48 protein-coding genes and 1 tRNA gene (2 of these 49 only partly in view) are annotated in these 57671 nt (G+C 57.3%); 15 read left to right on the forward strand and 34 right to left on the reverse strand.

The window, feature by feature from the left end:
• The 5 genes from FCS96_RS11745 to FCS96_RS11765 all read right to left on the reverse strand — a co-directional run.
• Nucleotides 1–730, reverse strand: the 5' portion of a protein-coding gene (locus FCS96_RS11745) for a rhomboid family intramembrane serine protease (RefSeq protein ID WP_138440571.1). It extends 125 nt beyond the left edge of the window; 730 of the gene's 855 nt are visible here — the first part of the coding sequence; the start codon lies at nt 728–730; its stop codon lies off the left edge, out of view.
• A 39-nt stretch (nt 731–769) separates the two neighbouring features.
• Nucleotides 770–1783, reverse strand: coding sequence for a metallophosphoesterase (locus tag FCS96_RS11750; protein WP_138440572.1), 1014 nt, complete (start codon nt 1781–1783; stop codon nt 770–772).
• 2 nt (nt 1784–1785) lie between these two features.
• Nucleotides 1786–2670 (reverse strand): NAD(+) kinase, encoded by an 885-nt coding sequence (locus tag FCS96_RS11755; protein ID WP_138440573.1) that lies wholly within the window; start codon nt 2668–2670, stop codon nt 1786–1788.
• 113 nt (nt 2671–2783) lie between these two features.
• On the reverse strand, nt 2784–4040 hold the full coding sequence (locus FCS96_RS11760; protein ID WP_138440574.1) for a DNA repair protein: 1257 nt from the start codon (nt 4038–4040) through the stop codon (nt 2784–2786).
• Between the two features lie 226 nt (nt 4041–4266).
• Nucleotides 4267–6336: an NADPH-dependent 2,4-dienoyl-CoA reductase gene (locus tag FCS96_RS11765; RefSeq protein ID WP_138440575.1), complete on the reverse strand. Its 2070-nt coding sequence runs from the start codon at nt 6334–6336 to the stop codon at nt 4267–4269.
• Nucleotides 6337–6491: 155 nt separating this feature from the next.
• On the opposite strand from FCS96_RS11765, the gene FCS96_RS11770 reads away from it, so the two are divergent.
• Nucleotides 6492–7544, forward strand: a complete 1053-nt coding sequence (locus FCS96_RS11770; RefSeq protein WP_138440576.1) for an AraC family transcriptional regulator — start codon at nt 6492–6494, stop codon at nt 7542–7544.
• Nucleotides 7545–7747: 203 nt separating this feature from the next.
• Here FCS96_RS11770 and FCS96_RS11775 read toward each other — a convergent pair.
• Together FCS96_RS11775 and FCS96_RS11780 are read right to left on the reverse strand one after the other, a co-directional pair.
• Nucleotides 7748–7824: transfer RNA gene (locus FCS96_RS11775), tRNA-Asp, on the reverse strand.
• A gap of 138 nt (nt 7825–7962) precedes the next feature.
• Nucleotides 7963–8994: an AraC family transcriptional regulator gene (locus tag FCS96_RS11780; RefSeq protein WP_138440577.1), complete on the reverse strand. Its 1032-nt coding sequence runs from the start codon at nt 8992–8994 to the stop codon at nt 7963–7965.
• 273 nt (nt 8995–9267) lie between these two features.
• Between FCS96_RS11780 and FCS96_RS11785 the strand changes: the two genes are divergently transcribed.
• On the forward strand, nt 9268–10146 hold the full coding sequence (locus tag FCS96_RS11785; RefSeq protein WP_138440578.1) for a MaoC family dehydratase: 879 nt from the start codon (nt 9268–9270) through the stop codon (nt 10144–10146).
• 8 nt (nt 10147–10154) lie between these two features.
• Here FCS96_RS11785 and FCS96_RS11790 read toward each other — a convergent pair whose 3' ends face one another.
• From FCS96_RS11790 to FCS96_RS11800, 3 genes are read right to left on the reverse strand one after another with little or no spacing between them, the layout of a single operon-like run.
• Entirely contained in the window at nt 10155–11744 is a 1590-nt protein-coding gene (locus tag FCS96_RS11790) for an ATP-binding response regulator (protein WP_138440579.1), read from the reverse strand.
• Nucleotides 11745–11789: 45 nt separating this feature from the next.
• A complete protein-coding gene (fixJ, locus tag FCS96_RS11795) occupies nt 11790–12416 on the reverse strand; it encodes a response regulator FixJ (protein ID WP_138440580.1) in 627 nt (208 codons plus the stop codon).
• Nucleotides 12417–12455: 39 nt separating this feature from the next.
• Nucleotides 12456–14864: a Lon protease family protein gene (locus FCS96_RS11800; protein WP_138440965.1), complete on the reverse strand. Its 2409-nt coding sequence runs from the start codon at nt 14862–14864 to the stop codon at nt 12456–12458.
• Between the two features lie 247 nt (nt 14865–15111).
• On the opposite strand from FCS96_RS11800, the gene FCS96_RS11805 reads away from it, so the two are divergent.
• Entirely contained in the window at nt 15112–15489 is a 378-nt protein-coding gene (locus FCS96_RS11805) for a PilZ domain-containing protein (protein WP_138440581.1), read from the forward strand.
• Nucleotides 15490–15511: 22 nt separating this feature from the next.
• Here FCS96_RS11805 and FCS96_RS11810 read toward each other — a convergent pair whose 3' ends face one another.
• The 3 genes from FCS96_RS11810 to FCS96_RS11820 all read right to left on the reverse strand — a co-directional run bounded on the left by FCS96_RS11810 (nt 15512) and on the right by FCS96_RS11820 (nt 17774).
• Entirely contained in the window at nt 15512–15982 is a 471-nt protein-coding gene (locus FCS96_RS11810) for a flavodoxin family protein (RefSeq protein WP_138440582.1), read from the reverse strand.
• 46 nt (nt 15983–16028) lie between these two features.
• A complete protein-coding gene (gene recA / locus FCS96_RS11815) occupies nt 16029–17075 on the reverse strand; it encodes a recombinase RecA (protein ID WP_138440966.1) in 1047 nt (348 codons plus the stop codon).
• A gap of 189 nt (nt 17076–17264) precedes the next feature.
• Entirely contained in the window at nt 17265–17774 is a 510-nt protein-coding gene (locus FCS96_RS11820; protein WP_138440583.1) for a CinA family protein, read from the reverse strand.
• Nucleotides 17775–17856: 82 nt separating this feature from the next.
• On the opposite strand from FCS96_RS11820, the gene mutS reads away from it, so the two are divergent.
• Both mutS and fdxA read left to right on the forward strand, forming a co-directional pair.
• A complete protein-coding gene (mutS, locus tag FCS96_RS11825; RefSeq protein WP_138440584.1) occupies nt 17857–20487 on the forward strand; it encodes a DNA mismatch repair protein MutS in 2631 nt (876 codons plus the stop codon).
• A gap of 158 nt (nt 20488–20645) precedes the next feature.
• Entirely contained in the window at nt 20646–20969 is a 324-nt protein-coding gene (fdxA, locus tag FCS96_RS11830) for a ferredoxin FdxA (protein WP_041342382.1), read from the forward strand.
• 106 nt (nt 20970–21075) lie between these two features.
• Here the strand turns inward: fdxA and FCS96_RS11835 are convergent, their stop codons facing one another.
• From FCS96_RS11835 to FCS96_RS11860, 6 genes are all read right to left on the reverse strand, one after another.
• Nucleotides 21076–21708 (reverse strand): LysE family translocator, encoded by a 633-nt coding sequence (locus FCS96_RS11835; protein WP_228264094.1) that lies wholly within the window; start codon nt 21706–21708, stop codon nt 21076–21078.
• Between the two features lie 35 nt (nt 21709–21743).
• Nucleotides 21744–22778: a hypothetical protein gene (locus FCS96_RS11840; protein WP_138440585.1), complete on the reverse strand. Its 1035-nt coding sequence runs from the start codon at nt 22776–22778 to the stop codon at nt 21744–21746.
• Nucleotides 22779–22965: 187 nt separating this feature from the next.
• Entirely contained in the window at nt 22966–23916 is a 951-nt protein-coding gene (locus FCS96_RS11845) for a DegV family protein (RefSeq protein WP_138440586.1), read from the reverse strand.
• A 113-nt stretch (nt 23917–24029) separates the two neighbouring features.
• Nucleotides 24030–24866: a metal-dependent hydrolase gene (locus tag FCS96_RS11850; RefSeq protein ID WP_138440587.1), complete on the reverse strand. Its 837-nt coding sequence runs from the start codon at nt 24864–24866 to the stop codon at nt 24030–24032.
• A 256-nt stretch (nt 24867–25122) separates the two neighbouring features.
• Nucleotides 25123–26751 carry an acyl-CoA synthetase gene (locus FCS96_RS11855; RefSeq protein ID WP_138440588.1) on the reverse strand — a complete coding sequence of 543 codons (1629 nt, stop codon included), beginning with the start codon at nt 26749–26751 and terminating at the stop codon, nt 25123–25125.
• A 167-nt stretch (nt 26752–26918) separates the two neighbouring features.
• The gene (locus FCS96_RS11860) at nt 26919–28334 is read right to left on the reverse strand and encodes an aminotransferase-like domain-containing protein (protein ID WP_138440589.1); all 1416 of its coding nucleotides are present in this window, start codon (nt 28332–28334) and stop codon (nt 26919–26921) included.
• A 241-nt stretch (nt 28335–28575) separates the two neighbouring features.
• Here FCS96_RS11860 and FCS96_RS11865 point away from each other — a divergent pair, with 241 nt between their 5' ends.
• The 3 genes from FCS96_RS11865 (at nt 28576) to FCS96_RS11875 (ending at nt 31848) form a co-directional block, all read left to right on the forward strand.
• Nucleotides 28576–29379 (forward strand): PhzF family phenazine biosynthesis protein, encoded by an 804-nt coding sequence (locus FCS96_RS11865; RefSeq protein ID WP_138440590.1) that lies wholly within the window; start codon nt 28576–28578, stop codon nt 29377–29379.
• Between the two features lie 105 nt (nt 29380–29484).
• Entirely contained in the window at nt 29485–30540 is a 1056-nt protein-coding gene (locus tag FCS96_RS11870; RefSeq protein WP_138440591.1) for an NAD(P)-dependent alcohol dehydrogenase, read from the forward strand.
• Nucleotides 30541–30654: 114 nt separating this feature from the next.
• The gene (locus FCS96_RS11875; RefSeq protein WP_138440592.1) at nt 30655–31848 is read left to right on the forward strand and encodes a BaiN/RdsA family NAD(P)/FAD-dependent oxidoreductase; all 1194 of its coding nucleotides are present in this window, start codon (nt 30655–30657) and stop codon (nt 31846–31848) included.
• Between the two features lie 15 nt (nt 31849–31863).
• Here FCS96_RS11875 and FCS96_RS11880 read toward each other — a convergent pair whose 3' ends face one another.
• From FCS96_RS11880 to dctP, 7 genes are all read right to left on the reverse strand, one after another.
• Nucleotides 31864–32889, reverse strand: coding sequence for a hypothetical protein (locus tag FCS96_RS11880; protein ID WP_138440593.1), 1026 nt, complete (start codon nt 32887–32889; stop codon nt 31864–31866).
• A gap of 11 nt (nt 32890–32900) precedes the next feature.
• A complete protein-coding gene (locus FCS96_RS11885; protein WP_273427883.1) occupies nt 32901–33659 on the reverse strand; it encodes a maleate cis-trans isomerase family protein in 759 nt (252 codons plus the stop codon).
• A gap of 26 nt (nt 33660–33685) precedes the next feature.
• Nucleotides 33686–35215: a malonate--CoA ligase gene (locus FCS96_RS11890; protein WP_138440594.1), complete on the reverse strand. Its 1530-nt coding sequence runs from the start codon at nt 35213–35215 to the stop codon at nt 33686–33688.
• Nucleotides 35212–36579, reverse strand: a complete 1368-nt coding sequence (locus tag FCS96_RS11895; protein ID WP_138440595.1) for a malonyl-CoA decarboxylase — start codon at nt 36577–36579, stop codon at nt 35212–35214. Before FCS96_RS11895 ends, FCS96_RS11890 begins: the two co-directional genes overlap by 4 nt.
• Before the next feature lie 22 nt (nt 36580–36601).
• On the reverse strand, nt 36602–37939 hold the full coding sequence (locus tag FCS96_RS11900) for a TRAP transporter large permease (RefSeq protein ID WP_138440596.1): 1338 nt from the start codon (nt 37937–37939) through the stop codon (nt 36602–36604).
• Nucleotides 37940–37941: 2 nt separating this feature from the next.
• Nucleotides 37942–38463 (reverse strand): TRAP transporter small permease subunit, encoded by a 522-nt coding sequence (locus FCS96_RS11905; protein WP_041340651.1) that lies wholly within the window; start codon nt 38461–38463, stop codon nt 37942–37944.
• Nucleotides 38464–38551: 88 nt separating this feature from the next.
• The gene (gene dctP / locus FCS96_RS11910) at nt 38552–39553 is read right to left on the reverse strand and encodes a TRAP transporter substrate-binding protein DctP (RefSeq protein WP_228264095.1); all 1002 of its coding nucleotides are present in this window, start codon (nt 39551–39553) and stop codon (nt 38552–38554) included.
• Nucleotides 39554–39652: 99 nt separating this feature from the next.
• Between dctP and FCS96_RS11915 the strand changes: the two genes are divergently transcribed.
• Nucleotides 39653–40366, forward strand: coding sequence for a GntR family transcriptional regulator (locus FCS96_RS11915; RefSeq protein WP_228264096.1), 714 nt, complete (start codon nt 39653–39655; stop codon nt 40364–40366).
• A gap of 11 nt (nt 40367–40377) precedes the next feature.
• On the opposite strand, the gene FCS96_RS11920 is transcribed toward FCS96_RS11915, so the two are convergent.
• From FCS96_RS11920 to FCS96_RS11930, 3 genes are all read right to left on the reverse strand, one after another.
• Nucleotides 40378–41574, reverse strand: a complete 1197-nt coding sequence (locus tag FCS96_RS11920) for a PilT/PilU family type 4a pilus ATPase (protein WP_138440597.1) — start codon at nt 41572–41574, stop codon at nt 40378–40380.
• 151 nt (nt 41575–41725) lie between these two features.
• Nucleotides 41726–42577, reverse strand: a complete 852-nt coding sequence (locus FCS96_RS11925; RefSeq protein ID WP_228264110.1) for a universal stress protein — start codon at nt 42575–42577, stop codon at nt 41726–41728.
• A 76-nt stretch (nt 42578–42653) separates the two neighbouring features.
• Entirely contained in the window at nt 42654–44141 is a 1488-nt protein-coding gene (locus tag FCS96_RS11930; protein WP_138440599.1) for a SulP family inorganic anion transporter, read from the reverse strand.
• A gap of 319 nt (nt 44142–44460) precedes the next feature.
• On the opposite strand from FCS96_RS11930, the gene FCS96_RS11935 reads away from it, so the two are divergent.
• Nucleotides 44461–45741 carry an MgtC/SapB family protein gene (locus tag FCS96_RS11935; RefSeq protein ID WP_138440600.1) on the forward strand — a complete coding sequence of 427 codons (1281 nt, stop codon included), beginning with the start codon at nt 44461–44463 and terminating at the stop codon, nt 45739–45741.
• Nucleotides 45742–45751: 10 nt separating this feature from the next.
• Here FCS96_RS11935 and alkB read toward each other — a convergent pair whose 3' ends face one another.
• Nucleotides 45752–46402 (reverse strand): DNA oxidative demethylase AlkB, encoded by a 651-nt coding sequence (gene alkB / locus FCS96_RS11940; protein ID WP_138440601.1) that lies wholly within the window; start codon nt 46400–46402, stop codon nt 45752–45754.
• A 183-nt stretch (nt 46403–46585) separates the two neighbouring features.
• On the opposite strand from alkB, the gene djlA reads away from it, so the two are divergent.
• Entirely contained in the window at nt 46586–47371 is a 786-nt protein-coding gene (gene djlA, locus FCS96_RS11945; protein WP_138440602.1) for a co-chaperone DjlA, read from the forward strand.
• 21 nt (nt 47372–47392) lie between these two features.
• Here the strand turns inward: djlA and FCS96_RS11950 are convergent, their stop codons facing one another.
• The 3 genes from FCS96_RS11950 to FCS96_RS11960 all read right to left on the reverse strand — a co-directional run bounded on the left by FCS96_RS11950 (nt 47393) and on the right by FCS96_RS11960 (nt 50760).
• Nucleotides 47393–48001: a methyltransferase family protein gene (locus FCS96_RS11950; protein WP_138440603.1), complete on the reverse strand. Its 609-nt coding sequence runs from the start codon at nt 47999–48001 to the stop codon at nt 47393–47395.
• 36 nt (nt 48002–48037) lie between these two features.
• Complete coding sequence (locus FCS96_RS11955; protein WP_138440604.1) at nt 48038–49939, reverse strand: sensor domain-containing diguanylate cyclase; 1902 nt, start codon at nt 49937–49939, stop codon at nt 48038–48040.
• Between the two features lie 149 nt (nt 49940–50088).
• The gene (locus FCS96_RS11960) at nt 50089–50760 is read right to left on the reverse strand and encodes a pseudouridine synthase (RefSeq protein ID WP_266094460.1); all 672 of its coding nucleotides are present in this window, start codon (nt 50758–50760) and stop codon (nt 50089–50091) included.
• A 224-nt stretch (nt 50761–50984) separates the two neighbouring features.
• Here FCS96_RS11960 and FCS96_RS11965 point away from each other — a divergent pair, with 224 nt between their 5' ends.
• The 3 genes from FCS96_RS11965 (at nt 50985) to FCS96_RS11975 (ending at nt 54933) form a co-directional block, all read left to right on the forward strand.
• Nucleotides 50985–52610 carry a methyl-accepting chemotaxis protein gene (locus tag FCS96_RS11965; protein ID WP_138440606.1) on the forward strand — a complete coding sequence of 542 codons (1626 nt, stop codon included), beginning with the start codon at nt 50985–50987 and terminating at the stop codon, nt 52608–52610.
• A gap of 320 nt (nt 52611–52930) precedes the next feature.
• Nucleotides 52931–54646, forward strand: coding sequence for an acetolactate synthase 2 catalytic subunit (ilvG, locus tag FCS96_RS11970; RefSeq protein WP_138440607.1), 1716 nt, complete (start codon nt 52931–52933; stop codon nt 54644–54646).
• Complete coding sequence (locus FCS96_RS11975) at nt 54643–54933, forward strand: ACT domain-containing protein (RefSeq protein ID WP_138440608.1); 291 nt, start codon at nt 54643–54645, stop codon at nt 54931–54933. Before ilvG ends, FCS96_RS11975 begins: the two co-directional genes overlap by 4 nt.
• Before the next feature lie 340 nt (nt 54934–55273).
• Here FCS96_RS11975 and cynS read toward each other — a convergent pair whose 3' ends face one another.
• Nucleotides 55274–55717 carry a cyanase gene (gene cynS, locus FCS96_RS11980; protein ID WP_138440609.1) on the reverse strand — a complete coding sequence of 148 codons (444 nt, stop codon included), beginning with the start codon at nt 55715–55717 and terminating at the stop codon, nt 55274–55276.
• A gap of 371 nt (nt 55718–56088) precedes the next feature.
• Between cynS and FCS96_RS11985 the strand changes: the two genes are divergently transcribed.
• On the forward strand, nt 56089–57671 hold the 5' portion of the coding sequence (locus tag FCS96_RS11985) for an ABC transporter substrate-binding protein (protein WP_138440610.1). It continues 37 nt past the right edge of the window; 1583 of the gene's 1620 nt are visible here — the first part of the coding sequence; the start codon lies at nt 56089–56091; the stop codon falls past the right edge of the window.

The raw sequence follows: 57671 nt of genomic DNA on the forward strand, positions 1-57671 counted from the left end.
TCCAGACCACGGCAAACGTTACCAGCGCCGGTGGGAACTGGAATCGGGGCAGCTTGCGCTGACTGAGCCAGCAATAACCCAGAATGCCGTACACCACACCCGACAGCCCACCAAACAGTGGACCCGATACCAGGTACTGAAGGCCATTAGAGAAAATACTGGTGACCAGAAAGAGCGTAAGCAACCGCCCACGCCCATCAAACCATTCAATCTGACTGCCCAGGAACCACAGCATCACCGAATTGAAAATGATGTGGGTCCAGCTGAAATGCAGGAAATCGGGAGTCAGCAGCCGCCAGACCTGGCCGCTCGCCAGGGTGCTGGCAAGCGCATCAATCCGGCCCGCGAGGGTTGACCAGTCGAAATCGCGCGGATCGATCATCATCAGCGCGGCTGCCAGCTCATTGCGACCCATGGACGTAACCCACACCATAAGCAAAGCAACGACAATCGCAGCCAGCACCAGCGGTGCATGTTTGGGCGATGGCTGCCAGCGCCCACCAACGAAGACAGGGGAATGATGCTGGCGATCGACCGCGTCCCGAAGTTCAGGCTCGGCGAGAAAACGGTCAAGCGCTTCCAGAACCGGTTCCGCGTGCTGGGGATTTTCCAGCCACAGGACCTGGTGGTCATTTTCCTCGGTGATTCGGTGCGGTACACCCTGGCCCTTCAGCCACTGGCTGAAGCCGGCGAGATTGACCGTGGTATCCAACTGCTTTACGCGGTACACAAACTACCTCGACTCTCGGGGTAACGGGCATCAATAGCGTTAACGCTCAACACTGTCTTCCATGTTGGGGTAGCCCAACTGCTCGGGGCGGGACACATCCACCCAGACAAACTTATCCGGGGACAGCACCGATTCACCGTCCATACGATACGCCACCAACCGGCCATACTTGACCGCACTGTAATCGATACAGGCGACATTCTCCTTCAGCGGCGCCGGCTCTCCCTCCATCCAGTAGTGGCCAACAAAGACCGGCGGCGAACTCAGCGGATAGCTGATCAACTGCTTTCGCTCCGCGTCGGTCAGTACCTTCCGCGCCACTTCCGGTGGCAGAGGATCCGGTTGGAAGACCACGTCAGCGTAGGTCTCGGGGTCATCGGCCCAGAACTTGGTTCGGAAAAACTCCCGGACATAGCCGTCCCGACCGGTGATGCTGGTACCTTCCGGAAGTCGAAGGTCGGTGCCGCGTAGCAAGGTGTCCATCACCTGACCGGCGAAGGATTCAATCGCGGCCGAGGCATGGAGAAAATCTTCATCGATGCAGGCGCCACCCTGAACCCGCTTGAACTTTTCGATGAGGTCGCCATCCCAGCACGCGTGGACCACCCGGAAACCTTCTTCCTCGATAAACAGAGGAATGGTGTAGAACCACTCGAGGAATTCATTCCATTCATGGGGATGGTCATCAAACTGATCAAGCGTCTCCCGGATCAACCGGTTGTGACGCGCCGTGTGCTCCCGCAGCCACTTCTTGCCGCTGCCAGGGCGGGCCCGGGTACAGTAACCGAGGGCGTTGTACTCGTGATTGCCCATCACGATCCGGGCGGAGCCGTGCTCCACCATGTCACGAACCAGATGCAGGGCTTCGCGGATTCGTGGTCCCCGGTCGATGATATCGCCGATGAAGATGGCCTGGCGCCGGCGGTGCTGGTACACCCCGTTCACCTTGCGGTAGCCCATTTGCTCCAGCAGCCGGATCAGTGTGTTGGCACAGCCGTGGATGTCACCAATGATGTCGTAACCGCGGTTTGCGGCTTGTCTGTTTACAGCCATGATCAACTCGATGAAATGTCGCTTGCCCAGCCAAGCTTGTCACGGCAGGTGGCGTAGAAATTGTGGCCCGTCGGATGAATCAGGCGGATCTTGAACGGTTTCTTGGTGATACGGATGATGTCACCGGGAGCGCAGGCAATATTCATCTGGCCATCAAACGAGATTTGCGGATAGGTTTCATTAGTCTCCCCTATCACCAGTTTGATCTCGCTTTTGCCATCGACAACGATGGGACGACTGCTGAGAGTGTGGGGAAACATTGGCACCAGAACCACGGCATCCAGCTTGGGATGCATAATCGGGCCACCTGCAGACAACGAATACGCGGTGGAGCCGGTAGGCGTGGCGACGATCAGACCGTCCGAACGCTGGCTGTAAACAAAGTGACCATCGATAAAGAGATCAAAGCCAATCATCCGGGTGGACTTGCCCGGGTGCAGGACAACGTCGTTTAGCGCAGTGCCGAAGCCCAGTGGCTGGCCGTTGCGCTCGACATTGCCGTCCAGCAGGAAGCGAGTCTCCTCGATGTACTCGCCTTCCAGCACCTTACCCAGGCGCTCTTCCAGATCCGAGGGCGAAATGTCGGTCAGGAAGCCCAACCGACCACGGTTAACACCCAATAGCGGAATCTTCGATTTAGCCAGTTCACGCGCGGCACCCAGCAAACTGCCATCGCCACCTACCACGATAACCAGATCACAGATTTCGCCCAGCAGCTTCTTGCTGGCCACCTGCAGCCCGTGCCCGGGCAGCATGCCCGCAGTGTCTTCCTCCAGTATGACGTGATAATTATTGGCAATAAGGTATTGCTTAAGCTGGCGCAAGGATTCAACCACCTTCACGCTGCCCATCCGGCCAATAACGCCAATGTTCCTGAATTGATCCATGAGGCTTCCTGTGGTGTCGTGATGCGGTGGAGCCCGTCAAATCCATGAGCCCCGTTACAATCTGGCTCACAGTTTAACGAAAGTCGCCCGGATACTGAAAAAAGATCGCGAGGTCAGGCCTGATGCTGTTCGCAACGATCGTCGATACCCGGGCGAAATTCCCCAGGCTGACTGATGCGCATGACGGGCTCGCCACATGGGCCGCCATCCTTCGCGGCATGCCGGCAGACTGGATGCTCGTAGTGTTCCAGCCAGTCCCGGTAGGCGGGTTCGTTCATGCCACACCGCTGGGCCGCATAGCCCACCGGATTGGCGAAATAGTTGTTGATATCCTCGTATTTCAGAGTGACGTGACCGGCGCCAGGCTGATAGGCCACCAGAAACACCGACTGCTTCTTGAGGTGATCCATGATCGAGTTTTCCACCGGCTCCTGATTCCTAAGGTCGTGGTTTTCCTGCTCCAACGCCACGATCCGGTCGTCGCGGAGTTCCAGTTCACGCTGCTTCCGATCCAGCTGTTCCCGGAGCAACACCAGCTCGGCATTGGTGTTGGCCTCTTCCCGCTGCTTGCTCTCGCCCCCTGCAGCGATCTGCTCCTGCATCGTCAGATACTGCTCATTGCGCTCTGACAGTCGCTTCTTCAGTTGCTCGTTACTCAGGCGCTGGCGCTCATACTTTTGCTCCAGCTCCGCAAATTCACCCCGTAGGGCCTGCAGTTCCAGGCGGTGTTCGCGCTGGAGATCAGACATAGTGTCACGGTGCACACTCTGCAACGTCTTGATGCGCAGGCGCTGCTCACGGATGACCTGGGCCAGGCGCACACGATCGGCGGAGTTGCCCGAATCCTCGTCATCTTCAGAAGCATCGGAGTCGGCACTGAGTACCGGAATGACCTCTTCGCGCTGGGCTGGCTGAGGCTCAATCTTGCGGAATTTCAGGGAATTGCCGTGAACGGCCTTTCGGATGGCCTGGAAGTGATTGTTGCCGGGGGTCATGTCCGGATCCCACAACTCATCAGCAAGCCGTGGTTCCGGGCATTGGCTACGGCACACCAGCCGTATAGCGCCACCACCCAGATCAGGACCTTTGGCGCCTCGCTTGGCGAGGTCTTCGATGGGGATGTTCCAGTTGGGGTCCGCCCGCCCTTCCTCATCGAACCAGATGCGGAAAAATACCAGTGCCTGGACGCGCAACTCCGGGTCCAGCTCAACCAGTACGGCTTTGACATCGGTTTCCGCGAGGTCAGACAACCCCACGTAACCATCCAGGAACGCACCAAACTCGCTGGCGCGCATCTGGCGGACGACCTGGCCTTCGTCCATGAAAAATACCGCCGCGTAACCGTCCGTCGACTGGTCGGCAGATACCATCTACTGCTCCCTAATTGTCACAAGATTCACCACCAGCACGTCGAAACCACACGGAATGTTCCAACGCAGGCCGGTGTTAGCGGAACCGCCAATGTAAACGAACAAGGGTGGCTCCACAAACTGGCAGACTTCGGCTAACAGTCTAGTCAGTCAATATCCTGTGCACAGGGAAAAACTGCAACGTTTTGTGAGCGCCGCGGTAACCCGCTGGCGCTCACGCATACACTTACAGCTCGGCGGCCAGGCGGCTGCCCTGATTGATGGCGCGTTTGGCATCCAGCTCTGCGGCAACATCGGCGCCGCCGATCAGGTGCACGGCGACGCCGGCGGCCTCAAGTCCGCCTTGCAGCTCCCGCAGGGGCTCCTGGCCGGCACAGACAATAATGGTGTCCACGGGCAGCAAGCGGTCCTCGCCCTGCTCTGCACCCTTGGGCGTTATCGTGATGTGCAGCCCCTCGTCGTCAATCTTGCGATAGCTGACACCCGGCACCATCTGAACCTCACGATTCTTCAGCGACGTCCGGTGAATCCAGCCCGTGGTCTTGCCGAGGTTCTTACCCACTTTCGACGCCTTGCGCTGCAGCAGGTAAACCTCGCGGGCCGGTTCCGGCACTTCCGGTGTTACCCCCTTGATACCGCCACGGTGCTCCACACTGAGATCCACACCCCACTCGCGCATGAAGTGGTCGGTGTCCAGGGCGGCTGAAGTACCCTTATGCACGATAAATTCGGAGACGTCGAAACCAATACCACCGGCACCGATGACGGCAACTTTCTGACCAACCGGCTTACGCTCCAGCAGCGCGTCCAGATAACCGATGACTTTCGGATGATCGATTCCTTCAATCTCTGGCGTGCGCGGATGAACACCGGTTGCCAGAACCACGTCGTCGTAGCCGCCCGCCTTGAGCTCCTCGACATTAACCCGGGTGTTGAGCCGGACATCGACACCGTGCTTGTCCAGCATAACGCGGAAATAGCGCAGGGTTTCGTAGAACTCTTCCTTGCCCGGGATACGCTTGGCGACATTAAACTGACCACCAATTTCACTACCGGCGTCGAATAGGGTGACCTTGTGGCCGCGCTCGGCCGCGACTGAGGCAAAGGCCAGACCCGCAGGACCGGCACCGACCACCGCGATCGACTTCGGTGTTGCTGTTTTCATCCAGGTCAGCTCGGTTTCATGACAGGCGCGGGGATTGACCAGACAGGACGTCAGCTTGCCGCTGAAGGTGTGGTCCAGACAGGCCTGATTGCAACCGATACAGGTGTTGATTTCGTCAGCCCGGTCCTCGGCGGCCTTCAAAACCAGATCCGAATCGGCGAGAAACGGACGGGCCATGGAGACCATATCGGCATCACCCTCGGCCAGGATCTTCTCCGCCACATCCGGCATGTTAATGCGGTTGGTGGTGACCAGCGGAATGCTGACTTCGCTTTTCAAGCGCGCCGTGACCTTGGTGAAAGCGCCCCTTGGCACCGAAGTGGCAATGGTTGGCACCCGCGCCTCGTGCCAGCCAATGCCGGTATTGATGATGGTGGCGCCGGCCTTCTCGATTTCCTTGGCCAGGTGGACCACCTCTTCCCAGGTGCTGCCATCTTCAATCAGATCCAGCATCGACAACCGATAAATCAGGATGAATTTTTCGCCCACCCGCTCACGAACCCGGCGCACGATTTCCAAGGGCAGACGAATACGGTTTTCGTAGCTGCCACCCCAGCCATCGGTGCGATGGTTGGTGTGGGATACGATGAACTGGTTGATGAAATAACCTTCCGATCCCATGATCTCAACACCGTCATAGCCGGCATCCTGAGCCAGGGCTGCGCAGTCAGCATAATCCTGAATCTGCTTCTCGATGCCTGCCTCGTCCAGCTCGTTGGGCTTGAACGGGTTGATCGGCGCCTGGATAGCCGACGGTGCAACCAGCTCCGGTGAATAGGCATAGCGCCCTGCGTGCAGGATCTGCATGCAGATCTTACCGTCGGCCTCATGCACGGCGCGGGTGATGATCTTGTGTTGCTCAACTTCGTCCTGACCGGTCATCTTGGCCGCGTGCTGGAAAACCCCACCCTCAACATTGGGCGCGATACCGCCCGTCACGATCAGGCCAGCGCCGCCTCGGGCCCGCTCAGCGTAGAACGCAGCCAGCCGATCAAAGCCGTTCTTGGCCTCCTCCAGACCGGTGTGCATCGAGCCCATGAGGGTCCGGTTGCGCAATTTGGTAAAACCGAGATCAAGCGGCTCAAGCAGGTTCGGGTATTTGGCTACACCCGGCGTGGCGGTTACGGTCATGGTGGTCTCCTCATGTGCATTGGGATCAGACCTTCGAAGGGTCCGACTTTTTGTATGGCTCTAAGCTACCCGGCTAACTTGCGATCAACAATATCTTGGAATAACATTTTGTTATCCTGAAACAACATGTCAGACAGCGTCTCCCTATAACCCCTATGAGCACACGAGTGTCCCCATCACCACAGCGCCAAAACGCCCTCGGCCACATCAGTGTGCTGTACGCCTCGGTACTGTTGCGGGCTGCTGAAGCAGAAGGCGCCAATACCGAACAACTGACTTCCACATTCGGGCTGAGCGCGGACACCCTGAGCTCGCCGGCCGCCCGTATCAGCATTCCGCGTTATATGCGCCTGGGGCACGCCGCGATTGCCCAAACCGGCAACCGCGCCCTGGGCTTGCGCATGGGCGCGCTGACCCGCCCGGTCGATACCGGCATCGCCGGATTGGCGGGCCAATGCGCAGCCACCGTGGGAACAGCCTTATCCACCCTGGTGCGCTACTCCACCCTGTCCAGCCGCAACAGCCGTGGTGCCCCTTCAGTGCGCCCCCGGGATCGGCAAGTCCTGTTCTATTCGATCCGGCCGTACAATGCGTTCAATTACTTTGTGGTGGATTCCGTTCTGGCAGCCTGGACCCAATTCGTCCGCACGATCACCAATCACTACGAAGTGCTTGAACGCGTCACCATTGAATATCCGTCCACCGGTCAGGACGATCTGTTTGAAAGCTGGTTTCGGTGCCCAGTGCACTTCGGGGCGGAAGAAAACAGCGTCACCCTGAAACCGGAGCTTTGGACACAAGCGTCCCTGAACGCGCAACCGGCCATGCATGAGCAACTGGTGGAAATCTGTGAGCGGGAATTGCAACAAATACGGCGGGGCTGGACGACAGGGGATCGGGTCAGGCACCTGCTGCCTCCCCTGTTCCGGGGCGAAAGCCCGGGCCTGGATCTCGTGGCAACCAAACTGGGGGTGGCGCCGTGGACCCTGCAACGGCTATTGAGCGCTGAAGGCACCGGGTTTCGGGAGCTGGTGGATGAAACCCGGAAACAACTGGCCACCGATTACATTCGGGAGACGGACACGTCGCTGGCAGAGATTGCCTGGTTATTGGGCTTTGCCAATCCGGCGGCATTTCACAAGGCTTACAAGCGCTGGTTTAGAATCAGCCCTGGCGAACACCGGCAGCAACTAAGATCAAGCAATTAAATCTCGGTGGCGTCGTCAAAGCCATCATCGTCGTCATACTCTTCGAACTGACTTTCGATCAGCTCTTCTTCGTAATCCAGCATGGGTCACTCCCGTTTTTAAAAACACACGAGAGCACACACTGAAGCACAGTGATGACAAACAAATGACAATGCTGAGGAGGATAAAACAGAAAAGAAAACGTAAATCAAGGAGGGAAAAAATGGCGGAGCGGACGGGACTCGAACCCGCGACCCCCGGCGTGACAGGCCGGTATTCTAACCAGCTGAACTACCGCTCCGCGTTGGTTATCACGTCTCACCCACCTTGGGCTGCGCAATCAAGGGTGTGATTGCTCTGTGACAACGAGGGCGCATTATAAAGACGCCCTTGTTTATGTCAACGCTTTTTCCGAAAAAATATCCGGCATCCGTCTTTGCTAAACCGCAGCGACCACTGCGCCCTTACCCTGCGCGGTTTTTCGGTACTCAATCGGGGTCATATTGGACCACCGCTTGAACGCCCGATAGAAGGTGCTGGGCTCGGAAAACCCGGTCAGATACACAATCTCGTCAATGGACTCGTCGGTGGTCGCGAGCAACTGACGGGCCAGTCGATAGCGGAAATCCGCCAATACCTGGTTAAAACTGGTTTCCGCCTCAGTCAGGCGGGTACGCAGGGTCCTCGGTTTGATTTCAAGACGCTCGGCAACCGCGTCCAGAGTGACCTCACCACTGTCCAGCAATTCGGCGACGATACGCTCCACCTGGCCAACAATGTCCTTTTTTTCCAGCCGGGCCACCTGTTCACTGGCAAACCGCTCGTGCAGATCCAGTAGTTCCGGCTCGGCATGTGGAGACGCATGGGCCAGGAGTTTCACCGGGAAGTAGAGCCGGTTTTCCTCGGCCCCAAACACCACGTCGCACCCAAGGATCTCTGCAACGTGTTCCTGCCCTTCCGTTCGCTCGTGCTCGAATTCAACTCGGGACGGGTAAAACGAATTGTTGGTGATGGAACGGAAAAAGATGATCACGCCCTGCACGAAGCATTCGTTGAAATGCTTCAGGCGACTGACCTCGTCGGAGGCAGCATCCAGCACCATGCAGGCGTCGTCGCCTTCGATAAAGAAATCCGTGTTCGCGGCATCGCTGAGCAAGCGCTGATAATTTTGCGCCCGTCGCAGGCCCTCGCCAAAGGTCGGACTACTCAGGAACAGATACTCCAGCACCTGCCCCTTGTAGGCCGGAAGAAGCTGGCCCAGGTGCAACCCGATGTCCGGATCGCCAGAGACCTCTTCCACCGCTTGCCAGAAATACAGCTGAGCGCTGTGGGGCGTCCGCAGCTGCTCGGTGTAAACGTAGGCTTCATCAACACCCAGACGACTAAAAATAGCGTCGGTATCAACACCCTTTCGTTTCATCGCCTCATAGATCAGGCGCAACATCACTCCCGCGTCACGAAGTTCCTGCATACGTTCCCACTTTCTTATTTATCAAATACCACTTTGACCCACCGGACAGTCGGCCGCGCACGCCGGGTCAATGCTTGATCCGGCTCGGTTTGCCAGAGTCTAAACCTGTAATATAAATGTTCGCAGGCTAACGTCTGGTATTAGAGCATATGAGGCCACGAACTCACAGCTTTACCAGAATGAAAATAGGAACTGGTACCTATGCGGTCAAAACATCATCGATCAGATGCGAACGAAATCGAAAGGCGCAATCCGAGCCGGGAGAACACTGACATGCCAGATCCGCTGATCTATCACCGCCAGCCACCAAAACTGCTGCCACTTTACGCCAGGGCCCTGGCACCAAAACACGCCGTTGATAGCAACGAAATTGCCCTGCCCTGCTTGTCAGCCGAACTGATTGGCGCCAGCACCAACAACGAAACCCTGACCCGTTACGAGGCGATTTGCGGTTTCCACTCCGGCCTCCGGGTGCCAGCTACCTGGCCCCATGTTATGGCTTTTCCGCTGCAACTGAAGTTGTTGACCGACAATCACTTTCCGTTACCCCTGCTGGGACTGGTGCACCTGCGTAATACCATCACCCAGCACCGGTCCATCGGGCGCGGTGAAATTCTGGATCTGCGGGTGCGCCTGGGCGCACAGGAAAGCACCAGCCGGGGCCTGGAGTTTGATCTGATCACCGAAGCCTATTCGGCCGGGCAACTGGTGTGGGAGGAGTCCAGCATAAATCTGTCCCGAAGACCGGAAACAAAAAATAGCAATACCACAAAGAAGTCCCCACCACCGGAACTTGAACGCTACCCCCATACCCTCAGCCTAACTGCGCCGGAGTCGATCGGGCGCCGATACGCCAGCGTCTCCGGAGACCGCAATCCAATTCACATGCATGCGGTCAGCGCCCGGGCCTTCGGGTTTCCAAAAGCCATTGCCCATGGGATGTGGAGTAAAGCTCAGGCGCTGGCCCTGCTGGAACAGCAAAAGGATTGGCGATCAGGCCCAATGAGGATCAACTGCCAGTTCAAGAAGCCATTACTGCTACCCGGAACGGCGCAATTAAACTGGCGGACAGGTGAATCTGGGTGGGACTATCAATTGCTGAATGCGAAGGGCAATGCGCCGCATCTAAGCGGCCGCATCGAATGGCTGTAACCGCGAGGTCAGCCCTCTTCGATCCCTGACGATTGCTCGGGGGCGCAGGGCGCGCCTGAGGATCCAGCAACCGGCAAGGTGAAATAGAAGCAGGCGCCACCCCCTTCTGGACGTTCAAAGCCAATGTCGCCGCCCTGGGCCTGGATTAACGACCGACAGGTAGCCAGGCCGATTCCCATGCCTTCATCCTTGGTGGTGTAGAACGGCAGGAACAACTTATCCTCGGCGTCGTCCGACAGACCAATACCGTGATCCCGCACCTGCACCCGGACGCAACTGGAGCCCAGCAGCTCAGCACTTACCTGCACCGGAATCGACACATCGGCGCTTCGGGTGGCCTCCAGGGCATTGCGGATCAGGTTCAGGGCAACCTGCTGGACCTGAATCGGATCAGCGGTCACCTCCGGCAGATTGTCCGGAACCGACAATTCAATACCCCCGTCGTTGTTGCGCATATCCACTTCCGCGAACTGGCGGGTGTCCTCAAGCAGGGTCGGTACCGAGATGACTTCCTTACCCGTCGCCGGCTTCTTCATGAATCGGCGAATACGGCGAATGATTTCACTGGCGCGGTGAGACTGGGCTTCAATCTTGTCCAGAGTTTCACCCAGCAGCCCGAGATCTGGCTCTTCCTTGGCCATCATGCGCTTGGAGACACGCGCGTAGTTGGTAATCGCCGTGAGCGGCTGATTCACTTCATGGGCAAAACCGGCTGCCATCTCGCCCATGGTGGTCAGGCGCGAGGCGTGGGCCAGCTGATCGCGCTGCTCCTGCACCAGCGCCCGGGCTTCTTCCAGCGCGGCTTCACTCTGGAGCTCGGCGGTAATGTCATCAAACACCACCACGGCACCGTGCAGTTCGCCCTGATCCAATTTTGGCGTAGACCGGTACTGAGCAGGGAAACCACTGCCGTCCATACGCAGCATCCGGATATTACGCCGGTTTTCGGCCACACCCTGACTGCAAGTGGTGTGACCGGGCAGGCCGTTCTGGCCTTCCTGGCACGTAGCAAAATGAGTCTCGAAGAAATTCCGGCCGATCAGCTCATCAACCGGGCAACCCATGATCTGCGCCGCAGCCGGATTGGCAAACTCAATGACGCCGTTCTCGTCCAGGCCGTAAATGCCTTCGCTGATCGAGTTCAGGATGCGGGCCTGATCACCCTGCAGTTCCCGGTTACGGGCCTGAAGCTCGCGCTCAAGCCGGATGACGCGGGCATGGGTCTTCACCCGGGCGATCACCTCAAGGGACTGGAAGGGCTTGGAAATGTAATCGGCACCACCCAGCGAGAAACCCTTCACCTTGGCCTGCAAATCATCCAGCGCTGACAGAAACACAACCGCACAATCAGTGGTCGACGGTTCGGCCTTGAGGCGCTTACACACCTCATAGCCGTCCATGTCGGGCATCATGATATCCAGCAGGATCACTTCGGGCTGATGCCGGTGGGCGAGGTCCAGTGCTTTCTGGCCCTCGTTGGCGATCAGCAGGCGATAGCCTTTATCCTTCAGGGTCTCATAGAGGACTTTGAGGTTCTGCGGATTGTCATCCACAAGCAGAACCGTCACCTCTGAGTTCTCACTGACAACTTCAGTCATATAAAGGGAGCCGGTTAAAAACGTCTCCGTATGATGCCGCCTGGATCAACGGGCGTCGATAAGGTCCTTTACGGACAAGACCATACGGACCAAATGCGCAAGTGAATGGGTTCCCATTTTATGCATAACCCGGGAACGGTGGATCTCCACCGTGCGCTGGCTGATCTCCAGCTCAATCGCAATCACCTTGTTCGCCTGCCCGGCAATCATCCGATCCATGATTTCATGCTCACGGGGGGTGAGGCTTTTCACGCGGCGAATAATTTCCTGTTTTTCGTCCAGGGTCTTGCGCTGCTCAAGATCCTGCGCCAGTGCCGCTTCGATTTTCTCCAGCAGCGCCTCTTCCCTATACGGTTTCTGGATAAAATCGACTGCGCCTTCTTTCATGGCATCCACGGCCATGGGCACATCGCCGTGCCCGGTGACAAAGATAATGGGCAGGATAGAGTGCTTGTCGTTCAGCTTCTTCTGCAATTCCATGCCGTCCATGCCGGGCATGCGGATATCCAGCACGATGCAGCCAGCCATCTTGTCGGAATACTCCTTGAGAAAGCTGGTAGCATTCTCAAAGGTCTGAACCGGCTTGCCGTCGGATTTCAGCAGCAGTTCCAGTGAATCACGAACCGCTTCATCATCCTCTACTACGTATACGGTCTGCTGGATATCAGTCATCTGTGTGTTCTCTCCTGTCCGTTTTCTTATGATGTCCGGTCAGTGAATTGACGGATCTTTGTGGTCATCACGGTTGTGCTCCTGGCGCTCATGTTCGCGCATTTTCTCGAGCCTTTGCTGGATAATGCCAAAAACGCTCTGCTTCGGGTACCTGCCCTTATCGTCGGCTTTACCCGCGGGCATCCCTAGCAGCAAGGTAACCGCCTCTTCCAGCCGGCTGACGGCGTACACCGCAAACTTGCCCTCGCGGGTGGCCTGAACCACTTCGCTGTCCAGCATCAGGTTCTGAACGTTGGTGCTGGGCACAATCACGCCCTGGGTGCCGGTCAGGCCATCCTTAAGCTGACAGGTGGTATAGAAGCCTTCCACTTTTTCGTTCACGCCGCCAATCGGCTGAACCTCACCAAACTGGTTTACCGACCCGGTAATCGCCAGATCCTGGCGCACCGGAATCTCCGCCAACGACGAGATCAGGGCGCAGAGTTCCGCCAGCGAGGCGCTGTCGCCATCCACCTCGCCGTAGTTCTGCTCAAACGTCAGGCTGGCAGACAGGTGCATGGGATCGGTAACCGCAAAGTGCGAGGCCAGCCAGGAACTGAGGATCATTACACCCTTGGAGTGAATGTTGCCGCCCAGCTTGACGTCGCGCTCGATATCCATCACCGCGCCATCTCCATAGTAGCAGGTCGCGGTGACACGGTTGGACAAGCCGAACTCGAAACCGCCGGTGGACAGCACCGACAGCGCATTAACCTGACCGACACAGGTACCGTGAGTGGTCACCAGCGTTGAGCCATCGCGAATGGAATCGTAGAACTGATCACGAATACGGCTGCTGCGGTATTTCGCGCTTTCCAGGGCCCGTTCCACGTGGGTGTCCTGAATCAGTTTGGCACCGGCCTGACGGGCCCAGTAATCGGATTCCCTCAGCAGATTGGCGATATCAGCAGCGTGCAGTGACAAGCGATCCTGATGCTCGGCCATTCGGGCACTGTGCTCAATTACCCGGGCAACGGCCTTATTGGAGCAGTGCAGGAGCTCTTTCTCGCTGACCAGGCTGGCAATGAACTTGGCGTAAAGCAGCTGACTATCGTCGGAGCGGTACATCTCGTTTTCAAAATCCGCGGTAATCCGGAACAGTTCTGCAAACTCGGAGTCGTACTCCTGCAATAGCATCCAGGTTTCACGATCACCGAACAGGACGATTTTAACGTCCAGGGGAACCGCTTCCGGTTCGATGGAAATGGTGCCGGACAAGGTCAGCTCCCGCTCCAGGGAGTTGATCTGGATGGATTTGGACCGCAGCGCCCGCTTCAGGCCATCCCAGACGTAGGGCTGCTCCAGCACCTTGATCGCGTCCATCAGCAGATAACCGCCGTTGGCGCGGTGCAGACTGCCTGGCCGGATCAGGGAAAAGTCGGTAAACACCGTGCCCTTATAGGTAACGTTTTCGACGTAGCCAAACAGGTTGTGGTAGTTGGGATTGTCTTCCACCACCACCGGCACCTCGTTGGTTTTCTGGTGCACCAGTGTGTTCACCAGATAACGACGGGGCATCTTCTTGTCGAGGGAGGCATAGGCGATCGCGGCCTGTTCGTCGTCGTCATCCAGGAAGATATCCAGGTTCTCTGCCAGATCCTTGCGTACCGCCTCAAAAAACGACACCACGTCCGGCAGGTCACTGTATTTCTCTTTCAGCTCGTCAATCTGATGCCCGGAAATACCTTCCAGCGTCTCTTTGTTCAGGGCCTGCTGCTTGTCAGCGTATTCCTGCTCCCAGTCCGCCAGCTTACGCAGGGCCTGCCGCAATTTCTTTTCGAGCCGGTTAATGGAATCTTCAAACCTGTCCCGCTGCGCTTCGGTCAGCGCCTGGAAGGATTCCGCTGTATGGGGCTCTTCGCCATTCATGGCCACCAAACGATAGCCACCGGGCGTCGATACCGTCAGGCTGACTTTCTTGCGCCTGGCCTGAGCCGCCACCTTCTCCAGCTCATCCTCCTGCATCTTGCCGTACTCGTTCTTGAGTTGCTCAGAGCGCTCAAGAAAGCTGTCGCTGTCGAAGGTTTGCGGAATCACTTTCACCAACCGGGCCATCAGCTTTTCCATGTCCTGCTTCAGCTGAGTGCCCTTGCCTGCAGGTAACTGCAGCAACCGGGGAATTCGGGGCTCCTCGAAATTCGCCACGTAGCACCAGTCGTGACTCTTCTGCTTGGTGTCCACATGATGCTCCAGGTAGCGCAGCATCATGGTCCGCTTACCAAGCCCGTTGCGTCCGACGGCATAGACGTTATAGCCACCGTGCGGCATGGCGAGTGCGAAACGCACGGCTTCCTGGGCCCGGTTCTGCCCGACAATCTCGGCCAGGGGCTTTAATTGCCGGGTCGTTTTAAACGGTAAGTCTTTCAGAACACAGGCTTTGTATAGCTGGTGCAGAGACAGTGACTTCAAGGTGCGGTCCTGTAACGGTTGAATCATTGGCCGGTCATTGTAGATTCTGGAACGGCCCCTGTCGCGTGTGTGCCAAAGATTTCTGTCGCCATGGCAAGCGCTTACCGAAGTGCCACTCAGTTCACAGTTTTACAATCGGTCATTTTTCAGACAGCCGCACCGGAACTAAACTTCCCTTCCCCGGTTATCCTCACGCCGTGGTTAACCGACCAATAACAAAGACAAGACACGCAATGGACGCTTTTCTATGACGAGTGATTCAACAGATCGCAGAATCAAAGATCGCTATCCAGCATCTTGCCTTCAGGTTCATTTAAGAGAGCGCGGCTTCTTTGGCCGGGGTAAGCAGACAACCTCCGTTTCCTGTCTCGACCTGAACCGCTATGGCATGGCCGTGCTCTGCCCGAGACCGGTGGAACCCGGTGTTCGGCTGTTCATGGACTTCGCAGGCAAATACATCCGGGAATCCCGGGTTGGCGCCAAGGTGGTGGAATGCCAGCGTTACCAGGCCAGCTACCGGGTCAGCGTGCAATTCAGCTACTGTCTGGACAAGAAAGGCTATTCACGCACCGTGGACAACGCCCTGTCCCGAATTGAAGGATTATACAGCCGGTTCGCCAGCTAGCCGCCTCATTTAGCCACTTAGGCTAGATGAGCCCGGCATCGAGACTGGCCGCCACGTACAGCCCAAGCTCCTGGCACTGATCCTCGAAACCGTCCTGAAATTCACCACGGCAAATCAATGGATCCTGAATGCGCCGCCAACGCAGACCCGTGGTAATGCTTTCGATGGCACGATGAGTTCCGGTGCCGTCGTGGCCGGCGCGGATGTAGTAGGCAAAGGGCAGACCCTGGGTTTTCTCCAGGCAGGGGTAGTAACTGCGGTCGAAGAAGTCCTTCAGCGCCCCGCTCATATAGCCGAGGTTTTCGGTAGTGCCCAGGATGATGGCGTCGCAGGCGAGCACATCCTCGGGACCGGCCTCCAGTGGCGCGCGAACCGTCACTTCGACATTCTCGATATCGTCGTGGCTGGCGCCCTGTAGCACCGCGTCCCGGAGTCTGAGGGTATTCGGGGAAGGCGCATGGGCAACAATCAGCAGTCGCTTTGTGTCAGCCATAGCCCTCCCCTGATTTCGGTTAAAGCACCAAACTCGGTTTACTCAGTTAAAGCAGCTCACCGTTAGCTTCAGTCTCTGCCTCAACTGCCTTCTCTTTCTTCTCAGGCTTGGGCATCAGCTTGTCACGAACCTTGGCTTCGATTTCGGTCGCCATGTCCATGTTCTCTTCCAGGAACTTGCAGGCGTTGGCCTTGCCCTGGCCGATCTTGTCGCCGTTGTAGGCGTACCAGGCGCCAGACTTGTCTACGAAGCCTTCTTTCACGCCCATGTCCAGCACCTCGGCCATGTGGTATATGCCCTTGCCGTACATGATCTGGAACTCAGCCTGACGGAACGGCGGGGAAACCTTGTTTTTGACCACTTTCACACGGGTTTCGTTACCGACAACCTCGTCACCGTCTTTCACCGCGCCAATACGGCGGATATCCAGGCGCACGGACGAGTAGAACTTCAGTGCGTTACCACCGGTGGTGGTCTCGGGGCTGCCAAACATCACGCCGATCTTCATACGGATCTGGTTGATGAAAATCATCAGGCAGTTGGCGTGCTTTACGTTACCAGTCAGTTTCCGAAGAGCCTGGGACATCAGGCGGGCCTGCAAGCCAACGTGGCTGTCACCCATCTCGCCTTCAATTTCCGCCTTCGGCGTCAGCGCCGCCACGGAGTCGACAATGATCACGTCTACCGCGTTGGAGCGAACCAGCATGTCGGCAATTTCCAGCGCCTGCTCGCCGGTGTCCGGCTGGGAAACCAGCAGGTCGTCCACGTTTACGCCCAGCTTTTCGGCGTAGATCGGGTCCAGGGCGTGCTCGGCGTCCACAAACGCACAGGTCTTACCCTGCTTTTGCGCTTCGGCGATGACCTGAAGGGTCAACGTGGTTTTACCGGAACTTTCAGGGCCGTAGATTTCACAGATGCGACCGTAAGGCAGGCCGCCAATACCGAGGGCGACGTCCAGCCCCAGGGAACCGGTGGAAACCGCAGGAATGGCCTCGCGGGGCTGATCGCCCATTTTCATCACAGCGCCCTTACCAAACTGACGCTCAATCTGGCCCAATGCTGCGTTAAGTGCTTTCTTGCGGTTGTCTTCCATCAGTGTAAAACCCTCTGTCGCCATGACGACCGGAACTACCTAATACCAGTCGTGAAATAATGAGTCGGGAATTCGCACAGTAGATCACTGCAAATTCCCTGTATATTTGAACAGTATTAAAACATAACCGGAAGAGTAGACCAACCCCTTCCGCAGTGAAACTCACCGCCCCGGTTCGGGGCCGCCTTTTCAGGCCGATCTGGACTCATCCAGATACGCCCGAACCCCTTGCAGGGCAAAGAGTACGGCCTGTCGCCGGACCTGATCCCGGTCGCCGTCAAAGTGTTGCACCACCGCTTCCGTGGACGCCGGATCGCAGCCCCAGGCAAACCAGACGGTGCCTACCGGCTTCTGAGCGCTACCTCCGCCCGGTCCGGCCACACCGCTGATGGAAACGGCCACCTGAGCGCCGGTAGCCGCCAGGGCTCCGGCCACCATTTCCCGCACCACAGGCTCACTAACGGCACCGTGCTCATCCAGCGATTTCCGGTTAACACCCAACAAGGCCTCCTTGGCCTCATTGCTGTAAGTCACCAAACCACCAAGTACGTAGCTGGATGAACCATCCTTATCGGTCAGAGCCTTGGCTACCCAGCCGCCGGTGCAGCTTTCAGCCGTGGCAATCATACGGCCCTGACGCTTTAGCAGTTCGCCGAGCGCATCGCCGGCGTCGAAAAGTTCCTGATCCGTGGCCGTCATAATGACCTCCTTCATTTCATCCGAGGCGTTATTTTCTTACAATTCACGCCTTCATCCAAAGCAAGGCAATCCGGACCCGTCCATGTCAGCAGCTCAGACCGATCTTTCCAAGCACACGCCCATGATGCAGCAGTACCTCAAGATCAAGGGCCAGCACCCCAATGAACTGGTGTTCTACCGGATGGGGGATTTCTACGAGCTATTCTACGAGGACGCCAAAAAGGCCGCGGAGCTGATGGACATCACTCTGACCGCCCGAGGCCAGTCAGGGGGCAACCCTATTCCCATGGCCGGTATCCCGTATCATTCATCTGAGGGATACATTGCACGGCTGGTTCGGGCAGGTCAATCCATCGCCATTTGCGAACAAATTGGCGACCCGGCGACCAGCAAAGGACCGGTGGATCGCCAGGTTGTAAGAATCGTCACCCCCGGCACATTGAGCGACGACGCCTACCTTGAGGATCGTCGGGACAACCTGCTCGTGGCCATTTACAGCCATCGCGAGCAATTCGGTTTTGCCTCACTGGACATCTCAAGCGGCCGCTTCGCGGTTTCCGAACTGGACGACCTGGAAGGCCTTCAGGGCGAACTCCAGCGCCTGCGGCCGGCAGAGATTCTGATCAGCGAGGATTTCCCGTACGAAGACGTGCTGGAAGGCTTCACCGGTATTCGCCGCCAGGGCCCCTGGCTGTTTGAATCCGACACCGCGCGTCGGGTCATTACCCACCAGTTGCAGGTCCGGGACCTGACCGGTTTCGGCTGTGAGGACCTGACCCTGGCCATCTGCGCCGCCGGCTGCCTGCTGCAATACGCCAAAGAAACCCAGCGCACCGCCCTGCCCCATATCCGTAAGCTCACGCGGGAGCGTCGGGATGAGGCCGTCATCATGGATGCCGCCAGCCGTCGCAACCTGGAAATCGACACCAATCTGATGGGCGGTCACCTGCACACCCTGGCCTGGGTAATGGACCGCACCGCCACCTCCATGGGTGGCCGTGAGCTTCGGCGCTGGCTGAACCGTCCGCTGCGAGATGTCGACACCGTGACGCAACGCCAGCAAGCGGTGTCGGCCCTGCTCGACGGCTTTCACTACGAACCCGTGCACGACTTGCTGAAAACAGTCGGCGATATTGAGCGAGTACTGGCGCGGGTTGCCCTGCGCTCGGCCCGGCCCCGGGATCTGGCCCGCCTGCGTGATGCCTTCCAGGCACTGCCGAAGCTGCAGGAGAGGCTAAAGCCGGTCAACTCGCACCACATTGTGAAACTGGCAACCGTGATCAGCGAGTATCCGCAACTGGCCGACCTGCTCGAACGTGCCATCATCGACAATCCACCCGTGGTTATCCGCGAAGGCGGGGTGATTCGTGAGCACTTCGATGATGAGCTGGATGAACTCCGGAACATCAGCGAAAACGCCGGCCAATACCTGCTGGACGTGGAAACCCGGGAACGGGAACGCACCGGCATCAGCACCCTGAAAGTCGGCTATAACCGTGTGCACGGCTATTACATTGAAATCAGCCGGGCCCAATCGGATCAGGCTCCGGTGGATTACATCCGGCGCCAGACCCTGAAAAACGCCGAGCGATTTATCACCCCGGAACTGAAAGAATTTGAAGACAAAGCACTGAGCGCCAAGAGCCGCGCCCTGGCCCGTGAGAAAGCCCTGTACGACGAGGTGCTGGAAACCGTGGCCGCAGAACTGGCTCCACTACAGGATGCGGCCCAGGCCCTGGCGGAGATGGACGTACTCAGCAACTTTGCCGAACGGGCGACCACCCTGCGCTTTGCGCCACCGGAATTCAGTGACAAACCCGGATTCGATATCGAGGAAGGCCGGCACCCGGTGGTCGAGCAGTTACTGGACGAGCCCTTTGTACCCAACGACCTGCTGATGGACACCGAACGACGCATGCTGGTGATCACTGGCCCGAACATGGGCGGTAAGTCCACCTACATGCGCCAGGCCGCGCTGATTGCCCTGCTGGCCTACACCGGCAGTTTTGTACCCGCGAACCGGGCGGTACTGGGGCCGGTGGACCGGATCTTTACCCGCATGGGCTCTTCGGATGACATTGCCGGTGGCCGTTCTACCTTCATGGTGGAGATGACTGAAACCGCCAACATTCTCCACAACGCCACCGAATTCAGCCTGGTGCTGATGGACGAAGTGGGACGCGGCACCAGCACCTTTGACGGCTTGTCGCTGGCCTGGGCAACCGCCGAGCACCTGGCCAAGAACATCCGCTGCTACACCCTGTTCGCGACGCACTATTTCGAACTCACCCAGCTGGCCGACGATCTCCAGCACGCGGTGAATGTGCACCTGACCGCCACCGAGCACGATGACAGCATTGTATTCCTGCACAACGTCCACGATGGCCCGGCTAGTCAGAGCTACGGCTTGCAGGTAGCAAAGTTGGCAGGTGTGCCCCAGGACGTGATTCGCAATGCCAAGGGCCAGCTGGCGCATTTGGAAGGCAGCGCGACACCGACGGCTACCCGGTCACCGGTCGCTGCCAGCAGCGAGGCCGAACGCCCGGCGCAACCTGTCGCACAAGCCAATGACCCGGTCATGCAGGGCGATATGTTTGCCAGCCTGGAACCGAGCGCGGTTGAACTGGCGCTCAAGACACTCGATCTGGACGACCTGACACCGAGGGAAGCCATGAACCGGCTGTACGAACTGAAGGCTCTGATGGCCAAATAGCAGGAAATTCCGAAATATTGAGGCGAGTAATAAGGATATAGCGGCCTAACGCTTGCGGGTCTGCGGGGCGCTCCCTACAATATCGCGCAATAAAACATAACCATGGAGCCTGACCACAAGCTCCGGATGAGATTGACCACTGGACCAGGGATCTGATTATGGCGTTTATCGTTACTGATAACTGCATCAAGTGCAAATACACAGACTGCGTGGAAGTTTGCCCGGTTGACTGCTTCTACGAAGGCCCAAACTTTCTGGTAATTGATCCCGATGAGTGCATCGACTGCGCCCTGTGTGAGCCAGAGTGCCCGGCGGAAGCGATTTTCTCCGAGGATGAGCTGCCGGCCGATCAGGTTGAGTTTGTCGAGCTGAACGCCGACCTCGCCGGCAAATGGCCGAACATTACCGAGAAGAAGGATCCGCTGCCGGACGCCGAAGAGTGGGATGGCAAGCCCAACAAGCTCCAATACCTGGAAAAATAAGGTCCCCCTAGAAGGTATCTGGAGAAGTAAGGCGCAGCCAGACGGCAGAATGCGACCGTAAGAAAGGGAAGCCCTCGGGCTTCCCTTTTTTGTGCCTGTTATTCAGTCAGCTGCTCGCCAGCTTGGCACCCATGGCGACAAAGAAACCACCGGTGGTGGCGTTGAGCGCCCGCCGTACCCGCCGGCTGGCACCCAGGCCCTTGAACCGGACCACCACAAACGCCAACCCACACTGCCAAAGCATGGCCAGGAAGAAGTGCACACTCGCCAGCAGCAGCGACTGCTGAAAGGCATTGCCAGCGGGATCAACAAACTGGGGTAGCAACGCCATATAGAACAAGGCAGTTTTGGGGTTGAGCACATTGGACAGCACCCCCTCCCGGAAAGAAACCACCGCGGACACCCGGCGCTTGCGCACGGCCGGCGCTTCCGAGGCAGGCTCTTGCTCTCGCACCATGGCCTGACGCAGGGACACCAACCCCAACCACACCAGGTAACAGGCCCCCGCCCATTTCAACGCGGAAAAGGCCCAGGCGGTCTCGACCAGCAGGATCGAGATACCCAGCGCCGACAGAATGGCGTGCAGGAACAGACCGCTGCAGATGCCAACACTGGTCACGCAGCCATCTCGCAGCCCTCCGCGTCCGGTATTGCGCATCACCAGCAGGGTGTCGACACCCGGTGTCACCGTCAGCAGGGTGATGGCCACCAGGTATGCCCAGAACAACTCGGTAATCACTGAACGTCTCCGCTAACGCTCCGAAGCCCTGTAAGTCAGGCCTCCGACTCAAGAATCCTGCGCGCGGCGGCTGAGTGGTAAAACCCACTTAACCGGCGGCGCACCAGGGCCTCAACATAGCCCTCCTCACGCAAAACGTCCATAACCGGAACGGCGTACGCGTCTACTTCAGCCATGATCACCTCGCGGGTGACACCGATATCGCCCAGCAGTTCGGCAATCGGTTGGTTCCCATACTTGGCGAACAGATGATTAACCACGGCCCGGGCACAGCCCTCGAAATAGGCGGTTTGCCGGAACTGCAGCCAGAAATCGTAGCCCAGCACCACAAACTCCTGCAGCTCGACATCCCCCAGGCCCTCGCGCAAGTCTGCAATGGTGCGATTCTCCAGGGACACCCAGGCCGCCATCACGCTGTCGCGCACCTCGTCATCGGACAGCGCCTGATTGAGAAACTGCTCACTGCGGGCAATCAGCCCGGGCAGGCTATCGGACAGCCAGGTCTTTATCCGTCGCTCAAAGCTCTCATCGAGCCCGGGCACGGCCCTATTCGCCATCTTCTTGCCGAACTTCATCATCGACCCGACCCCGGGCACGGATTTGGTGATGAGGTTGTCCTCGTACAGGTAATTGACCAGACCGGTGTACACCAGGTTGGATGCCAGTTCCTGATACACCGGGTGCGCCATAATCTCGCTGATCACCCGCTCGCGCTGCTGGCGCAGTTCCAGCAGCTCTTCAACAAACCCGGTGGCCTGTTCCCGGGTGATGACTTCGCCAAGTGTGGTCTGAGCTTGTACCGGTGCGTTCATCACCTCGGTGGCCATCTCAGCGGCAAGCTCGGGAATACCGGCGTCCAGCTCCATATTCACCACCACCCGCTGGATCACCCCCATCACCTGGTCCACAGAACTGAGCCGGTTCAGGGTGATCGATTCGGCGTGGTTCAACAGCTCGGACACTTCCCGCTCCAGGAACTTGCGCAGCTTCGCTCCTTTTAAGGCCGCCATTTCGTGCTTTACGTGCTGCTCCAATAGCTGGCTGGCGAGATCCGCGCTGCTGTCGCTCATGGCTTTGACCGTCCTGTTTGTGAAAACGTTTGAGAGAAGAACTGAGAGGCTAACACGATGGCCAACCGGAAGGGTTTGCCGAAGTTACCGGTTTTCCGCTGCGGCGGGGCAAATCCCAGCCGCAGCGGACACCTATCAATCCCGGTTGTTGAAGCGCAATCCGGGTTGTTGACGCGTTTCTGGAAGGCTATTGGAAGTCGCTGAAGCTGTGGGGATCAGCCGCCAGCGCCAGGCACAAGCTGCCCGGCCCCACGTAAATGCTGCTGGTGATGCCCATTTGCGACAACAGCAGCTCGACACCATTGCGTTCGCAAGCATCCCGCAGCCGGTTCAGCCCGGGCAGGTCTTCAATCTCCGTCCAGGTCAGGCCACAGGACAAACTCACATAGGGAGTAAGCAAGCCTGCCTCTACACGGGCAGCAGCGTAATTCATGACCTTTTCAACCGCCACATCAAAACTGCGGGTCTTGGCAACCGGCTGGGCTTCCGCGCCCTTGCCGAACAGCACCGGCGTGATATTCAGCGCCTTGCCCAGAAACGCCACCAGCGCCGAGACACTCTTGTCGCCCCGGCGGCGGGCGCGCTCCCGAATGTAATGCAAATCCCTGGGAATCACACAGGTAAAGATATTTTTTGAAAAGGTCTCTACCTCATGGCGCAGAGCATTCTTGGAGAGCTTTTTCTCAATCAGTTTCAGGGTGTGGGCTGCCAGCAGGCCCTGCCCTGCAAAGATCTGATTGGTGTCGATCACCCGCATGGAAAATTTGCCTTCGCGGCCGGCCATCGATCGGGTCTTATCGTAATTGGCCATGACGCTGTTCATCGCCTCGGTGGCGTTGTCGTAGATCAGGCTGCGGCTGCGCGCGACAGTTTCACAGAAGGCGACGTCAAACTGGGTGACAATCTTTTCCATGAACAGGTTGTGGATCTGCTCCGGGGAATAGGCACGGGTCTCGGCATGGTGCCCTTTTTTCAGCAAACCGCTCTGGTAGAACTCCTGAGTCCTGACCGGATCGTGCTCGTCTATGTAGGTCTCGCCGTCAATCACGGCAGTAACAGGGAGGATAAACAGGTCGTGCTTGCGACTGAATTCATAGGGCAAGTCGCACGCGGAATCGACGATCAGACCAACTCGCATGATTACGTCTCCAAGGGCAGGCCAATCCTCAGCTTGGACAGCCCTTTCCCTTTATAGTCATTATTGTTTTCAGCTCTGTCAGTCTTACACAACCCGATTAATAATTCAGCACCTCACATTTTGCCCACTCGAACAGTTTCCAGCTCCTTGAGATTACGCTCCAAAAGCTGCCGATTGTCCTGTTGCCATGGATGGAAACCCTTCCGGAAATAGGCAAGAAAGTCCGGCAGGCACTTGCGAATAACCCCGGGTTTGCCCCAGAGGAAATTCAGTCCGCCCAGCCAGGTTCTCAGGCTCCAGAGTTTTCCGTCGGTTTTTAGCAGGCTGCAGGTATTGAGGAAGGTGTACTTGAAGAAATTCCAGGTCACAAACAGGAACACGATACGGCGAAGGCGCTCGTTACCCACGCACTGACGATAGACATCGAACGCTACCGATTTGTGTTCGGTTTCTTCAATCGCATGCCAGCGCCACAGGCGAGCCATGGCCGGTGTGGCGCCTTCCATCCACTCCGGGTGTTTGAGAATAGCGTTGGCCAGCACTGCGGTGTAATGTTCCGCACCACAGGTGCCTGCCAATTGGCGGCTGGGTGGCAAGTTGCCCACCCACTGCATGTGCCGGGCAAAACGCTGGTCGATCGCATCAATGTCGTAGCCTCTCGCCTTGAGTCCCTCGTTGTAGCTTTTGTGCTCTCTGCTGTGCAGGGCTTCCTGACCGATAAAGCCCCGAATTTCAGCCTGCAACTTGGGATCGTCAATGCGATCGCGATACAACCGCACCGCGTTGATGAACTGCTGCTCGCCATCGGGAAACTGAAGTGACAGGGCATTAAAAAAGGCGGTTCTGAATGCGTTGTTGCCGTGCCAGAAAGACTTGAGATCCTCGCTGACATCAAAACGGATGTGTCTGGGCTGAACAGACACCCCTTCAGGTGTGGAACTGATGGTCATGGCTGCCTCCTGTTGTTATTGCACCGGCGCGTGTTGTTATTGGTTGCGAACAGCGGTTAAAAAATCACCATCAGGTTCAGTGTAAACCCGAACTTTGCAGCAGAGAAAGGCTTTGCGGGGCCGGAAAGACAGTTTGTCACCAAATGACATCCTGTCATGACAAGAGAAAGGCACAAAAAAAAAGAGGCCTGCCGCCTCCTTTCAATTCGCACAAGCGGCGGCCTCCAGCGCTAAACTGGAGACCGCTGCGGCAGAGTCAGTCCAGAACCTTGGCCTGATCCCTCAGGACAAACTTCTGGATCTTACCGGTCGAGGTCTTGGGCAGCTCGGAAAAAACAATGGTTTTCGGCACCTTGAAGCCCGCAAGATGCTGACGACAGAAGCTGATGATATCCGCCTCGCTGACGTCGCCGGCGTCCGGCTTCAGGGTGATGAAGGCACAGGGCGTCTCGCCCCACTTCTCATCGGGACGAGCCACTACAGCCGCCTCCATGACTCCGGGATGACGATAGAGGGTATCCTCGACCTCAATGGTAGAAATGTTCTCGCCACCGGAAATGATGATGTCCTTCAAGCGATCCTTGATTTCCAAGTAGCCATCCTCGTGCCACACCGCCAGATCTCCGGTGTGGAACCAGCCGCCCCGGAAGGCCTCCTCGGTTGCCTTCGGATTCTTGAGGTAGCCCTTCATCACCGTGTTGCCGCGCAGGAAGATTTCACCAATGGTTTCGCCATCTTTCGGTACAGGTTCCATGGTGTTGGGATCGCCCACCATGGTGCCACCGAGGGTTTGATAACGAACACCCTGACGGGCCTTCTTTCGGGCCCGGTCGTGCAGTGGCAGTTGATCCCATTCGGACTTCCAGGCACACACGGTGACCGGGCCATAAACTTCGGTCAGGCCGTACACATGAGTCACCTGAATACCCATTTCCTCGATGGCGCCGATGACCTGGGCAGGCGGCGCCGCACCAGCGGTCATGGACTTAACTTCGTGATCGATTGATGCCCGGGCAGATTCAGGCACATTGAGCAGGCCATTGAGTACAATCGGTGCGCCGCACATATGTGTCACCCGGTGCTCCTGAATCAACTGCAAGATCTTCTCCGGATCAACCCGGCGCAGGCACACATGGGTTCCGGCCATAGCGGTGATGGTCCAGGGGAAGCACCAGCCGTTGCAGTGGAACATCGGCAGGGTCCAGAGGTAGATCGGGTGCATGCCCATGGACCACACTGCCTGGTTACCCAGCGCATTCAGGTAGGCGCCGCGGTGATGGTAGACCACGCCCTTGGGGTTACCAGTGGTACCCGAGGTGTAATTCAGGGAAATGGCGTCCCACTCATCCGCCGGGAAGCTCCACTGGAATTCGGGGTCACCTTCCTGGAGCAGGGCTTCGTAATCCAGATCACTGACTTGAACGCCCTCGCCGTATTCCGGGTCATCGACGTCCACCACCAGGGGTTTGTGCTTGAGCCGGCGGACCGCGTCGTTGATCACCTCGCCGAACTCGCGATCGGCGATGATGACTTTGGCTTCGCCGTGTTCGAGCATGAAGGCAATCGCCTCGGCATCCAGGCGCACGTTCAGGGTATTCAGAACCGCACCGATCATGGGCACCCCGAAATGGCTCTCCACCATGGCCGGAATGTTCGGCAACATCACCGCAACGGTGTCACCACGACCAATGCCGCGCCTCTTCAAAGCCGAGCCAAGGCGCACACTGCGCTCGTAGGTCTGGGCCCAGGTGTATCGCAGCTTGCCATGGATGACGGCCGGAAATTCCGGGTAAACACTCGCGGTGCGTTCAATGAAATCGACAGGGGACTGGACGGCGTAATTGGCATCAACGGGCGCAAGGCCCTGATCGAATATTGAGGTCATAAGGGTTCCTCTCTGGGCACTGTTGTTGTTATGGCAAATGTTCTTATGGCAGATTCGGGACGCCCGCAGCGGCTTCCGTGTCCTCGCTCGTTAAAGCATAGTATTTGAACTGGACCAATGGATATATCACACCAAAGGCGCATGACCTCAGCACCTACTGCGTCCCGCTAACCGCGGCTATCCCGCTCCGCATGGGCCAGTGCGCCCAGCCGCGCCACCGCCTGCTCAATCCGTTCGGTCCAGGGGTTGGCGCTGTTCAGGCGCAGGCAGTTATCGTACTTGTTGGTGGTCGAGAACATCAGGCCGGGCGACACGTTGATATTCTCTGCCCGGGCTTTCTGGAACACGCCCGTACCGGAAATGCCATCGGGTAACTGCACCCACAGCACAAACCCACCTTGCGGCCGACTGACCGCAGTACCCTCGGGGAACGATCGGGTGATAGCCGCCCGCATACGCTCACAGGATTCGCGGTAGTGCTGCCGGGCCGAACGCAGGTATCGGTCGTAACTGCCCTGCTCCAGAAAATGCGCCACGGCCAGCTGCGAAATGGACGAAGTCGCCAGGTTGGCGAAATATTTGTGCTGACGGGCCGGCGCCATGTACCGGCCGGGCAGCATCCAGCCAAGACGAAGCCCCGCCGAGATGGTCTTGGAGAAGGAACTGCAGTAAATGACATTGTCGGTTCGATCAAAGGCCTTGGCCGGCTTTGGCCGGTCGCCGGTGTGATAGAGGTCGCCGTATATGTCGTCCTCAATCAGTGGCACCCCTGCTGCCGCCAACATGGATACCAGTTGCTGCTTGCGCTCATCGGGCATTCTCGCGCCCATGGGGTTGCTGTGGTTGGTCACCACCACGCAGGCTTTTAAGGGCCACTTATCAAGAGCCAGCTGCAATCCCTCGAGGCTTAAACCGTCAGAGGGATGAGTCGGGATCTCGATAACCTGAAGCCCCACCACTTCCAGGGCCTGCAGAATGCCTGGAAACGACGGTGTCTCTACCGCAACTATGTCCCCTGGCTGAGTCACCGCCCGGAGCGCCAGAATAATTGCCTCCTGTGCACCGTTGGTGGCCAGCACGTCGTCAGGCGAAACCGGTACCCCCAGGGTCGCCATGCGCTGGGCTATCTGGCGCCGGAACGACTCCTTGCCCGGAAAGGAGTAGTCCAGGGTTTCCAGCCCACGCCGGGCCGCCCACAGGGTACTTTGCTGAATCTGGCGCAGCGGCAGGTAATCCGGGTGAGGAATGGCGGTGGCCAGCGGCACCATCCGCTTCTGCTCGTCGGCACACAGATCCAGCGCCATCTCCCGCGCCGTCACGGGTACCGGTTTGGCCCGATGTTTCTGCATGACCGGTTCGGGGGCATCCAGGGCCGGCAGGCGCACGAAATAGCCGCTGCGCTCCCGGGCATCCAGGTAGCCACGCCCTTCCAGGGTTTGGTGCGCCTGCAGGATTGTGGAAATACTCACACTAAATTGCCGGCTCAGCACCCGCACGCCGGGCAGGCGGTCGCCGTCCCGATAAACGCCCTGCTGAATCAGCGCCTGTAACTGATCCGCCACCTGGTTGTATAAAACGCCCATCTCATCCCTCTCGTGCCCTGAGTCCCAACTGTCCGACTGCCATTGCAGCAGATTTTCCGGCCGTCCCACGAGTACAGTTTGCCGAAAACCTGACCAGTACAGATGCCAGCCACACCATTCTGTACCGGTCCAAAGAAATCTTAACTGAATCTGTTATGGGTGTCTGTGACACTTCACACTGGGCCATGACCAATCAGGGCAATGGCCCTATGCTGACAACACCTTTGAAGGAGAACCAATCATGACCTACCCCATCTACCAAGTGGACGCCTTTACCAGTCGGGTTTTCGGTGGCAACCCAGCCGCAGTCATACCGTTGAATGAGTGGCTGCCGGATACCGCCATGCAGGCCCTGGCCGTTGAAAATAACCTGTCCGAAACCGCATTCTTCGTTCCCCTGCCCGAGCGCGATGACGCCGACTTTCACATCCGCTGGTTTACCCCGGGTATAGAAGTTCCGCTGTGTGGTCACGCCACGCTGGCCAGTGCCTGGGTTATATTCAACAAACTGGGCTGGCACAAAGACAGTATTCGCTTTACGTCCAAGAGCGGCCCGCTCGGTGTTCGCCAGGACAGCGACGGCTGGCTGGTGCTCGACTTCCCCAACCTCGCGTTTGAACAGCAGGAAACCCCGGCCACCATTCGCCAGGCTCTTGAAGCAGCGCCGGACACGGCGTACTTCGTGCCCAACGACACCAATTACATGATTGTCCTGGACAGCGAAGCCGACGTGCGCGCCGCCCAACCCGATCTGCGCAAACTCAAGGAGCTTGGCAACCAGGGCCTGATCGTAACGGCGAAGGGCGACAACTGCGATTTCGTCAGCCGCTACTTTGCCCCGGGCGCCGGCATTGATGAAGACCCGGTCACCGGATCGATCCACAGCGTGCTGGTGCCCTACTGGGCCGAACAACTGGGTAAAACACAACTGAATGCCCGGCAGGTCTCAAAACGTGGTGGCGTACTGCGCTGCGAATTGCTGGGCGACCGCGTGGCCATCGCCGGGCAATCCGCGTTCTTTATGGAAGGTTCGATCCAGCTCTAAGCTCCGTTAGCCAGAGCTAATTACACGATGGCAATGTCAGAGGGTGATAGATTCGATACTCTCCGGAGTACATATAAGTTCATCCCCGAAAAAGGAGCCTAGCTCATGACAGCGACCAAGGCCTATGCGGCACAGTCTTCAACCTCTGGCATGGCACCACACGACATCAACCGGCGTTCATTGCGAAACGACGACGTCGCCATTGAAATCGACTACTGCGGTGTCTGTCATACCGACATCCATTTCGCCCAGAACGATTGGGGAGTTACCCAGTACCCGGTCGTCCCCGGCCACGAGATCGTTGGCCGAGTCACGGCAGTGGGCCCGGGTGTAAAGAGCTATAAAGAAGGTGATGTTGTCGGCGTCGGCTGCATGGTGGATTCCTGCCGCACCTGCTCGGCGTGTGAAGCCGGCCTGGAGCAATACTGCAGCGAAGGCATGACCGGCACCTACAACGGCGAAGATCGCCACGACCACTCCATCACCTTTGGCGGCTATTCCGAGCGCATCGTGGTCAGTGATCGGTTTGTGGTGCGAATTCCCGACAAACTGGACATCACGAAGGCCGCGCCGCTGCTCTGCGCCGGCATCACCACCTATTCGCCGCTGCGCCACTATGGCGTCAAACCGGGCCATAAAGTTGGCGTGATCGGCATGGGCGGTCTTGGCCACATGGGCGTTAAATTCGCCAAGGCACTGGGCGCGGAGGTCACCATCTTCACCCGGTCCGAAAGCAAGGTCGGCGAAGCCAAAAAACAGGGCGCTGACCATGTGGTAATCTCCACCGACGAAGACCAGATGGCCGCCGTCGCCGAGACCTTTGATTTTATGCTCGACACCGTCCCGGTACAGCACGACATCAACCCCTACCTTAACTGCCTGACCTACGACGGTACCCATATCATGGTGGGTCTGCTCGAGCCGATGGAACCGGCTCTGGAAACCGGCGCCCTGGTGTTCAAGCGTCGGGTGCTGGCAGGTTCACTGATTGGCGGTATGCCGGAAACCCAGGAGGTGCTGGATTTCTGTGCCGAACACGACATCAGCTGTGATGTGGAAATGCTCGACATCCACAACATCAACGACGCTTACGAGCGGATGAAAAAAGGCGATGTGAAATACCGCTTCGTCATCGATATGGCAACGCTGAAAGACAGCTGATGCCGTAAGGCGCGGCGATGATGCGTTCGTCGCCGGGCCCGCATTCCTACGGATTTCTATCTGTTTAGCCCGCCACGTATAATGCCCCGCACATTCCCCTCGCTGCGATCATTCATGGCTTCGGATTACGACGTAATTATCATTGGTGCCGGTGCCGCCGGTCTCATGTGTGCCGCAACTGCGGGCTACCGTGGGCGCAAGGTGCTGGTCGTCGATCACGCCAACAAGGCAGGCAAGAAAATCCTCATGTCCGGTGGTGGACGCTGCAACTTCACCAACCTGAACAGCACGCCGGCCAACTTCCTGTCCGATAACCCGCACTACTGCATTTCCGCCCTGAAGCGCTATACCCCGCAGGACTTCCTGGAACTGGTGGAGCGCCACGGCGTTGAACATGAAGAGAAAGCCGCCGGGCAACTGTTTTGCCGGGACAGCGCCAAAGACATCCTGAACGTGCTGCTCACCGAGTGCGAATGGGCCGGCGCCGAAATTCGGCTGAAGACGTCGGTTTCCGATGTCCGTACAACCGACACCGGTTACCAGGTGAATACCAGCGCCGGCACTCTCGCCGGCACTCTCACCTGTGAATCCCTGGTGGTCGCCTGTGGCGGACTGTCCATTCCCACCATGGGCGCCACCGGCTTCGGTTACGACCTGGCCAAACAGTTCGGGCTTTCGGTACTGCCCACGCGCGCGGGCTTGGTGCCGTTTACGCTGCATCCGGAACTGAAGGAACAGCTGTCGCCGTTGTCAGGGGTCAGCTGCCCGGTGGACGTTACCTGCCAAAACCAGCACTTCCGCGAACCCATGCTGGTTACCCATCGTGGCCTGAGCGGCCCCTCGATGCTGCAGATTTCCAGCTACTGGCAACCGGGGGATACGCTGTCGGTGAACCTGCTTCCGACCCAACGCATTCACGAAGACCTGCTGGCCTTGCGCCAACAAAAGCCCCAGTCCACTGTGGCCCATTACCTGGCCCAATACCTGCCCAAGCGCTTTGCCCAGGCCTACAACGAACTGCACGGCTGGACCGGCCCGCTGCAGGGCTACAAGAACAGCGATCTGGAACAGGTGGCCGAGACACTCGGCCAGTGGCAAATAAAACCCGCGGGCACCGAGGGCTATCGCACCGCGGAAGTGACCCTAGGCGGCGTGGATACCCGGCAACTGTCGTCAAAGACAATGGCAGTACTGGAGCGCCCAAACCTGTACTTCATCGGTGAAGTGGTGGACGTGACCGGCCACCTGGGCGGGCATAATTTCCAGTGGGCCTGGGCATCTGGTGTGGCGGCGGGCAATGACGGCTGACACCGCAAGGAGTGGTTAAGGCCGATAACGAAGGGTTCGAATTGGCGCCTGCCCATCGAGCAACAGCGTGCGCTGGCGCTCCACCTCGCTGGCAAATTCCGCACTAATCACGTCATCGTCATCCAGATTGGCGCGCGCTTCAGCGAGAACCTGATCAAGCCTGGCCAGCGCCTGCGCCCGATCGTAGTCCGACAGTAAATTTTCCAGCAGCACCAGCCAGGGCGCGGATTTGCCGGGGCCGGCCTGTTCGATGCGGGTGCGATAGGCCGAGCGATTCGGCCCGGAGATCAGGGCGTAGTCGTAAAGCATCTCGGCCGCCGAAAACATCAGGTCCGGCTCGCACGGCCCGGACAGGTAACGCCTCATGGCTTGCTCCAGGTGGCCACTCATGCCGCCCAGGCCGCGTCGACCGTAGGCGTCGGCAATAAGCTCCGGCATGGTGCACAGGAAATAATTGCCCGCGAAGTAGGCGCTGGTCTCGCCATCCACGGCTCTGTAGGGCCGCTCGGGCAGTTGGGAGCGTTCGAGGAACTGAGGGTAAAGCCGGGCAGCCTGTTCATAGAGCCGTTCGGCCTCATCCAGGTTGGCGTCACCAGCTACTACAACCTCAACGGTATCCGACAGCCGGTTGAAGTAATCCCCCCACAGTCGGAACTCCGGTGCTGTCGCCGGGCCTGCGTTAACCAACCTCAGAAAATCGTCAGAGACGGCGCTTAATTGCTGAGCCTGGCGGGTGTAGGCATCCTGATCAGCAGGCACGCCAGCGGGGTTCAGTTCCGACAGTGCTCCCTCGATTTGCTCGAACCGATCGGCATAGGCGGGACTGACCGCTACAGTGCCGGCGGATTCGGTTCCGACCGTTGGCGGGGGCAGCGACAAAGACTGGCAACCGGTCACGAACAATACCAGAACCACCGAAAGGGCTTTCCAAAGCACTCTTAGTGTTTCTGGCAGTGTTTCTGGCAATGCCCCTCCACGGCGCTCATCAGCACAGGGGATCGTGCCAAAACGGCTGGAGGCTGCGACTATCACGCCCGACACTCTAAAACTCCTCAGTTGCAGTAACCTCCGCCCAGCAGGCTGCCCGCATCAGGCACCACTGGCTTCAGCCCCAAAGCTTTCAGAATTTGGTAGGTGGTGCAGGTAGCCGCCGACACCACAGGCAGTCCCAGTTCATCCTCGACCGCCTGGATGGATGCCAGCGATGGCATTTGTACACAAGCCGACAACACCACAGCATCAGCACCCGTTAGATCCAGCTGCTTAACAATATCGCGAAGAAGCAGAGGATCACGGCGGCCAACCTCAAGGTTGTCGGGAATCTCGAGAGCGATGCTATCAACCACCTGAATGCCTTCCGCTTCGATGTAATCAATCACCATCTGGGTCAGGGGTTTCATGTACGGCGTGATGATTGCAACCCGCTTGGCGCCCAGGACACCAAGGCCGTCAGTGAGCGCTCCTGCGCTGCTGACAATGGGAATCGGATGGCCGTTGTCCCGGGTGACACCGTGCAGGCGAGCCTGGGAATCACGATGATACCCTGCGCCCCGGCTCATGATGGCCACGAGGCAAGCATAGCCCATCACATCCACAGCGGCATCCGACAGCTCCAGGGCGCAGCGGTCTGATTCATCATCCATAGCCGCCAGTTCCTCCCTGGTCACTTTTTTCATGCGCATCCGGCTGGAATGGAAGGTGAACCGTTCCGGCTCCACCGCTTCGCGCGCCCTGAGCATGGCGGGTATTTCAGTTTCCATGGTGGTGTTCGAACTGGGAACAATCTGGCCGATTCGAAAACTTCTGGTCATGGCGTTTTCTCCCATGGTTACGCCATTCAAGCGTCTGAGTAGATGTCTTTGTATTCGTCCCGTAGCTGCTTCTTCTGGACCTTGCCCATGGTATTGCGAGGCAATGAATCAACGAAGAAGACTCTTTTGGGCTGCTTGTATTTCGCGAGGTGGCCGGATAAGGACTTGATGACATCCGCCTCACCGAGTTTTTGGCCCGGCAACAGCACTACCACAGCCGTCACACCCTCTCCAAAGTCCGGATGCGGCACACCAATGACTGCCGACTCCGACACCTCCGGCAGTGCATCGATAATCTGCTCCACTTCTTTCGGATAAACGTTAAAGCCACCGGAGATCACCAGATCCTTGTCACGACCAACAATCTGGACGTATCCGCGCTCATCAATCAGCGCCAAATCACCGGTGACAAAGAATCCATCCTCAAGCAGCTCGGCTTTGGTTTTCTCCGGCATGCGCCAATAGCCCTTGAACACATTAGGACCGCGCACCTCAAGCATGCCAATCTCGCCTTGCGGCAATGGCGTATGGGTGTCCGTCTCCGGATCAGTAATGCGGATCTCTACACCGGGCAACGGCATACCAACGGTTCCGGCAATCCGGTCACCATCGTAGGGATTGGAGGTGTTCATATTGGTTTCGGTCATGCCATAACGCTCAAGAATGGCGTGCCCGGTGCGCTGCTCGAATTGCTGGTGCGTTTCCGCAGTCAGCGGTGCCGAACCGGAGGTGAACAGGCGCATGTTGGCGGTCAGTTCCGGCGTAAGGCGGTCGTCCTGTAGCAATCGGGTATAGAAAGTCGGCACCCCCATCAGCGAGGTGCCCTCGGGCATGGCGGCGATGATGGTGTCGACATCAAACTTGGACATGAAATACAGACTGGCACCGGCCGTCAGGATCACGTTGCAGGCCACAAACAGCCCGTGGGTGTGAAAAATCGGCAGCGCATGAATCAGCCGGTCTTTCTCGGTGAACCGCCAGGCCTCGGCCAGGCTCTTACTGTTTGACGCCAGGTTTTTGTGGGTCAGCATGGCACCTTTACTGCGCCCGGTGGTGCCTGAGGTGTATAGAATGGCCGCCAGGTCATCCTCATCGCGCGGCTCAATGCCGGTGAACGCCTGTGCCTTAGCAACTGCATCCATTAAGGAGCCATCGTCCCTGGTACCCAGGGTTTCCACGCGCGGGCACTGGGTTTTGGCTGCAATCGCTTTAGCCGACTCCAGGGACGCAGGCATGCACACGAATAAAGCTGGCTCCGCGTCACCCAGGAAATAGCCGATCTCATCCGCTGTGTAGCCGGTATTCAACGGCAAATAGACACCGCCCACACGCAGAGTGGCCAGGTACAGCAGAATGGCCTCCGGGCTCTTATCAACCTGCACCGCCACCCGGTCGCCCGGATTAACCCCAAGGCCCTTCAAAGCACCGGCAATGCGCTCGGTCTTGGCCAGGGCATCGGCGTAGGAATACTCTGCACCCTCGGGCGTGGTAATGAAGTTGGCCGTTCCACGGCCCTGCATTTTGGTGGCAAAAGTATCGAACAGGTTATGGTTCATTTCTCAAGCTCTCCTTGAAACAATTTCCGGCCCAGTTTGCTCAGCTCACGCACACTGGGAGAACAGACGATTTCGCCACGGGCGGTGTATTTTTCGTTGTTGCGTTCAATGTTTTCAAGCACGTATAGGTAATTGACCATCAGTCCTGCGGACTGCGCCATGCCATTACTCGACACATCACCAAGCCAGTTAATTCGGTGCAGTTCCGCGCCATTTCCCAGATGAAATCTTGCCACTGGATTCAGCGGCAGATTGGCACTGTTTTTCTCTTTCAACAGGTATCGAGCCGCCAGCGGACGAATCACCTCATTCAGCCGTTCCGCCAACTCCGGTGTTTTTTCCCACTCAGGGTTATCCAGGTGATTCAGCACTTCCTGGGCCTCCGGCGTCAGTAAGCCAGAATTTTGCTGATAGGTTTTTTCCAACCAGCTTCGGAACGTGGGTAGCGGTGACAGCGTCACAAAGTTCTTGAGGTTTGGCAGTTCCTGTTTAAGTTCCTGCACCACCTGTTTGATAAGAAAATTTCCAAAGGAGATCCCACGGAGACCGACCTGGCAGTTGCTGATTCCAAAGAAGGCTGCGGAATCTGCCAGTTCTGGCGCGTCAATATCGTATTGGTCATCCGCCAGAATAGGCTGAATCTTGTCTGGAATACCCTTGGTAAGCGCTACCTCAACAAAGATCAGTGGCTCATCACCAATCGATGGATGGAAGAAACCGAAGCACCGACGATCCCGGTCATCAAGGCGACGGCGAAGGTCGTCCCAACCCTGAATCTTATGAACCGCCTCATAACGGATTATTTTCTCGAGAATGGAAGCGGGCGTGGTCCAGTCAATACGCTTGAGAACCAGAAATCCCCGGTTGAACCATGATGCAAAGAGGTGAACAAAATCAGCATTGATGGGCTCAAAGTCCTTGTGCCCTTTCATCAACGTCAAAAAATCTTGCCGCATTTTTACCAGCTCATAGGTCGCCCCCTGCGCCAGGTTCAGGCGTCGGAGCAACTCCTGCCTGAGGGGTTCGCAGACACTGAATAATACCGCCAGGTGCTTGTTCGATCTGTCACTCTTATAAATGCGGTACGCCTCGTCGATTTGATCCGGGTCGGCGGCGAAGTCCTTAGCCAGGGCTCCAAAGAACGCACGCTTATCGTCTTCACTCAACGACTGGTATATATCCAGCGCACGACTGGCCATAACGATACTGGCAGCCTCACCATCACTGTGCAGCAGCTCATGGCAGGCCGTCTCCAAGTCCCTGTGATCGTAACTGGCTCTTTTACTCTTGTTGCCAAACTTACGCTGCAGGGCATCACGCTGGGTGATGCTGCTGAACAGCTCTTGCAGGAAACTCATGTTCATAGCATTAACCTTCGGGTTAGTCTCAGGTGCCGGCGCCCATGATGAGGTTCGGCAGCCACAAGGCGATCTCAGGGAAGAAGCACAGCAGCACAATGCCTAGAATCATGCACAGAGCGTACGGCAAGCTGCCAAGGAGGATGTCCCGGAGTGCTATGTCGGGCGCAATACCCTTGATGATGAACAGATTGAGGCCCACAGGCGGCGTGATCAGTCCGATTTCCAGGTTGATGGTCAGGATCACAGCGAACCAGTAGGGGTCGAAGTTCGCAGCAAGAATGATAGGCAACAGGATAGGCGCAGCCATCACGATGACGGCGACTGGCGGCAGGAAGAAACCAGCAACCAGCAGGAAGAGGTTGATAACGCCCATCAGGACCCAGCGATTCACCTCAAGTTCGGCAATGGCGCCGGCCAAGGTTTGGGTAATGAACAGAGACGACAGAGCAAAGGCAAATATTTCAGCGGTCGCGATAATCAGCATGATCATGACGCTTTCGCGAAGTGCATCTCGCATGATGTTGGAGATGGGCTTAACCTGCCACATGCGATAGACAATGATGGCCAACGCCAGACACAGGAAGGCACCAACACCCGCCGCCTCGGACGGCGTGGCAACACCGCCATACAAGGCAAATAAAATACCGAGCACCACCATCAGGAACGGCAGCACCCGTACCAGCGCCTTCATGTTGCCTTCGACATTTTCCTTGATCTGAGCTGCCGCCTGCGCCACCGGATTCGGGCTGTTGTAGCCGCCGGACAGTTTGCAGGCAATCAGGGTCCAGACCATGAACAGACCTGCCAGCATCAGCCCAGGTATGGCGCCGGCAATGAACAGACGGCCGATAGAGGTCTCCGTAGAAATGCCGTATACGATCATGGTGACCGAGGGCGGGATCAGAATACCCAAGGTACCACCGGCGGCAATACAGCCCGCCGCAACACCATCCGGGTAACCCCGCTTGCGCATCTCGGGGATGCCGAGCTTACCGATCGCGGCACTGGTGGCGGGCGATGACCCTGACAAGGCCGCAAAAATTGAACAGGCCGCAATGTTGGAGATCGCCAAACCGCCTGGCAGCCTGCCCATCCAGATGTCGAGAGAACGATAGAGGTCCCTGCCGGTGGGCGACGAGGCCACAGCAGCACCCATCAGAATGAACATGGGGATGGCGACAAAGCCAAAGGAGGCCACGTGTCCGAAGAAGGTTTCGCCAAAATACACCAGCTCACCCATTCCCTGATCGAGGACCAGAGCCCCCAAAGCGACGGCGCCAAGCGCAAAGGCGATGGGGGTACCGATGGCCATCAGTACCAGCAAGACAATAACAACGAGAATACCGCTAGTGACAGGATCCATGATTACGCCTCTCCCCGCAGAATTTCAGCAACGTACTGAAGCGACAGTAACGACGCACCAACGGCCACGGGCAAAAGTGCGGGCCACAGAGGTGGGTTCCAGACGGTCCCGGTGGTCCATTCAAAGGCGTAGGCTTCGTAGAAGTAGTACCAGCAGCCGTAAGCCAAGGCCAGACAGAACACCAGGCCAACCAGCGATGCAGTCAGCTGCATCAGATGTTTAGGCAGACCACGCATGGCATCAGGCAGCACGGTGACCGCCACGTGACCACCGGTCTTAAGCACATAGGGCGTACCCAGCAGCATCGCTGCGCTGATCGCAAAGGTGGTGAATTCGGTTTGCCAGACTGTACTTTCACCCATGGCGTAACGAACAAACACCATGTGAACAACGGCCAGCACACCCAGCGCAAGCAGCGCAGCGGCGAGAATGGCAGCGGCAACCGACACGGCATCCATGCAACGGATATATCCACCGAAGATGCCTCGCTCAGAGGCTCGTCTTGAACTGGAAGATTGGGACATAGCTCAAACCCGAAAAATGTTTGGCTCGCCACCCCCGGTAGGTAGCGGGGAATGGCGAGGCTGATTCCGTAGATCAGGACTGAAGGTGTTACTCGACAGCCAACGCTGCGTCGATCAGAGCCTGCCCGTTTGGAACATTCTCTGCGAAGGTCTTGTAAGAACTCTGCTTGGCGATATCCAGCCAGGCCTGGTAGTTCTCCGGTGTCATATTGACCACCTCAACACCATTTTCCGCAAAAACATCGGCCATCTTCTGGTCAAGACCTGCCGCTTCTGCCGCAAAGTACTCTTCCGCTTTTTGGCCTGCAGCGGTCAGGGCAGCTTGCTGCTCAGCGTTCAGGCTGTTCCAGCTGCGTTCGGAAATAAGAACCGGCTCATACATGAACCAGAGCGCGTTTTCGCCAGGAGCTGTCAGGCAGGTAACTTGCTCGTAGATACGATAAGACACGAAAGAACCTGAGGAGGTGTTAGCACCATCGAGAACGCCAGTCTGCATGGCGGTATAGATTTCGGAGGACGGCATGGAGGCGATAGAGGCGCCAGCGGTAGCCAGCATCTCGTCAAACGCCGGGCCGGCGGCGCGCAGCGTTTGCCCCTGCACGGTGTCCGGTGAAGTGATGCACTGCTTATTAGAGGCAAAGCCACCGGCCAGCCACGCATCAGCCAGGACTCGGGCGCCAGCGTCGTTGATCACCTTCTTGATCATGTCCATGAATTCGGAGTCGTTCAGGCGTTGGGCACGCTCGTGGCTGCGAACCAGCCCCGGCATCAGCGTTGCTGAAAACTCGGGATGGCGGCCACTGGCGTAATCCAGTGGTAACGAGATCATGTCCACACGCCCCCGCACCAGCGCTCCCCACTGCTCCTTGGCCTTAAACAGGGACTGACCCGGATAGATCTGAAGTTCGAGGCCGACATCCGCCGCTTTAACTTCGCGCGCCATTAATTGAACCATCTCATCGCGCACATCCCCCTTTCCTCCCGGAAACTGGTGCGAAACACGAAGGGTTGTATCGGCTGCGGCAATGCTGGGCAAAAACACAGAGAGGGTGGCCGCTGCGGCCAGTTTAGCGAAAGGCATCTTCATCATTTTGTCTCCAGAATTGTTTTTGTAATATCTATCAGAGCACTCTGATGTATACATCATTAGACTTGTTGTATATTGTTGTCAATAGGAATTGACTAAAGTATGACCAAGTCCGTTTTGAAACTGAGCCGAGAAACCACTATGAAACGCTCCAATACACAAAAACTAAAAGACGCTCTGGAAGAGGACATTATCAACGGCCAGCTGCTGCCAGGCGCGAAGCTTGATCATGACGCTCTGGCCGCCAAGTACGGCGTGTCTCGCACGCCCATTCGAGAGGCCATTCAACAGTTGGTGGTCAGCGGGCTGGTTACCGTTAAGGCAAAAAAAGGCACGTTTGTCGCAAAGGTCGGTTTCGACCAGCTGATCGAAATGTTCGAGGTGATGGCGGAACTGGAAGGTATGTGCGGCCGGCTTGCGGCCAGGCGGATACAACCGGACGAACTGGAAGCTCTGCGAGCGGCGCTATACCGCTGCGAAGATCCCGACGTGATGTCGGATCCGGATGACTACTATTACGAAAACGAGGAATTCCATAGCTGCATTTATGCGGCCAGTCACAACAGCTTCTTGGCAAGCGAGGCACGGCAGCTCAAGCAACGCCTGAAGCCCTATCGTCGTCTGCAGCTACAGACACGCAATCGGGTTTCTACGTCGGTGAGCGAGCACCGCAGGATTTTCGAGGCTATCGAGAAAGGCAAAGAGTTCGAAGCTGAGCAGCAACTCAAGGAGCACGTACTGATTCAGGGCACCCGGTTCAGCGACTTTATGTCCCAGGTAAAAGCCTTTGGCCACACCTCTCAAGACGCATCCTGAGAGGTGGTCTATCAGAGCCCGGACTTGAACGAATCCGAACTCGCCTCATCATCCTCTTCTTCAATATCTTCCAGAGTCAGCTCATCAATCGACGGTGAGGGTTTGCCCTCGCTATGCTTTTCCTGCGCTGCGGGGGCGCTGTCCCCTTGAACCAACTTGATACGTAGCCTTAAATTGTTCGGAGAGTCCGCATTGGCGATTGCGTCGTCAAGCGTTACGCGGCCGTTCTCGTAAAGTTTGAACAAGGCACCATCGAATGTCTGCATCCCCAGGTTTTCCGACTTCTCCATTATTTCCTTTATCTCTGGCAGCCGGTTCTTAAGGATCAATTCCTGTATCGTTTTTGTGCCCAGGAGCACCTCAACGGCGGCGCAACGCTTGCCGTCGGCAGTTGGCACCAGGCGCTGGGAGACGAAGCCGCGGATATTTTGCGCCAGGCTCATCAGCAATGCCGGCCGCTTTTCATCCGGGAACAGGTTGATAATACGCTCAAGCGCCTGGTTGGCATTGTTCGCATGTAGGGTGGAAATGGCCAAGTGACCGGTTTCCGAAAATTCCAGCGCATGCTCCATGGTCTCTCGATCCCGAATTTCGCCGATCAGAATAACGTCTGGAGCTTGACGCAGGGTGTTCTTCAAGGCGTTCTTGAAGCTTCGGGTATCTACCCCCACCTCGCGCTGATTAATGATGGATTTCTTGTGCTTGTGAACGAATTCAACGGGGTCCTCTATGGTGATGATATGCCCGCCGACATTGCTGTTGCGATAGTCGATCAGGGCCGCCAAAGAGGTAGATTTGCCTGAACCCGTACCTCCAACAAACAACACCAGCCCACGCTTGTTCATTACCAGTTCTTTCAGAACGGGAGGTAACCCCAAATCGTCAAATTTTGGTATGTCGGTATTGATGTTACGGGCAACGATGGCGACTTCATTACGCTGTTTGAAGATGTTGACGCGAAAGCGGCCAATGCCTGGTAAAGAAACGGCCAGGTTCATCTCCAGCTCGTTATTGAAGATTGCCCGTTGCTCATCATCCATAATGCCATTTGCAATGGCCTCTACTTCGCCAGCCTTCAACACTTCCCGGGATAGCGGTTTCAATGTCCCCTGAAACTTCGCGCAGGGTGGTGCTCCGGTGCTAAGGTACAAATCAGAACCATCGTTCTTTGCAAGTACATTCAGATACTTATTGATTACCGTGGTCACTGATCGTACTCCTAACCAAAATAAGTGTGGGCTGTTCCACTGTGTTTTTCTTCTTCGGACTCAGTATATCCAGACCGTGCCAGAGGGCCACCCGGAAATGACTCTAGCAAAGCAGAGCCCCAAGCACCCAAGACTGAATCCAAGTCGCTGACTAACGCAGAATCACCAACGGCTTTGTCGCCGTTTTAAGCATGGTGGTGGTGGTACTGCCCACCAGAAACTGGCGAATGCGGGAGTGGCCGTAGGCGCCCATCACCAGCAGATCAATGTCGTGTTCTTCCTGATAGGCGTGCAGCGTGGGCTCGACATCACCGGCGCGAATCGCCAGGGTAATCTCGGATTCCAGGCCTGCCAGCATCTTTTCGGCCTTCTTCAGCTGTTCCCAACGATCGTTGGTGTCGGCACCCACCATTACCAGGTGCAGCGGCATACCTTTCAGTACCGGGCTACCAGCCAGCAACTCCACACCCTTGAAGGCGGTGTCGCTGCCGTCGAAGGCCAGCATGGCGCTTTGAGGCGCAGTAAATTCATCCGGTACCAGCAGGATGGGCCGGTGCATGCTGCGAATCACGGTCTCAAGCTGGCTGCCAATGTGAATGTCACGGTCAGAACTGCTCTCACCATGCAGGCCCATCACCAGCAGGCGTGTCTGGCTCTCAAGCGACAGCAGCGATTCGGTCAGATCACCGTGGCGCTGGCGCTTGACTACCTCAGCCACACCGGCGCTTTTAACCCGGCGCTCGGCCTCGTCCAGCATATGATGGCCATGCTCGAGTGCCAGCTTGGAACGTTTGCGGTCCAGTTCGGCCAGCTCGTCCAGCAACTGTTCGCGGCTGCCCAGGCCAATGTTGCCCGCCAGGTCCGGCTCCGCCGGATAGCGTTCTTCGTCCAGAACGTGAAGCAACGTCACCGGATTCTGCATGTGCTTGCTTGCCCAGGCGGCGTAATCACACACCGCCGGTGCAGCGCGGGAACCATCGATACAGGCCACTACTCGTAACATCTCAACCTCGCCTTGCTGGTCGTTGTGGTTGTTAGTCTGACTGCGATCGCTACCAGATTCCGTGGTCTGGCTCATGTCAGTGCCCCATCAGTTGATCAACCGAATCCGGCTTATCGTGCACGCCAAAACGGTCAACAATGGTGGCACTGGCTTCGTTCATACCAATCACTTCGACATCGGCACCCTCACGACGAAATTTAATCACGGCCTTGTCGAGCGCTCCAACGGCGGTAATGTCCCAGAAGTGAGCCCGACTCAGATCAATCACCACATTATCGACTGCTTCCTTGAAATCAAAGGCCTGGATCAATTTTTCTGAAGAGCTGAAGAATACCTGGCCAACCACGGTGTAGGTGCGGGTATCGGTTTTCTCATCCAGCGACGAGTCCACCATCATGTAGTGGCCAATCTTGTTGGCGAAGAACAACGCCGCCAGCAGCACGCCGGCCAGCACGCCGAACGCCAGGTTGTGCGTGGCAACCACTACAATAACGGTGACCAGCATCACGATGTTGGTGGACAGCGGGTGCTCCTTGAGATTCTTGATCGACTCCCAGGAGAAGGTACCGATCGACACCATGATCATGACCGCCACCAGCGCGGCCATCGGGATCTGAACCAGGACGCTGTCGAGTACCAGCACCATGATCAGCAGAAAGACACCGGCGGTGAGGGTCGATAAACGTGTACGGCCGCCGGATTTCACGTTGATGATGGACTGGCCGATCATGGCACAACCGGCCATGCCGCCAATCAGGCCGGAGCCGATGTTAGCAATGCCCTGGCCCTTGCACTCGCGGTTCCGGTCACTCTCAGTGTCGGTCAGGTCGTCGACGATGGTCGCGGTCATCATGGATTCCAGCAGGCCCACCACCGCCAGCGGCAGCGAGTACGGCAGGATAATCATCAGGGTTTCAAGGTTCAGCGGCACATCTGGCCACAGGAAAATCGGCAGAGTATCAGGCAGCTCGCCCATGTCTCCGACCGTGCGGATGTCCAATCCAAGGAAAACGGCCACCGCCGTCAGCACAACGATACACACGAGCGGCGAAGGCAGGATCTTGCCCACCACTGGCAGCAGGGGAAACAGGTAGATGATGCCAAGGCCAGCGGCAGTCATGGCGTAAACGTGCCAGGTGACGTTAGTCAGCTCCGGCAACTGGGCCATGAAAATCAGGATGGCGAGAGCGTTCACGAACCCAGTCACCACCGAACGCGAAACAAACCGCATCAGGCTGCCCAGTTTCAGGTAACCGGCCACCACCTGGATCACACCGGTTAACAGTGTCGCCGCCAGCAGGTACTGGAGGCCATGCTCTTTAACGAGCGTGACCATGAGCACGGCCATGGCCGCCGTCGCGGCCGAAATCATACCGGGCCGACCACCTACAAACGCGATGATGACCGCGATACAAAAGGACGCGTAAAGCCCCACCTTCGGATCAACCCCGGCGATGATGGAGAAGGCGATAGCCTCCGGGATCAGCGCCAGCGCGACCACGACACCTGCGAGCAGGTCCCCGCGGATGTTGGATAACCATTGGTTTTTCAGGGTATTAACCATGTCGAGTTCCGTTATTGGTAAATCAGGTACAAAGCTACCGGGCCGTCACCCGGGGTAATCGAAAACACATTCCCGAAGGTGGATACAGAGAGAACAGGAACGGGTGTCAGGGTCGACTGGCAGTCACAGTAATCCGGTGAGCTTTGTTCAAAGGGGTTGCAAATAAAGGGCGCGAAGCTTAGCAGATTCGCCTTGTACAAGTAAGGTAGGGGTTACCCGCTGTACCGATGCTCAACTATGCTCAGAGATGAAGGTTTAAGTTCAGGGGGCTTACCGCAAAACCGATTCAAAATCCGAGTTGGTGGAGACGTTACCACTCATGGAAGATGTCGCTGTAAAGTTTGTCGCATCCAATCAGACCATTATCAATCTGGCAGTCGCTTTGTTGCTGGGTGCCATTGTAGGGCTCGAGCGCGGCTGGGGCGCCCGCGACCAGAAATCCGGCGAACGCATTGCCGGCATTCGCACCTTTGCCCTGATCGGTTTACTCGGGGGCTTGTCAGCTGTGCTGGCTGACGCCATTACGCCCTGGGCCTTTCCGGCGCTGTTGTTAAGCGTGGTGGCCATGGGGATTGTCGGCTACAGCCAACGTCTGGAACACGTTCGCGATTTCAGCATCACCGGGCTGGTTGGCATGGTTCTGACTTTCTGCTTCGGTGCCATTGCCGTGGCTGTCGACCCGATCATGGCGACCGCTGCTGCCGTCGTTACCGCGATCATCCTCGACAACAAAGAGGACATCCACATTTGGCTCACCAAGCTCAAGGCCCACGAGCTTGATGCCGCGTTCAGGCTGCTACTGATTTCCGTGGTGGTACTGCCACTGCTTCCCAACCAGGAAATGGGACCGGGCGGCGTGCTCAACCCCCGAGAAATCTGGTGGATGGTGGTTTTGATCGCCTCAATCTCGTTCGTGGGCTATTTCGCCATTCGCGTCGCCGGCACCCAGCGGGGCATCCTGTTTACCGGGCTGTTCGCCGGCTTGAGTTCTTCCACTGCACTGACCCTGCACTATGCGCGGCAGAGCGCCCAGACCCCACAACTGACCCCCGAGTTCGCCACCGGCATTCTGATTGCCTGCGGCACCATGTTTCCCCGGATTCTGGTGTACTGCTTTGTCATCAACCGGGATCTTTTGCCCAGCTTGATCTGGCCGATTATGACCATGACCGCCCTGCTCTATGGCCCCGCCTTCCTGATCTGGCGACGGCACTCACAGCAACCGGAATCGAGCCAGTCGCCGCTGCACCAGAATCCGCTGGACCTGAAATCGGCATTGGTGTTTGGCCTGTTATTGGTGGCGATTCTGGTGTTGGGCGAGTACCTGACCCAGTGGCTGGGCAACTCAGGCATTTACATGCTCGCCGCCAGCTCCGGGGTCGCCGATGTGGACGCCATTACCCTGTCACTAACCCGAATGTCGATCCAGACACTGGATATGGACGTCGCCGTGATCGGCATCGTCATTGCGGCCGCCAGCAACAATCTGACGAAGTCGGGGTTGGCCTGGGCCCTGGGCAACCGGCAGACCGGCCTGCTGGTGGGCATCCCCATGGCTCTGTCGCTTATTGCTGGGTTGGCCGTTTCCTGGCTGCAGTAATAAGGGGCAGTCAGCGGGCCCGACGAAACGTGAGATTGTACCGGCAGTCTCCCGTCAGTGGATGCTCGCCCGCTTTCAGCCGCAAGACACCGTGGTAACGCAGGCGTGCTGGCCCACCCCAGACCACCACGTCGCCATGGGCGAGAGGCACATTCACCGGCCGTTCATTGCGCTTCAGTCCACCGAACTGAAAAACCTGAGACAATCCGAGAGACACCGACACAATCGGCTGTTCGAAATCCAGTTCGTCCTTGTCCTGATGCAAACCCATCTTGGCACCGGATTTGTATTGGTTGATCAGACAGGCATCGGGCTGGAAGTTCAAGAAACCGGCGGCCTCGGCAGCGTCTCGGGCCACGTTGACAAAGACTTCAGGCATGGCTGGCCAAGGCTGGCCGGAAAGCGGATCTTTAGCCTGATACCGGTATCCCGTGGCATCGGTTACCCAACCCTGGTCACCACAACAGCTCATGGCAGCAGACATGGTGTGGCCACCCGGCGTCTGCATCTTGCGCAGTGGCGCGGCGTCGGTGACCTGCTGGATACCGCGTAGCAACTCTTCCGCGCGCTCAAACACAAACCCTGGCAGCACCAGCGCGCCTTCGGTAATCGTCTCGGTGCGGGGTTCTTCAGGCAGATCGGCAAACAGGTCTTGAGTCATTACTGGCGTCTCACTTTCGCGGGCACACCCATCATTGTGGGTTACTTCCAAAGCATGTTTCTAGCTTGTTCTCTGCGGGCGCCGGATCGGATCTTAGGTCTGCATGAAGGCCTGTTCATGAATCCGCACAAGAAAACCCGTATATTCTATGGACTGTTCCATACCGAATTAAGGATTGTTTAGATGCTGTTGGCCGCTTTATTTGGGGGTTTAATTGGTTACGCCTTTGGCAAGTTTGCTGGCTTTCTGGTCGGTGCAGCCATCGGTGCGTTCGTGTTCCACCGACTCAAAAGCCGGTTGATCGGTAAGCTCCACTCCATCCAGTCCGGTTTTATCGAATCGGTCTTCGCGGTAATGGGCGCCCTTTGCAAGGCCGATGGCGTGGTCTCCCGGGATGAAATCCAGATGGCCGAGACCATGTTCGCCCGTTTTCGCCTGAACGAAAATCAGCGCGCCAAAGCCAGGGCCGCCTTCAATCGCGGCAAGTCCCCGGACTTTGATCTGGACGCAGAACTCAACCACTTCCTGCGCATGAGCGGGCGTCAGCCAGCCTTCCTGCAGATGTTCCTGCAGGTTCAGGTATCCGCGGTTGCCGCCGATGGCGTTATCCATCCGGACGAGCACGCCATGCTGGTGCGCATTGCCCGTGGGCTGGGCCTGCCTGAAAGCCAGGTGGACCAGCTGGAGGCTATGCTGCGAGGCGCCCACAACGGACAAGCCGGTACTGGCGCCGGCCAGCGTTCCTCAAGCCAACAGATTGATGATGCCTACAAGGTCCTTGGGGTTTCACCCTCGGCCAGCGACGATGAACTGAAGAAGGCGTACCGCAAATTGATGAGCGAGAACCACCCGGACAAGCTTGCCGGTAAAGGTATGCCAGAGAGTATGCGGGAAATGGCAGAAGAGCGGACACGGGACATCAGTCACGCCTACGACGTCATCAAGGACGCACGCAAGAAAGCCAGCTAATCTGGCCGGGCGCGGGATCTCCTAGAACCAGCGAGGCACCCGTGCCCGGTAATGGTCGTATTGGCTGCCGAACTGGCGGGCCAGAGCCTTTTCTTCTTCTCTTGCCTGCCGGGTGATAACCAGTACGCCCGCAATCAGGCAAATCAGTGAGAAAACACTGGGCAACGCCAGAAAGAAAGCCAGTTGCCCGGTCATCACACTGATGAACACCGGATTTCGAGACCGGGCAAACGGTCCCTCGGTGAGCAGGTTGCGGCCATCCTCGCGGGGATCAATACCGGAGCGCCAATCTTCGTGCATGTATGCCTGCAGGTAATTCACGCTGGTAAACGACACCAACAGCAGCAGCATTCCCACCAACAGCACCGGCCACTGGTACAGCGCAGGAAACACCCCGAGCCAGCCATCAATATCAACGAAGATCCGGATCACGCAAACACTGACAATCAGGGTTCGGAACACATTGAAGATCTGCCGGTGCCACCAGGGCGCCGTTCCCGTTTCCCCGTAGTTAATGTGGGAAAAGGACATGCGCCGATACAGCCCCAGCGCCCGCCCGCCGAACTGCAGGCCGATCATCAGAAAAAAGATACCCAGAAAATGGCGCACTAAAGGTTCAATAGATTCCATCTGACTCGCTTACTACATTGTCGAACTGCAAGCTTATTATCTGGAAAGGCCTGTGAAAAGCGGATTAATGGGCTGACCGTCCATATTCCAGGCAACCACCCGGTTACGGCCCTGGCCTTTGGCTTCGTACAGGGCTTGGTCCGCCCACTTGAAAATATCCTTGGTGGCATCGGCCTTGGTCGGAGACAGACTGCATACGCCAACACTGACGGTCAGGTGCAAGACATCGCCGGAGACCGGGAAGGCCGTTTTTTCGATTTCCATGCGGATACGCTCCGCTACCCGCAGCGCGCCATTCATCGGTGTATCGGGCAGCAGCACCACGAATTCTTCACCGCCATAGCGGGCAGCGAGGTCCTGTGATCTGGTAATAAATTTCTGGATGCACTGAGACACCATTTTCAGACAATCGTCTCCGACCAAATGGCCGTAGGTATCGTTGAATTTCTTGAAGTGATCGATGTCCAGCACCAACAACGACAAGGGCTCCTCATACCGATAAGCCCGTACCACAGCCGACTGGAAAATCCGGTCGAAGTGGCCACGGTTCTTAAGCCGGGTTAAGGCATCGGTGGCACTCAGCTCCAGCAACTGTTCATTCAGGTGTTCCAGGTCCTGGGTACGCTGCTGTACCCGTTCTTCCAGCTGGGTATTGGCTTCCCGCTGAACTTGCAGGGATTTTTCCTGGGCCATCCGGGCCTTGCGCTCTTCCCGAATCAGTCGTTGCTGGGTTTCAAAAACCCGTTTCTTTTCCCTTTCCAGACGATCTGCCAGGGCAATGGACAGCAGGATAACACCCAGTGCGGAGCCAACCTGAGTGGCGTTTTCCGTTAACAGGTTTCGCGGCAGTACCGTGAACTTGCTCAGGGCCAGAACCATGCCGCCGAACAGCATGAATACCCAGGCAAAGGTGTAGTAACGCGCCGCCGGATCCTGCTGAACCCACCGGACGATACTCAAAACCAACATCGTGGAACAAGCGATGAAAGCAAGCAGTATCGTCGGCAGAATCAGATACTTGTAAGGCACCATCAAGCCCGCAAAAGCAAGCACAGCTGCGGCCACGACGACCCCAACAGCCCAACGGTTTAGAAACGGGTGATTGGTGGGGGAGACATTGATGAATCGAATACTGAAAGTACCGCCGAACACCAAAGCCAGATTCAGGAACACGGTGATCGCCTGGTCATTCCACCAGGTTGCCTGCGGCCAGAGATACTGAAAGGCTACGCCATGGAGACTGGCCAGAAACAGGGGCATTGCCGTGATATAGCCCACGTAATGCAGAAAACTCCGTTCCTTTACTGCCATAAACACGAACAGATTGTAGAGCACCATGACCAGGATGATGCCGTAGTAGAAGCCCTGGAAAATGCTACGGGCCTGTTCAGCGGCAAGGAAGTTGTTCTGCTCCCACAAGATCAACGGCACCTGCATGGAACTGGTGGTTTCCACCCGCAGATAGACCCAGGTTTGCTCGCCGGCCGCCAGGGTCAGGGGAACGACAAAGTTGCGATGCTGGATAGGCCGGGCGTGGAATGGCAGCTTGTCGCCGAGCACCAAAGGCTCAGCACTGGAGCTTTCCGGATTGATGAAAACCTCTATTCGGTCCAATACCGGATAAGCGATTTCCATCAGCGGCATTATGGCTTCATCCGTTGGGTTTTTCACCGCCACCCGAAACCAGTAGGCCGAATTGCCATAGCCCAGACTGAGGCTTTCGCTCTGGTTTGGCGTCCAACGTTGCGGGTCAAGGTCAGTTATCGCCTCAATGCCAGTGGGCAGGTCCTGTTCCGGCCAATAATCGACAAAGCGCGAGAGTTCAATCCGCTCGGATTGCAGATCCCAGGTAGCCTGACGATCCGCAGCTGCAACAACGGGCGAGGAATAGCCAAACAGCAGGCTGAAGAGAGCGATCAGTACGCGCAACAATGGCATCCGTAATTAGCCAGTCAGATTTTTTTGTTTTCGGCCGCATTATGGCCGATAAAATCCGGACTTGCCGTCGATTACTACCATTTGAAGCAATTCAACATATAAAACTACAAACGACGCCCACCAACCCCGTGCTGGCCCCGCCTGCTACCTTACGAAAAGATCGAAAGCACCTGTTGGAAGCTGGATTCCGGCGCCGCCTCAATCACGACAGTCTCGCCCGTGACCGGATGGGCAAACTCGATACGCGTGGCCGCCAGCATCAAACGTCCCTGCCCGAATCGTTCGGCAAAATAACGGTTATGACGACCGCGGCCGTGATTGGCGTCGCCAATGATGGGATGGTTAATGTGCTTCATGTGCCGACGCAGCTGATGCTTTCGGCCCGTTTCCGGATAAAGCTCAACCACTGCGTAGCGGCTACTCGGATACCGTTCGATGGCCACAGGAATTTCGGTAGTCGCCAGGGTTTTGTAACGGCTGCGAGCATCCCGGACCGGCTGTTCAGTGCCTTTCTGCCGCCGATCTTCCGGCTCCTCTCTTAGCGGGTGATCAATAAACCCTGAGTCCGCCGGCCAACCGCGCACCATGGCCTGGTAAGTTTTGCGCACTTCCCCGGCCATTATGGCCAGGCCGAGGGCACGCGCGGTATCCGGATCTTTCGCGAACACCAGCACTCCCGACGTCGGCCGATCCAGCCGGTGAACCGGGTACACATGGCCGCCGCCGTTCAGCGCCCGCGCGTACTGCAGCGCAAACTCCGTTTCGTGCTTATCAATCGGGCTTCGGTGCACCAGCAGACCCGCCGGTTTGTGGACGGCCAATAAATACTCGTCAGAATATAAAATGGTCAAAGGATTGATCGATGAAACCATCAGAAAAAACCATTCAGTAGAAACCGTTAAGTCGTTTTGCCCTATAAATGCGACGAAAATTACACAACGCAGTTAAAGAAACGGTAATAATCGCCGATTATAGTCCTAAGAGCTGGTGTATAGGGACATTCGCTGGCATCAGCGTTTTACGTCCCTCATGCATAGGCCACATAATGAATTGGTACTCCCGCAGCATTCTTAACCGCATCCTCACCATCGTATTTGTCGCCAACCTGGTTATTGCGATCGTGGCCGGTTTCTATTTCAAGGCGTCGCTCGAAACGGGCGACAATTACAGCGGCCTGGTCGGCAGCGAAATGGTTCATGCGCTTGAAGCACAAGACATCCTGGCCACTTTCAAGACCCAGGTCCAGGAGTGGAAAAACGTTCTGATCCGAGGCGACGACGATGGCCAACGGGAAAAATACTGGGGCAGATTCCAGAAGCGGGAAGCGGAGATCCAGTCTCAGTTGGACGACCTGATTCCGCAGCTCAAGGACCCGGAAGCCAAGAAGCTGATGTCCCAGTTCCAAAAGTCGCACCAGCGTATGGGCAGCGCCTACCGCAAAGGATTCGAGGCTTTTGTGGAGTCTGGTTATGAACACTCCGCCGGCGACGCCGCGGTAGCCGGTATCGACCGCGAGCCGGCCAAACTGGTTGAAGAGGCATCGAACCAGATTCGTGTCGTCAGCCTGTCTTACGCCGGTGATTTGAAAGAATCGGTGCAATCCAGCACCTGGCAGATCGGTAGCCTGCTGTTCGCCGCGATCCTTCTTGGCACCCTTGCCTGCGTCATTGTTCTGATCCGCTCCGTAGTGCGACCGACCCAGCAACTCATTGGCCAGCTCGACAAACTGGGTAAGGGTGACCTATCCGACCGCACTACCCTCACCAGACAGGACGAGCTCGGTCGTCTCGCCGACACTTCCCGGTTGCTGCATGCATTCTTGTCGGAAACCGGCAACCTGATGCAGAACAACGCCACGCAGTTGGAACATACCGGTACTCTGATCCGGAATAATGCCAATCGGGTATCGTCTCATTCTGACCAGGCGCACCAAAGAATTGATCAGATCGCCACCGCCATGAACGAAATGTCGGCAACAGCACAGGACGTAGCCCACCATGCCGCTTCCGTGGCCTCCCAAGTGGATGAGACCTCTGGCCAAACCCAACAGGCCGATCAGCAGATCAATCAGGCTGTCGAGAGCATGAAGCGGCTGACTGACCAAATCCACAGCTCCGCGGAAACGGTCAACCAGCTCGCCAGCGACGGTCGTCGAGTCGGCGATGTCATGCAGGTCATTCGCGAAATTGCGGACCAGACCAACCTGCTGGCCCTGAATGCTGCCATTGAAGCAGCTCGGGCGGGTGAGGCCGGTCGTGGCTTTGCGGTAGTGGCGGATGAAGTCCGCAACCTGGCGGCAAAAACCCAGGAAGCCACCGTCGAGATTGATCAGATTATTGAGACCATTGGTTCCGCTTCGCGGGATGCCACCGAGTACATGCAGGCCTCAGGCGTGGTTGCCGAGGAAAGCAGCGAGTCAGTAGAAGCGGTTCGTCACACCCTGAGTGAAATCAGCCAGCGTATGGCCAGCGTCAACGACGCTACCACCCAGGTGGCTACTGCGGCCGAGCAGCAGACCAGTGTCAGCGAAGACATCAACCGCAATGTGACAGAGGTGGCCGAGATCTCGGCAAGCATGAATGAGGCCGCAGAGGAAAATCTCCGCACTGTTCCAGAATTGGACGACATGGCGCGACAAGCTCGGGAATTGGCGGGTCGGATTCGCAGCTAAACCGTTCATCGAAGTGCGGGCCAGACGGCAAGCTGTTGGCCCGCACTAAAAAAATCACAAGAAACGGTTGCAACCAATTAAAAACGTGAGGTAGATTCTAACCGAACGTAATTAACGAATTCAGAGCAGATTGTTCATCTTATGAATCTCAGCGCAGTGGTTGTCCTAGTGAAGCTTATCCTGGTGGTCGTGGTACCGTCCGGGGGCTTTTGCGTGGACAAGCGGGTGAGATAGCAACAACCTGACAAGACACCAAGAGCCCCCGGCACCGAAAGGTCCGGGGGCTTTTTTTTGCCGCCACAAAAAGGAAAACATCGATCATGAACGGCGCACAGCACATTCTCGACGCGTTCCATCGCCACGGCATCTCCACCGTTTTCGGCTACCCGGGTGGCTGCATCATGCCGCTCTACGATGCTCTAGTGGATGATGTCGGAACCGAACACGTGCTGTGTCGCCACGAACAGGGTTGTGCCCTGGCCGCCGACGGCTATGCCCGCGCCAGTGGCCAACTGGGCGTGTGCATCGCCACTTCCGGACCGGGTGCAACCAACCTGATCACCGGTGTCGCCAACGCTCACCGGGATTCCATCCCGATGCTGGTGATCACCGGACAAGTGCCTTCCGGCCTGATCGGCACCGACGCCTTTCAGGAAACCGACGTTCTGGGCATGACCCTGGGCATCGTCAAACACAGTTACCTGGTGGACAGCGCTGATGAGCTGGCCGCCATCATGGACGAAGCTATTGAGCTCGCCCAAAGCGGACGCCCCGGGCCAGTATGGGTTGATATACCCAAGGACGTGTTGCTGGCATCGGCCCCGGCGCGCTCTTGTGAGCCCGAAGCCGCAAGTGCTGCCAAAACCGCCAGCGCCACCACCGATATTTCCGAAGCCATGACCATGCTGCGCTCGGCCCGAAAGCCCCTGCTCTACAGCGGTGGCGGTGTGAGCCTGGCCCACGCTGAAGACAGCTTCCGCGAATTTACCCAAACCGCTGCCCTGCCCAGCGTTGTCACCCTGAAAGGTATCGGCAACAGCGGAAAGCACAGTGCCCATCACCTGGGCATGCTGGGCATGCACGGCTCCCGCGCCGCTAATCGCGCCGTCGACGAATGCGACCTGCTGCTGGTCATCGGCGCCCGCCTGGATGACCGGGCCACCGGTAAACTGGACACTTTCGCCCCCAACGCCCGGACCATCCACATTGACGCCGACGCCGCCGAGATCAACAAACTGCGGTCGGTGGATCTGGCGTTGCGGGGTGATTTGAACGGTATCCTCCAGGCAATGACCACCGAGTTTAAATCGGCTCCACTGGCGATCAGCGACTGGCAGACCCAATGCCGCACCTGGAACACCACCGGTGGCTTCAGCGCCGCGGACAACGAAGAGCCTCTGGCACCCATCACCGGCCCCGCCTTTGTGCGGCAATTGTCCCGTATTGCACCGGATGACACTGTCATCGCCTGCGATGTTGGCCAACACCAGATGTGGGTGGCCCAGCATTACCAGTTCGACCACCCTCGCCACCACCTCTCCAGTGGCGGCCTGGGCACCATGGGCTTTGGCTTGCCCGCCGCCATTGGCGCCCAGTTTGCTGATCGCCGCAGCACCGTTATCAATGTCGCGGGCGATGGCTCGTTCATGATGAACGCCCAGGAGCTGGCCACTATTCGCCGCTATAACCTGCCGCTGAAGATGATCATCCTGGACAACCAGTGCCTGGGCATGGTCCGCCAGCAGCAGGAGTTGTTCTACAGCAACCGCGAAAGCCAGATTAACCTGGACGACAACCCAGACTTCGTCGCCATGGCCCGCGCCTTCGACATCCCTGCCCTGCACATCGAACGCACCGATCAGATCCGCCGCGGTATCGAAACCATCCTCGCCTACGATGGCCCCATGCTGCTGCACGTTGCCATTGCCCGTGAAGAAAACGTCTGGCCCATCGTCAAACCCGGCGCCAGCAACCGCGAAATGATCGACGAAACCAAAAAGCGCACCACCACCGCCCAACGGGAGCACGTTGCATGAACCCTTCCACCCAGCCCGCAAACCAGCCTTCAACCCCGAGCTACACCCTGACCTGTCGCATGTCTCAGGAAGCCGCGGCCCTGGAGCGCCTTTGCCAGGTGGTCCGGATTCGCGGTTTCAAGATTGCCCGTATGGCCGTCGAAAGTGCCGGTGAGCATTTGGACATTGCCCTCACGCTGGAAGGTACCCGGCCCATTGCGATGCTTCAGGCGCAGTTGCTGAAGTTGCATACGGTGGCTGAGGTTGTCCTTGATCAGGGGGCTTTGGCGCGTTCGCTTCGAGCCTGATTTGGGAGTTGGGTTCTTTGTAGCCTGTTGGTTTTGGGGGCGGGTACGCGGGCGGGCAACAACCGATAGGCCGACGAGAGAAAAGAAAAAAGGGATGAGAAAAGGAAAAGCTTGGTTTGAAGGGGCGGCTTGAAACTTTAACGAAGTAGACGCCAATCCCTGGCACCAACAATCGAAAAGCCTTTCCTCCGTGAACCCGTGTGGTCAGCTCGGCGCGGGGTGGTAGGTGGATTTTCTGCCGGAAAAAGATGTTTGAGCGCAGCGAGTTATTTTCCCAAAGAAAACTCCACCTGCCACCCCGCAAGCCCGCCCCCAAACCAACCAGTCTACGAGACCAAAACTACCAGGCTTTGTAAGGCAAAAACTTCCCATTCATAGTCACAACCACCCGATCCCCCTTCGGATTCTCTTCTTTCTCCACATCCATGGTGAAATCAATCGCACTCATGATGCCATCGCCGAACTTCTCGTGAATCAGTTCTTTCAGGGTATCGCCATACACACCGACAATTTCGTACAGGCGATAGATAAGCGGGTCCTGAGGGATGGCATCGTCCCAGGATTTCTTGGGGCACACCTGCAGGGTCGCGGCGACTTCCTTATCAAGGCCCAGGGTTTCGCATAAGGCAAAGGCTTTGTCTCCCGCCAGGCTGTTCATGCCCAGGCAGGCCGAGGTGGTAAACACGGGGGACAGGCCAATGGCCGAAGCCAGTTTTTCCCAGGACACGCCTTGGGTTGCTTTGGCTTCCAAGATTTTTGCCGTCATCAGTTCTTTGTTCATCATGGACATTTCCTCTGCGTTTGCACTGATTGAGTGCGATACCAGCCCTCTAAGGCGCCTGATCGCGGTTTGGACATATTCCACCCTTAACTTCAGCAGGGTTCGTGCCACAAACAGTCGATCCCTTTATTCGGAATCGATTGGGCTCAATCGCGAGCAAACTGTCACATGCACAGAGACTCTTCTTGGTGCCACGAACGGAATTTCGAACCATTAGCGTGCATGCAAAATCGATGAATAACTCAAAACATTGCATTCACTTACTCCCACGACATCGCAACATTATGTTTTTCATGGACTTTTAAATAAGCTTTCAAAGCTGGCCCGGCAATTGCGATTTCCCAGGCATCTTCGATCCGAATGGAGCATGCACCATGAACCGTCGCAATTTCCTTAAGGGCGCCACAACTCTCTCTGTTGGCGCCAGCCTTTTACCCCTCGCCCAACTGCTTCCCCGAGCTGCACAGGCGGCATCCAATGAAACCGCCGTGGTGGTTTTTGGCGGCACCATCAACAGCCTGGACATTCACCGCTCGGGCACCAACCGCGCCAGTTACCAGGTTGCAATCAACTGTTACGACCGTCTGGTCAGCTTCGGTACCAAGCAGACTGCGGATGGTTCATTCAGTTACGACTTCAGCAACGTTCAACCCGAACTGGCCGAGTCCTGGGAAATCAGCGACGACGGCACCGTGATGACTTTCAAGATCCGCAAGGACGCTACGTTCTGGGATGGCAAGCCGGTGACCGCCCACGATGTGAAATGGTCACTGGACCGGGCGGTCTCTCTCGGTGGCTTCCCCACGGTCCAGATGAAAGCCGGCCGGCTTGAGTCTCCGGATCAGTTCAAGGCTATTGATGATCAGACCTTCCAAATCACGTTGCCGTTTCCTTCAAAACTGGCGCTGCCCGATCTCGCCACACCGATCCCGATCATCATCAACTCGGAGGTCGCCAAAGCCAACGCCACGCCAGATGACCCATGGGCAACCGAATACCTGCATCGCAACCCCGCCGGCTCCGGCGCTTTCAAGGTAATGCGGTGGAACGCTGGCGAGCAGCTGGTTTACGAACGCAATGACAACTGGGCCTGTGGTCCGCTCCCTGGCTACCAGCGTGTCATGCTGCGAGAGGTGCCGGCGCAGTCGACCCGAAGGGCATTGATCGAGCGTGGCAGTGTCTCGGCATCCCAAAACATTCCCAACAAAGACGCCAAGGAGCTCGCTGAGAAGCAGGGGGTAAAGGTTGTCAGCACGCCGATCGAGAACTGCATATATTCGCTTTGTACCAACCTCGACTTTGAGCCATTCAAGGACAAGCGGGTTCGCCAGGCCGTGGCCTGGTCCATTCCCTATGAAAAGATCTTCGAACAGGCCGCCTATGGCCAGGGTGTTCCCATGTGGGGTGGCGCAGATCAGGTCACCAGCATTGCCTGGCCGCAGAAATCGCCTTACGAACAAAATCTGGAGAAGGCGCGGGCCCTTATGGCGCAAACGGCCTACAAGGACGGCTTCGAAGTACCCCTGTCATTCAACCTGTCGGTGGCCGACTGGGCCGAGCCTACAGCCCTGCTGATCCAGCAAGGTCTGGCGGAGATTGGCATCAAGGCCAGCATTGAGAAAATTCCGGGCGCCAACTGGCGCACCATTGCCCTGGTGGAAAAGAAGCTGCCCCTGCACCTCGAGAACTTCGGTGGCTGGCTGAACACACCGGACTATTACTTCTTCTGGGCCTACATCAAGGGCAACCTGTTCAACTCCTACAATTACGACAACCCCGAGATGGCCAAGCTGATCGACGATACGCTCGACATGGCCATATCCCACCCGGATTACGCCCCGAATGTCACGCGGATGATCGAAATCGCCTTCGATGACATCCCCCGCATTCCGCTGTGGCAGCCAACCCTGAACGTGGCATTCAAGGAGGGTGTGGAGGGCTACGAATACTGGTTCCA

This window comes from Marinobacter alexandrii (assembly GCF_005871205.1).
Classification (GTDB): Bacteria; Pseudomonadota; Gammaproteobacteria; order Pseudomonadales; family Oleiphilaceae; genus Marinobacter; species Marinobacter alexandrii.

Excerpts from the sequence above, each read along its gene's own strand:
- FCS96_RS11845 (WP_138440586.1), bottom strand. The coding sequence starts at position 23,916 with ATGCGAGTTGGTCTGATCGTCGATTCCGCGTGCGACTTGCCCTATGAA.
- FCS96_RS11860 (WP_138440589.1), bottom strand. The coding sequence starts at position 28,334 with ATGGGCGTTTTATACAACCAGGTGGCGGATCAGTTACAGGCGCTGATT.
- FCS96_RS11890 (WP_138440594.1), bottom strand. The coding sequence starts at position 35,215 with ATGAACCATAACCTGTTCGATACTTTTGCCACCAAAATGCAGGGCCGT.
- FCS96_RS11865 (WP_138440590.1), top strand. The coding sequence starts at position 28,576 with ATGACCTACCCCATCTACCAAGTGGACGCCTTTACCAGTCGGGTTTTC.
- FCS96_RS11820 (WP_138440583.1), bottom strand. The coding sequence starts at position 17,774 with ATGACGGCCACGGATCAGGAACTTTTCGACGCCGGCGATGCGCTCGGC.
- FCS96_RS11950 (WP_138440603.1), bottom strand. The coding sequence starts at position 48,001 with ATGGAATCTATTGAACCTTTAGTGCGCCATTTTCTGGGTATCTTTTTT.
- FCS96_RS11780 (WP_138440577.1), bottom strand. The coding sequence starts at position 8,994 with ATGCAGGAACTTCGTGACGCGGGAGTGATGTTGCGCCTGATCTATGAG.
- recA (WP_138440966.1), bottom strand. The coding sequence starts at position 17,075 with ATGGAAGACAACCGCAAGAAAGCACTTAACGCAGCATTGGGCCAGATT.
- FCS96_RS11840 (WP_138440585.1), bottom strand. The coding sequence starts at position 22,778 with ATGAGCGACAGCAGCGCGGATCTCGCCAGCCAGCTATTGGAGCAGCAC.
- FCS96_RS11760 (WP_138440574.1), bottom strand. The coding sequence starts at position 4,040 with ATGGTATCTGCCGACCAGTCGACGGACGGTTACGCGGCGGTATTTTTC.
- FCS96_RS11785 (WP_138440578.1), top strand. The coding sequence starts at position 9,268 with ATGCCAGATCCGCTGATCTATCACCGCCAGCCACCAAAACTGCTGCCA.
- alkB (WP_138440601.1), bottom strand. The coding sequence starts at position 46,402 with ATGACTCAAGACCTGTTTGCCGATCTGCCTGAAGAACCCCGCACCGAG.
- FCS96_RS11975 (WP_138440608.1), top strand. The coding sequence starts at position 54,643 with ATGAACCCTTCCACCCAGCCCGCAAACCAGCCTTCAACCCCGAGCTAC.
- FCS96_RS11885 (WP_273427883.1), bottom strand. The coding sequence starts at position 33,659 with ATGACCAGAAGTTTTCGAATCGGCCAGATTGTTCCCAGTTCGAACACC.
- FCS96_RS11850 (WP_138440587.1), bottom strand. The coding sequence starts at position 24,866 with ATGACCATCAGTTCCACACCTGAAGGGGTGTCTGTTCAGCCCAGACAC.
- FCS96_RS11770 (WP_138440576.1), top strand. The coding sequence starts at position 6,492 with ATGAGCACACGAGTGTCCCCATCACCACAGCGCCAAAACGCCCTCGGC.
- FCS96_RS11805 (WP_138440581.1), top strand. The coding sequence starts at position 15,112 with ATGACGAGTGATTCAACAGATCGCAGAATCAAAGATCGCTATCCAGCA.
- djlA (WP_138440602.1), top strand. The coding sequence starts at position 46,586 with ATGCTGTTGGCCGCTTTATTTGGGGGTTTAATTGGTTACGCCTTTGGC.
- FCS96_RS11895 (WP_138440595.1), bottom strand. The coding sequence starts at position 36,579 with ATGAACATGAGTTTCCTGCAAGAGCTGTTCAGCAGCATCACCCAGCGT.
- FCS96_RS11935 (WP_138440600.1), top strand. The coding sequence starts at position 44,461 with ATGGAAGATGTCGCTGTAAAGTTTGTCGCATCCAATCAGACCATTATC.
- FCS96_RS11900 (WP_138440596.1), bottom strand. The coding sequence starts at position 37,939 with ATGGATCCTGTCACTAGCGGTATTCTCGTTGTTATTGTCTTGCTGGTA.
- FCS96_RS11870 (WP_138440591.1), top strand. The coding sequence starts at position 29,485 with ATGACAGCGACCAAGGCCTATGCGGCACAGTCTTCAACCTCTGGCATG.
- fixJ (WP_138440580.1), bottom strand. The coding sequence starts at position 12,416 with ATGACTGATATCCAGCAGACCGTATACGTAGTAGAGGATGATGAAGCG.
- FCS96_RS11905 (WP_041340651.1), bottom strand. The coding sequence starts at position 38,463 with ATGTCCCAATCTTCCAGTTCAAGACGAGCCTCTGAGCGAGGCATCTTC.
- FCS96_RS11810 (WP_138440582.1), bottom strand. The coding sequence starts at position 15,982 with ATGGCTGACACAAAGCGACTGCTGATTGTTGCCCATGCGCCTTCCCCG.
- ilvG (WP_138440607.1), top strand. The coding sequence starts at position 52,931 with ATGAACGGCGCACAGCACATTCTCGACGCGTTCCATCGCCACGGCATC.
- FCS96_RS11790 (WP_138440579.1), bottom strand. The coding sequence starts at position 11,744 with ATGACTGAAGTTGTCAGTGAGAACTCAGAGGTGACGGTTCTGCTTGTG.
- FCS96_RS11755 (WP_138440573.1), bottom strand. The coding sequence starts at position 2,670 with ATGGATCAATTCAGGAACATTGGCGTTATTGGCCGGATGGGCAGCGTG.
- FCS96_RS11915 (WP_228264096.1), top strand. The coding sequence starts at position 39,653 with ATGACCAAGTCCGTTTTGAAACTGAGCCGAGAAACCACTATGAAACGC.
- FCS96_RS11750 (WP_138440572.1), bottom strand. The coding sequence starts at position 1,783 with ATGGCTGTAAACAGACAAGCCGCAAACCGCGGTTACGACATCATTGGT.
- FCS96_RS11855 (WP_138440588.1), bottom strand. The coding sequence starts at position 26,751 with ATGACCTCAATATTCGATCAGGGCCTTGCGCCCGTTGATGCCAATTAC.
- FCS96_RS11875 (WP_138440592.1), top strand. The coding sequence starts at position 30,655 with ATGGCTTCGGATTACGACGTAATTATCATTGGTGCCGGTGCCGCCGGT.
- FCS96_RS11955 (WP_138440604.1), bottom strand. The coding sequence starts at position 49,939 with ATGCCATTGTTGCGCGTACTGATCGCTCTCTTCAGCCTGCTGTTTGGC.
- FCS96_RS11925 (WP_228264110.1), bottom strand. The coding sequence starts at position 42,577 with ATGTTACGAGTAGTGGCCTGTATCGATGGTTCCCGCGCTGCACCGGCG.
- FCS96_RS11930 (WP_138440599.1), bottom strand. The coding sequence starts at position 44,141 with ATGGTTAATACCCTGAAAAACCAATGGTTATCCAACATCCGCGGGGAC.
- FCS96_RS11965 (WP_138440606.1), top strand. The coding sequence starts at position 50,985 with ATGAATTGGTACTCCCGCAGCATTCTTAACCGCATCCTCACCATCGTA.
- cynS (WP_138440609.1), bottom strand. The coding sequence starts at position 55,717 with ATGATGAACAAAGAACTGATGACGGCAAAAATCTTGGAAGCCAAAGCA.
- dctP (WP_228264095.1), bottom strand. The coding sequence starts at position 39,553 with ATGATGAAGATGCCTTTCGCTAAACTGGCCGCAGCGGCCACCCTCTCT.
- FCS96_RS11765 (WP_138440575.1), bottom strand. The coding sequence starts at position 6,336 with ATGACCGTAACCGCCACGCCGGGTGTAGCCAAATACCCGAACCTGCTT.
- fdxA (WP_041342382.1), top strand. The coding sequence starts at position 20,646 with ATGGCGTTTATCGTTACTGATAACTGCATCAAGTGCAAATACACAGAC.
- mutS (WP_138440584.1), top strand. The coding sequence starts at position 17,857 with ATGTCAGCAGCTCAGACCGATCTTTCCAAGCACACGCCCATGATGCAG.